Source organism: Candidatus Villigracilis affinis (assembly GCF_016705895.1).
GTDB classification, from domain to species: Bacteria; Chloroflexota; Anaerolineae; order Anaerolineales; family Villigracilaceae; genus Villigracilis; species Villigracilis affinis.
Genome location: NZ_JADJKT010000026.1, coordinates 1 through 57,197, shown reverse-complemented (window position 1 = coordinate 57,197; position 57,197 = coordinate 1). Strand labels below are relative to the sequence as shown.

Genomic DNA, 57,197 nt, shown 5'->3' with positions numbered 1-57,197 from the left:
AGCCGAACGCGCCATCCACCACGTTATAAATCAATGCCATCAGGCTGATGATCGCGATCAACAACGCTGAGAGGAACAACGTCTGCCAGACAGTTGCCACACGATAACGCGCGTTAAGCACATGGCGAAAATCCTGGCCTTGAGGATAATGGTTGTTTGTATTCATATTCTTATTCATATCTTTCCCTAAAGCGGCTTACCACCCACTGGCTGATCAGGTTCAATACGAGGGTCAGCAGGAATAACATCATTGCGATCGCAAAAAGGCTGGTGTAATCGATGCTGTTATAGGAAAGGTCACCGCCGCTGATACGGGCAATATGACCGGTCATGGTCTCGGCCGCATCCAATGGATTGAACGAAAAATTCGGGCCTGAGCCTGATGCCACGGCAACGATCATTGTCTCCCCGACAGCGCGTGAAATGCCCACGATCAGCGCAGCGCCGATGCCCGAAAGCGCCGCAGGCACAACCACTTGCAGACTGGTCTCCACTTTTGTAGCACCCATTGCATAAGCGGCTTCACGCAGCGAACGCGGCACGGCGCTTAAGGCATCCTCGCTCATCGAGGAGATGAGCGGCAGGATCATGATTCCCATCACGATCCCCGCCGATAACATGTTGTAGACTTGAAGTTGGTCGCCAAAAATGGATTTCAGGATGGGAGTAACAAAAAGCAAGGCGAAATACCCGTAAACAACGGTTGGGATACCGGCAAGAACCTCAAGAATTGGTTTCAGGATGGAGCGCGATTTAAAAGAAGCATATTCACTAAGGTAAATGGCAGCGGCCAGCCCAAGCGGAAGGGAAATAAATATAGCGACAAAACTTGTCACAAGGGTCGCCGAGACCAATGCCCAAATGCCGTATTGTCCAATTCCCGGCTGCCACTTGGTGGTACCGAGAAATTTTCCAAGTGTCACATCGGGATTGGTGAAAAAGAGCATGGCTTCCTTGCCCAATTCATACACAATGGCAATTGTGACAAAAATGGACAGGATTCCCGCAAGGAAAAGCAGCACTTGAATAATGCTTTCAGCGGGTCTTATTTTTTTCTCAAGATTGAGCGGGCGGAAATTCTTATCTTCCATGGGTGTGTCTGTTTGCTTCATTTTCGCTCTGTGCTTCCTATCGCCTGTCTTACATCACCAAACCTGCGGAAAAGTTTCGAAATAAGATCATGATCTCGGTGGCAAATTCCAAATTCCATCAAACCCAACGGTGATCAGAATGAACTCTCTTAAGAGGAGAAGGTTTTAATCGGAGGCCGTCAGGCTGTCTTGCAAGCAATCTTCTCCGATATGCCAAGGCTTCTGACCATAGACTTGCTTTTACAGCATGAATGGGCTGGCCTCATTTTCGAGGCCAGCCCGGATTTATTTTTCTTTTTGTTAATTTCCTGAAGCAGACATCCAAGCATCGAGGGAGCCCTGGAGGGCATCGGCAGGAGCGGGGAAGTAACCCACATCCACGATGTTGTCATTGACGTTGCTCAGGTAGAAGTAGATGAACGCAGCGACCTGGGGTTTCTCGGTCAGGATCTTCGCATCAGAGTAGATGAACAGCGGGCGGGCGAGCGGATATTCGCCAGCATCCACGCTTGCTTGATTAGGTTCAACACCTTCGATACCAATGGCCTTCAAAGCGCCAGAGTTCTCAGAGTAGTAAGCGAAACCGAAGTAACCAATGGCATACGGGCTGCCTTCCACACCCTGAACGAGGACGTTGTCATCTTCAGAGAACTGCGCGCCTTCGAGGCCGAGTACGGCTTCTTCACCGAGGGTGATATCAGCCTTGCCTTCAGCGTTCGGGGTCAGCGGGGCAGCAACGGCTTCAACGAAGTAGTCGAAGGTGCCGCTGTCAGCGCCGGGGCTGTAGATGAGGATCGCTTCGGCGGGGTAGGTGGCATCCACCTGATCCCAGGTCTTGAACTCGCCAGTGTAGATCTTGCCAAGCTGTTCCTTGGTCAGGCCGGTGACGAAATCGTTCTCAGCGCTTACGACCACGGCCAGGGCATCTGTTCCCACACGGAACTCGATGGGTTCGCGGCCAATCGCAGCGCAGGCTTCAACTTCGCTGTCCTTGATCGGGCGGGAGGCATTCGCAATATCGGTTTCGCCGGTCTTGCAGAAGCGCTCGAATCCAGCACCGGAACCAATGCTGTCCACGGTGATGTTGCCGGTGTAGCCTTCCTGTTGGAAGAGCTCGGACATGCGCTCGGAAAGCGGGAACACGGTAGAGGAACCTGCGGTGATGATGTCACCAGTTACGGCATCGGGAGCATACATCGCCATGGCTTCGTTTTCAGCGGGGGCAGCAGCTTCACCGCTTGTAGCAGAAGTCCAGGCATCGAGGGAGCCTTGGAGGGCATCAGCAGGAGCGGGGAAGTAACCCACGTCCACGATGTTGTCATTGACGTTGCTCAGGTAGAAGTAGATGAACGCAGCAACCTGGGGTTTCTCGGTCAGGATCTTCGCATCAGAGTAGATGAACAGCGGGCGGGCGAGCGGATATTCGCCAGCATCCACACTTGCTTGATTAGGTTCGACACCTTCGATGCTGATTGCCTTCAAAGCACCGGAGTTCTCAGAGTAGTAGGCAAAGCCAAAGTAACCAATGGCATACGGGCTGCCTTCCACACCCTGAACGAGGACGTTGTCATCTTCAGAGAACTGCGCGCCTTCGAGGCCGAGTACGGCTTCTTCACCGAGGGCGATATCAGCCTTGCCTTCAGCATTCGGGGTCAGCGGGGCAACAACGGCTTCAACAAAGTAGTCGAAGGTGCCGCTGTCAGCGCCGGGGCTGTAGATGAGGATCGCTTCGGCGGGATAGGCGGCATCCACCTGGTCCCAGGTCTTGAACTCGCCAGTGTAGATCTTGCCAAGCTGTTCCTTGGTCAGGCCGGTGACGAAATCGTTCTCAGCGCTCACAACCACGGCCAGGGCATCGGTTCCCACGCGGAACTCGATGGGTTCGCGGCCAATCGCTGCGCAGGCTTCAACTTCGCTGTCCTTGATCGGGCGGGAGGCATTCGCAATATCGGTTTCACCGGTCTTGCAGAAGCGCTCGAAACCAGCGCCGGAACCGATGCTGTCCACGGTGATGTTGCCGGTGTAGCCTTCCTGTTGGAAGAGCTCGGACATGCGCTCGGAAAGCGGGAACACGGTGGAAGAACCTGCGGTGATGATGTCACCAGTTACGGCATCGGGGGCGTACATCGCCATCGGGTCTTCAGCAGGCGCTTCAGTGGGTTCAGCAGCAGGAGCTTCCGTGGCGGCTTCAGTAGCAGCCTCAGTGGGCTCGGCGACAGGGGCTTCAGTGGCGGGTGCTCCGCAGGCAGCGAGCACGAAGCTCAAGGCTACCAAAACAAAAACAAATGAACGTGCAAATTTGGTCATTTCTATTCTCCTATGTTTTATATAACGATGCGGATGATAACAAGCGGCTCTTAAGGTCAATGGAAGAATAGGTTAACGTCTTGTTAAAGCTTGAAATGAGAGCGTTAAACAAAAATGCCCACCATCTCTGGTGGACACCGTCTCCATTTCGGAGACATTAAGGAGGAGAAGAACGCTGCTATTGTTTCTCTGCCGCAACAACAGAAGAAGGTCTCAGCAACGAGACTTCAGAAAGAATGGGGTCGTGCCAATTCCATGTGTTGATCTCGGATACGGCGCGATAGGCGGTGAGATCAAGCTGTAAAGGGGTGACCGAAACAAATCCATCGGATAAAGCGCCGACATCGGTTCCCGACTCAGGGACGCCTGTTGGGGCTTCCCCACCGATCCAGTAATAGGGACGGCCGCGCGGGTCCACGCGTTCATCCAAACGGCTGTGATACACGCGCAAGCCTTGTCTCGTCATACGGAAGCCTTGAATCTCTTCATGCTTCAGGAACGGTACATTGACATTCAACAATGTGTCAGCGGGCAACCCATGTTGCAGGACGTTCCGAACAGCCATCCCTGCGGCAAGAGCGGAAGGTCCAAAATCGATCGGGCCGACATGCCCATCGGGTATTTCCAAAGAAACGGCAACGCCGGGCAATCCTGCGATTACGGCTTCCATCGCGGCAGTTACGGTTCCTGAGTAGGTCACATCATGGCCCAAATTCGCGCCGACATTGATGCCCGAAACAACCAGATCAAATTTTTCCTTGAAATATCCGAGCGTGGCCAGAGCCACGCAATCGGAGGGTGCGCCATCGCCTCCAAAAGCCTGTGTGCCATCATCCAGATGAAACTCGCGGACGCGCAGGGCGCGGTCCAGTGTTTTTACGTGACCGCTGCCAGACCAGTTTCGGTCGGGGGCAAGGATCGTCACAGTGCCAAGTTTGCGCATTTCCTGTGCCAATGCCAGTAATCCGGCGCAAGCACGCCATCATCATTTGTAACCAGTATGTTCTTTGTCATTCCAATCCATTCTCTTTCAAAGTGCCAATTCCAATTCCTGCTCATCCAGGATTTCATAGCCGCGGTCTTTATCATCCCATTTGGCAACGACCAATGACGCCCAAAGCAATGCGAGCAGAGGGACGATCACCACCAAATATAGTGCAATACAAAACATCAACATATCAAACCTCTTTTCAGCTTGTTGTGATGGTCCGTCGCGCAAAGAGACTGCCAAGGTAGTTCAATGCCCAACTGCCCAATATTTTGAACATGCCCCATTCATTTTGTTTGCGAACCTTTGTGGTTCTGTTCTTCAAGGCGGTCAGCAGATCTGCTGCTGTTTTGCCTTCGAATTCGGTTGCCCCAAAGCCGATGGTTTCGAGGATGTGCGCGTCGCTGCTGCCCGTCCGCGCGAGTTTCAAGCGGTTCGAAAGCAGGCTCGCGGAGTGATTGCTGACCCTGTCAATGGAGGTGCCATTGTATGTTTCGATGCCGATCAAGGTTTCGGCCACTTTTCGATTGCGCAGGGCCTTTAAAATGGACATGGCATTCAGACTCTTCATACCCATTCCGCCTGCCATGGGGTGCGGGGCTATGCATACGCCGCCGAGTTCGCGCACCTTCATAACCGTTTCCACGAGCGAAAGGCCAGCAGCTACTTTTTCCCTGATGAACAGGGCCAGCAGGTCGCCTTCAGCGGTGGTGATCTCAATGCCCGGAATAACTTCCACGCCGTACATGGGTGCAATTTCCAGAGCCTTCAAGGCGCCTGCAATTTCGTCGTGATCGGTGATGGCGATGACATCCAGCCCCAATTGTTTCGCGCGTGTCAAAACGGCGGGCAGGGAGGCCGTGCCATCGTAGCTGTAGATCGTGTGTAAATGTAAATCTGCGAGTCCCATTCAATTTCTCCTTAAAATGGACACTGACGTCCATGCTTTATGTTTTTCCATGTCCAGAGTGTACCTGCGGGCCATTAAGACCCTGTGAAGATTGTTTTAAGGAATTGTATGGGTTCCGTTAACAAAAACTACCCGCTAACCAGGCGGGTAGTTGCCTCTTTGAGGCTTAAGGAGGAGAAAAGAATTAAGCGCGTTTGCGCTTCTTCAGGTAGTCGCGGCGTTTGCGGGACGCGTCCACTCCGAAGACGACAACCATGGATACAAAAATGACGGAAGATAAAATTGTTTCCATACGTTTTCCATTTCTATGCCCACATCATACATCAAAGAGTTTATTTCTCACTTAAGAACCAGTTAACATCCAGTAAACAAAAATGAAAAGGCAAAAAATGGCATAAAGTCATATCCAATCCGTTGGGAATCTCTGTAGGTTGTTTACATATCATTAACCTGCCATTTCAGCCGTGTTAATTGACTCAGGATATTCTATCTTGTGACTCACTTTGTATAAAACAAACCATCTTTGAAGGAAAACAACATGGTGCGAAAAGAGCTAGGCCACGAGATCCACAATGTCAGAGACGAGATACTTGTGCTTTCCAGCATGGTTGAAAAGGCAATGCTGGATTCAGCGGACGCCTTAAAAGATCACGATTTCCAGGCATCCGAAACTATACTCAGAGAAGATAACAAGATCAACAGAAAGCGTTTTGAGATGGAGAGTTTGATCATCTCACTGATCGCCACCCAGCAGCCCATTGCCCATGACCTGCGCATGCTTACCGCCATGCTGGACATGTGCACCGAGTTGGAGAGGATGGGCGATTATGCCAAAGGGCTGTCCACCATCAACATCAGGTCTGAAGGGTTGAGCCTGCCCCGAATCCTGCTGGATATTCACCACATGGCAGAAAAGTCGGTGGACATGCTGCATAGGGCGATCACATCCTTCGTGGATGAAGACGTTGAATCAGCCAGAGCCATCGCCCATGAAGACAACCTGATCGATTCGTTATACAGGGAGATCTATTACGAAGCCATGGATGTCGCCATCGAAGATGCCAGAAATATCGAACGGGTAAATCACGTCCTGTGGGCCGCACACAACATTGAACGGTTTGCAGACCGGGTGACAAATATCTGTGAGCGTACTGTTTTCGTCGTTACCGGAAGCCTGAACGAACTACACCTGCAAGAACAAAACGAGGTCAGAATCTAGGATCATCATCCATGCAGAAAATCGCGGCGATAGACATTGGGTCAAACGCCATTCGCATGATCGTTGGGCGGGTCACTGATTTGTGGGAAGTGGAACTTTTGGAAAATATCCGCCTCCCCGGTCCGCCTTGGGCAGGATGTTTTCACAATGGGGAAATTACAGGAAACGACCATTCAGCAGGCTGTTGAAGCATTTCAACATTTTCGACGCGTGGCAGACGATTTTGAAGTGACCCGTGTCCGCGCGATTGCCACCAGCGCCATGCGCGAAGCCTCCAACGGTTATATTTTGACCGACCGCATCCAGCAGACAGCAAAGATCGAAATCGAAGTCATCAGCGGGGATGAGGAAGCGCGGCTGATCCACCGCGCGGTTTCAGATGCGATCAAACTTAACGGGAAGCGGGCTGTTTTGATCGACATCGGGGGTGGCAGCGTTGAGGTGACTCTTTCTGAAAACGGGAACATCGTCTCGACCGAAAGCTATAACATGGGAACGGTGCGCCTGCTCAAAAAGTTGGATGGGCACAAAGAATCCGGGCTCTCGTTTTTCAACAATCCAAATCGTCCCTTTGCCCTATTGGTGCGCGAATATGCGGAAGCCGCGCGAAAAAGGATCGACCTCGAGATCGGCAAGGAAAAGATCGACTTGTGCATCGGCACAGGCGGAAATGTCGAAGAGCTTGGCAAACTGCGCCAGAAACTGCTCAAACAAAGCAGCAGCGAAGTATTGCGAATGAGCGAATTGCAGGAGCTGATCGAAAGAATCAATGACCTGAGCGTCAAGGACCGAATTCGCAAATTAAAATTACGACCAGATCGGGCGGATGTGATCCTGCCTGCGGCGATCGTGCTTCAGTTGATCGCGCACGAGACCGGGGTAAAACAGATCCAAATCCCCAATGTGGGTCTGAAGGACGGCTTGCTGGCGGAGATCGCAGACGAACTCGCCAGAGGTCCACAATTGCCCAGACGGGAACAGGTATGGAGTTCGGCAACACGGCTCGGTAATAAATATGGATTCGATGCGGAACACTCGAATTTGGTGGCCAAACTGGCAGGACAATTATTTGATCAATCAAAGGAATTGCACCGCCTTGATGAAGAGGAACGCCTGCTGCTTGAGATCGGCGCACTCCTGCACGATATCGGGCATTTCATCAATACGCTCGACCACGACAAACACGGTTATTACATTTTGAAAGCAAACTCTTTGATCGGGTTGAATGTACGCCAACAGGAAATTGTCGCCAATCTCGTCCGCTATCATCGTAAATTTCCGCCGACGCTTGAGGATACTGGTTTCAAATCGCTCCCTCCTGCTGATAGATTGATCGTCACTAAATTATGCGCGCTGCTCCGCCTTGCAGACGGCATGGATATCAGCCATACACAGCATGTGAGAAGCGTGGCACTGACCAAAAAGAAAAAACGCTGGGAATTGAACATTCAAGGCAGGGGCGATCTGCTTCTGGAGCGCTGGGGGTTGAACAAGCGCCGATCCTTATTTCAGGAAATTTTCGGAGTTGAGCTGGAGATCACATAAACCATGGAAACCGATTCGATTTTACTTTCCGCTTTTGACGAGCGCTGGAAGAAATTCCGCGCCCAGCACAAAGCCTGCCGCATGGAATTTACCGACGAGGCCGTGCATGACCTGCGCGTGACATCCCGGCGCTTGTTGGCGGTGCTGGGGCTTGCAAAGGTGCTCGTTCCGCATCCGCGGGTGCGAAAGGCACGGCAAATCATCAAGCAAATGATCGAAGACCTGAATGAACTTCGTGATGTGCAGGTAATGCTCGTGGAAACCTCTGAAAACATTGAGATGATGCCCGAATTGAAGCCGTTTCGAAAATTCTTGAAGAAGCGCGAAGCCAAATTAATGCGAGCGGCTTACAAGCGCATCAAACAAAATGGGCTTTCAGAACTCAGCAAGCGGATCGGGAAGATCCGGGAGAGCCTTGAAAAAGAGGAACAGGCAAGCCCGCAATTTAACGAGCGGCTGCTTGAAGCGGCGCACAATGCCTATGCTTTAGCCGAGCAGGCCTACGGTCAGGTGGATCCGCTGCAGGCTTCCAGCATCCACCGTTTGAGGCTGGCGTTCAAAAAATTCCGCTATCTGGTTGAGATGATCCATCCGCTCGTTAAGGATTTTCCAATCGGGAATTTCGAGAATATGCATAAATATCAGGGCATGATGGGAAACATTCAGGATGCCGAAGTTTTCCTGAATTCGTTTTGGAGTACGTGAAAGAACATTCGCCCCAGACCGACACCGAAAACGTGACCCAATTTTGCAATGCCCGGCTGAAATCGCTGATCGTTGATTTCATGGAAAACAAAGGTGAGGTTTTCACTTTTTGGAATTTTGACAAACCGCAGAACGAGGAGCATAAGAATGAATCTTTACATCATACGTCACGCAATCGCAGTGGAGGCAGGAAACCCAAAGTACGAGGAGGACAGCCAGCGCCCGCTGACCGGAAAGGGGAAGGACAAGATGAAGAAAATCGCCCAGGGATTATGGGAGATGGAAATACAGATGGACCTGATCTTGAGCAGCCCGGCAGTACGGGCAATGGAGACGGCAAAGATACTGGCGAATAGGCTCGATAACAAAAAGAGCAGGTTGATCGCGACAGAACATTTGGAAGCCACCGGCTACGCCGATCAATTGATCAATGAAATAAAAGAGAAATATGGCGATATGGAAAATATTGCGCTGGTGGGGCACGAACCCTACCTGAGCAGCCTGGTTTCAGTGCTGATCTCAGGGAAAACAGACAGTTCGGTGACCTTGAAAAAGGGAAGTGTATGCCTGCTATCCATGGATGCGTTAGAATATGGAAAGTGCGCAAGCCTGAACTGGCTGCTATCCCCGTCACAATTGGTGCAAATTGGTGAAAACTCATAAGCCAAGCATGGAAAAAGAATTTCTCGAAGCCCAGTCGGAGTTGAATGACCCGTCGCTGTTCGTGAACCGCGAACTCAGCCTGCTGGAGTTTCAAAGACGCCTGCTGGATGAGGCCAAGGATGAACGCAATCCGCTGCTTGAGCGGGTGAAATTTCTCGCCATCCTCGGTTCGAACCTCGACGAATTCTTCATGGTGCGCATTTCGGGCGTCCGCAAGCAGGTGGAGGCGAATATTAGTGAGCTTTCCATTGATGGAATGACTCCCCGCGATCAGCTTGCCGCGATGCGGAAATTTGCCAGCGAACTCTTCAAAGAGGCGCACACCTGCCTGACCAAAAAGCTGATGCCCAAACTGGACAAGGCGGGCATTCACGTGATGGAGTACGGAAAGTTAACGAAGCCTCAAAAGGAAAAAGTGGATGACTATTTCCGTGAAATGGTCTACCCCGTTCTTACTCCGCTGGCGTTGGACCCGGGGCATCCATTCCCGCATATTTCAAATTTAAGTTTGAGCCTGGCCATCGTGATCCGCGACCCGAAAGGGACGGAAAGATTCGCGCGCCTCAAAGTGCCAGATACGCTTCCCCGCCTGGTACCCATCAAACGGTCATCGGGAGGCGAGCGCAAGGATGGGACCATTCCACGCCACCACTATTTCGTCTGGCTGGAACAGGTCATCGCCGCGAACATCGAATTGCTTTTCCCGGGCATGCATGTGGTTTCGGTTCATCCCTTCCGCACCATTCGCGATGCGGACGTGGAAATTCAGGAGATCGAAGCCGACGACCTGCTCGAAACCATGCAGCAAAGCATTCGGCGCAGAAAATTCGGCTCGGTGGTGCAGATCACGGTCAACGAATCCATGCCGGGTGATATCCGCGAATTGCTGGTGGATAACCTGGAAGCCAAGCCAAACGACATCGCCGTGCAAGCCAATCCGCTGGGGCTGGCTTCGCTCTGGCAACTTTACAAGAGCGTGGAAAACACGAATTGAAATACACGCCTTACACGCCGAAGATAGCCAAACCGCTTAAAAACCTGGAGAGCACTGAAGACTTCTTCGCCGCCATTCGTCAGCAAAACATCATGGTTCACCATCCATATATTTCCTTTTCATCGGTGGTGGATTTTCTGAACACTGCGGCACGCGACCCGCATGTGCTTGCCATCAAACAAACGTTGTATCGCGTCGGGGGAAATTCCCCCATCGTTGAGTCACTGCTCGAAGCATCAGAGCGGGGCAAGCAGGTGGCCGTGCTGGTGGAACTCAAAGCCCGCTTCGATGAAGAAAGCAACATCGGCTGGGCACGCAAGCTGGAGCAGGCTGGGGTGCATGTTGTGTACGGCTTGATGGGATTGAAAACGCACTGCAAGATCGGGCTCGTCGTAAGGCAGGAAGGCGAAGGCATTCGCAGATATGTCCATCTTGGAACTGGAAATTACAACGCGGTCACAGCCAACCTGTATGAAGACCTCGGTATGTTCACCGCCGATGAAACCATCGGCACCGATGCCACCGACCTGTTCAATTTTCTAACGGGATATTCCGCCCAGCAAAGTTATCGAAAACTCCTTGTTGCGCCCGTGTGCCTGCGCGACAAATTTGAATCTCTGATCCTGCGCGAGATCGAGCACGCCAAAAATGGAAAAGAAGCGCGGCTCATATTCAAGGCCAACGCCATTGTGGATCCGCGCATCATTCAACTGTTGTATCGTGCTTCACAGGCGGGCGTCAAAGTGGACCTGATCATACGAGGGGTGTGCTGTCTGCGCCCCGGCATCAAGGGCATCAGCGAAAACATCCGTGTCATCAGCGTGGTTGGGCGTTACCTCGAACACAGCCGCATTTATTACTTTTTCAACGACGGCACCGAAGAGATCTATCTCGGCAGCGCCGATCTGATGTCGCGCAATTTGAACCGCCGTGTCGAAGTGGCCTTCCCCATCGAAGACCCTGCACACATTCGCCATATTCGCGACACCGTCCTCGATGCCTACCTGCAAGAAAACGCCCGCGCGCGCTTCATGCAAAGCGACGGCAGTTATGTGCGCAATCAGGTAAAAGATAAATTGACAGTGGATATTCAGGAATTGTTGATCAGCGAATACAGGGGCAAGCGGGGATAGTTTTTACCAAACGGGGATCTCAAAATAGAAAGTACTGCCGCGTGTCTCTTCGCTTTCCGCCCAGATCTTTCCGCCGTGCGCTTCCACGATATGTTTCGAGATCGAAAGTCCCAGTCCGGTGCCTGAACCTGTGCGGGAACGATCCACGCGATAGAATCTTTCAAAGATGCGGGATAGACTCTCCGACGGGATTCCAACGCCCGAATCCCGCACAGCGAATCTTACACAGCCGTAACCTGCTTCTGCTTCGAGAACAATCTCTCCCCCGGGCTTTGTGAACTTCACCGAGTTGTGAATCAGATTCACCAACACCTGCTCCAGCCGTGATTTATCCGCGCGGATGGCGGGCAGGTCTGTGAGGCAGTTTGCGTGCAATTTCAAATTCGCGCGTTCCGCCTGCAGCTTCATTCGATCTGCCGCGGAGGATAATAAATCTTTCGGCGAAAGCGGCGCAAGGACAAGTTCCACCTGCCCCGATTCGATTCTGGAAAGATCAAGCAATTCCTGCGCCATTTGCGTCAGCGCATCCACTTCGGTGATGATCCTGCTCAAGAAACGCGGACCAGCATCAGGGTCCGATATGGCCCCGTTTTGCAGGGTCTCGGTCAATGCCTTGAGCGAGGCGAGCGGAGTCCGCAATTCATGTGAGACATTCGAGATGAAATCCCTGCGCACCGTTTCGAGCTTGCGCACACGGGTAAGATCCTGCACCACCAGCAGACTCCCGCCTGCATGCTTGTCGGGGATGACGATGAGCTGCAGAAAATGTTTTCGCGCAGGCAGTTCAACCGACTCGGTCTGCAGTTCACGCATCTGCTGGCTGCGCCGCCACGCCTCAATCAATTGATGATTGCGAACCACTTCCGCAACACTGCGCCCAATGGGATTCTCGGACTCGAAAAGTTTTTGCGCCGCAGGGTTTGCATACTGCACCTGCCCCGCTGAATCAGCGATGAGCACGCCATCGGTCAATTGAGCAAGCACGGTCGCAAGGCGGGTGTTCTCGGAACCCAACGCTGCAAGTTGATTCGCAAAAGACGATTTCAACGCCGCGATGGCACTCGATAAATTCTCGATCTCTACCAGGTCGGCGGGGAGTCTTTCGGGAACGGAACGTACCAGTTCAGCGTATTGATCGACGCGTCGTTTTAAAACATAATATCGCCACGCAAACCACGCGGCGACAAAAAACAAAAAGCCAGCGATCACCCACGGAAAAAGATTCATCCTTTCCCTGTTATCCTTCGAATCTATATCCGCCGCCGCGCACCGTCACAATGCGGACCGGATTGGCAGAATCTTTTTCTATCTTTTGGCGCAGCCAGCGGATATGCACATCCACGGTACGGCTGTCGCCGATGAAATCCCAGCCCCATACGCGCTCTAAAATAAATTCACGGGAAAGCATCTGGCCTTTGTGTTCGGCAAAGAACAGGAGCAGTTCATATTCTTTTGGTTTCAGTTGCAGGGGGATTCCATCCAACGTCACTTCGCGGCGGGTGAGATTAACGATCAACGATTCGAAATTCAAGGTTTCGTGCCTGGGCGGCGAAGCCTCAGGCCTGCCCATTTCCTCGCGCAGCAAACGCGCCCTGCGAAGCTGTGACTTCACCCGTGCCATCAATTCACGCATGGAGAACGGTTTGGTCAGGTAATCATCCGCGCCGACTTCGAGGCCCACCACGCGGTCGATTTCATCGTCGCGAGCGGTGAGCATCAAGATCGCCGTGGACATTTCCTTGCGCAAAATACGCGCCACTTCGAAACCGTCCATTTCGGGGAGCATGATATCGAGCACGATCAAGTCAGGTTTCAAGCGCCGCGCCGCTTCGAGCGCAGAGCGTCCATCCCCCACTGTTTCCACCGTATAACCTTCTTTTTTTAGATTATAGGCAAGGGTTTCCTGTAAAGAGAGTTCATCTTCAACGATGAGAATTGTTTCAGCCATTACTGGGAATATATCACAAAGGGTTGGCTGTCTGTTAATGGGATGTTAAAGTTTTTTCTCCACCTCCTCTTGATGCTGCGATTTAAAGGTTACTTCATATTTTGAAAAGCGCAGAATCTTTTACTTACCTTCTCCGGTGCGGATGGTTTGTGTGTACTGAAGAGGCGATTTACCCACCAGCTTCTTGAAATCGTTGACGAAATGTGACTGGTGACTGTAGCCAAGATCCGCCGCAACGGATGCCCAATTGGGTTCCTGCAACTGCGCCGCCAACTCCACCGCTTCGAGCAGGCGATACCGCATCAGCACCCACTTCAAGCCAACTCCCACATATTTTTGGAAAAGATACTGAATTGTACGGCCGCTTACATAAAACCGTTCGGTTACCATCTCAACAGTCCGCAGGTCTTTATCGGCGGCAACAGTTTCGAGAATCGAATTGATCAACGCCATGTTCTGATCGAGCGCTGGCTTCCTTGCCAATAGCAATTCTTCCACCCACGCCACCATCAACTCGTCATCGTTCAGTCCGAGCAATGCATGGCGAAATTCCTCATCCACTTCAGGGAAAACCTCTTTTACATCCACAACCTTATCGGTCAACATAACGATGGGTTGACGCCAGAACGGGTGAAACCCGCCGGGCTTGAACATAGTCCCCACGATCGTACCGACATCCTTCACTTCATATTGGTATATCCCGGTCGTCACTCCCGTGATCCAGGCGCGGTCAACGGTGAAAGCGAAGTTGACGCTCGAATGCGGCAGGACTTCTGAGATGTACGGCGGCTGTCCGCGCAAATCCCAATGGATCGTCCAGTGGTGTTCCACGAAGGGGGCAAGATCAGCCGAAGGCAGGTAGCGGCTGAGTTGAAAACGCGTGGCAGCGTTGGCCGGGTCAAGGATGCCCTTGTGCCTTCTGGCTTTCTTTTGAAAACGATTTGCGGATTTTTGCAATACTTTCGACATTACAACTGCTATTATACCGACTTAGGAGAAACGATATGACAACGTCCTTTTCGATCACAAAACAAATCACGATCAACGCCTCAACAGGCAGGGTTTGGGAGGCCCTCACTACTCCGGAAATCGTCAAACAATACATGTTTGGCACAGAGGTTGTATCTACCTGGCAGAAGGGTGGTCCACTGGTTTATAAAGGCCAGTGGGATGGCCAACCCTTCGAAGACAGGGGGGCGATCCTGGAGATCACGCCACAAAAGCTACTGAAAGCCACTTACTTCAGCGCCGCCAGCGGACTCGAGGATAAGCCTGAAAATCACAACCTGATCACCTATGAGATCATCCCGGAAGAAGGCGGTTTAACCGTCTTATCCATCACGCAGGATAACAATCCCTCTCAATCAGCCGCCGATTATGCCGGTGAAAACTGGGAAATGACCCTCAACCAGATCAAATATCTTTTGGAGAAGTCATAAGCATGGGACCGACCTATTACAACACCTTCATCGAAGTCGCCGAAGATTGCCCTGTGTCACAGGCTGAGATTCCGCAGGCCAAAGGCGAGAAGAAGACGAAGGCGGTTATTGAATATGAACTAATCGCCAAAAATCCCTACAAATACAGCGGGGATGATATCGCCTTCCTTGCCCATGCACTGCACAGGGAAATTCCCAAAGAACACTGGGCCGAGGAGCGAATCAAGTTCTTCTCTCAGGGTCAGCCATGCCTGCGGGCTTCGGCGTTGGGCAAGCGGTATGGCTGGGGAACGTATCACAACGAAGATGGAAAAGTTGCGCTCATTCCGCTCGAATCAAAGGAATACAATAAATTCGCCAATGCTGTCGGCTTAAAACATTTGAAGGCCATGCGTTCCAAAAAGGCTTGATCGCCACTACAAAAAAGCGGAGCAGATGATTAGGTCTGCTCCGCAAGGTTTAGAATATTATCATTTCGGAGTGCGGACTCATCAATATCTATGTAAGAAGTCTCTTAAAAAAAACACTTCATTGAAGATTGATCTTCAATGAAGTGTTTTCACATTACTTATTCACCATTTCCTTGACTTGTTCTATATAAGAAAGGCTTTGATGCCTGAAATACGTGTTGTACAACTCGGCATAATGACCGTCTTGCTTTAGCAAGCCATCGTGGTCACCCTGCTCGATGATGGAGCCCTTTTGCATGACGACGATCCGGTCTGCGGCTTTGACGGTGGAGAGGCGATGTGCGATGAGGATGCTGGTGGTGTTCTTCAAGATGAGATTCAACGCCTGCTGGATCTGCCATTCGGTGAATGGGTCAATGCTGGCGGTGGCTTCATCGAGAATGAAAATGGCGGGGTTTTGCACGAGCACGCGCATCAACGCAACCAGTTGACGCTGTCCCATGGAAAGGCGGTTACCGCGTTCGCCCACTTCGGTGTGCAGGCCGTCGGGCAATGTTTCGAGCCATTCACCATCACCGATCTTTTTGGCGAGCTTGAGCATTTCGCTTTCAGGGACGCCCGGCGCGGCGTAGCGGATGTTATCAATCACCGTGCCTGAAAACAGGAAGGGGACTTGCGAAACGATCCCCAACTGGCGGCGGTATTGGGTCAGGTCAAAGGTGCGGATGTCACGGCCATCAATGCGCAACTCTCCGTTTTGGTATTCGTAAAAACGCGCGATCAATTTTGCAATGGACGATTTGCCCGCGCCGGTATGTCCTACCAGGGCGAGAGTCTCTCCGGGTTGTATGACCAGATTGAAGTTACGCAGGATCGGTTCTTTATCCGAATAGCTGAAATCGAAATTTTCGAACTTGATCTCGCCTTTGAGTCGCGGCACATCCTGCTTTTCCTTTTGGATCACATTCGGGTCGGCATCGATCAAAGCGAAGACGCGCTCGGCAGCGGAGAGGCCGCCTTGAATTTGCGCCCAAAACGAAGTGAGATTCAGGATCGGGAAAAAGAACTGGTCGAGGCTCATGATGAAGAGATACCATGCGCCGATGCTGACCAATCCCTGCTCCGCGCTCATACCGCCGACATAAATGAGGATGCCGACAAAAACGCCAGACAGCGCATTGAGCGTGGGGAAAACCAGCGCAAGCACAAACCCGCGCCGCACATTGACCTGATATGACTGCTGATTCGATTCATCGAACGAGGCGAAGATGCTTTGCTCCTGCCTGAAATTCTTCGCGATGGAAATGCCGCTGATGGTTTCCTTGATCGCGGCGTTGACATCGGCCATCGCTTTCATGCCGCGCTTCGTCACCACACGCGCCAGCACGCGGAAACCCGCAGCCACCGCAAAGATCGCGGGCATGAACGCGATCAACAACAGCGACAATTTCAACTCGGTGCGAAAAAGCACCACGCCGAGAATAAACGCCTGCATCAATTGCGAAACCACATCGGTGATGATGACGATGAGTTGACCGAAGTCATTCGTATCGGATGTGATGCGCGAGACAATGCGGCCCGATGAAAATTGATCGTAGAACGAGAGATCATGTTCGGCGGCGGCGCGGAAGGCGCGTGTGCGCAGATCGAGGACGACATCGCCTACGGCGCGCACGATCAGACTCCGCCGCATCCAGTTCAGCCCCCACAAGCTGACTCCAACCCCCATCAGCGTGACTCCCACCAGGGCGATCTCCTGAATCGTCGGCTGTTCGCGGAGCAGATCTATCATGCGGCTGACCACCACCGGCAAAGCCGCGCCGATGAAGGCCAGCGTAATCACCAATACCGAGGCGATCACCAATTGTTTGGCTTTGGTTTTGAAAAAGCCAGCAATGCGGCGCGTGAGTTCACGGTCGCTGTATTGTCTATCGTATTTTTCGTCGTTTAGTCCGGCAAAGAAACCCATAAATCCTCGTGGTATTTCGTCCTGAGCGGAGCCGCTTGTTCTTAAGCGGCGCAGTCGAAGGACAGTTTTTCAAAACACATTATTCTCACATCAAATTGCCCTTCGACTGCGTTCCTCGAAGAGCACTCGTCTCTCCGCTCAGGGCGGAGGATTTTTATTCCCTGAAAATTCTGGAATACGCTTCGGAGGTTTTCATCAATTCATCATGCGTGCCGATGGCTGCGATCTTTCCCTTGCGAAAGACGATGATGAGGTCAGCCCAGCGGATCTGCGAAAGGCGGTGCGTGATGATGAAGGTGGTCCGTCCGCGGGCGGCGTTGGCAATGGCGCGCTGAATTTTGTCTTCGGTGGCCGAGTCGATCGCGGAAGTGGAATCATCGAGCACGAGAATGCGCGGGTCGGTGAGAAAGGCCCGGGCAAGCGCGATGCGTTGACGTTGTCCGCCGGAGAGGGTCACGCCGCGTTCACCGACGACGGTTCCATAGGTCTGGTCGAAATCCAAAATAAAATCATGCGCTTGCGATGCGATGGAAGCGGAAATGATTTCTTCCTTAGTGGCGCCGGGTTTGCCAAAGGCGATGTTATCGCTCAGCGAACGTGAGAACAAAAAGATATCCTGCTCGATGATGGAAATCTGCGAACGCAGGGCGGCTAGATTCCATTCGCGCACGTCCACGCCATCGATCAAGACCTGACCCGAGGTGACATCGTAGGTGCGATTGATCAGCCTTGCGAGCGAGGTCTTCCCCGCGCCTGTCTGCCCGACAATGGCGACGGTTTGTCCCTGCTTGATCTTGAATGAGACGTCTTGAATGACGGCATCGCCCTCGGGGTAGGGATAAGCGAAGGAAACGCCGCGGAATTCCACTTCGCCGCGCATTTCGGTGGCGCGTCCCACAGCATTTTGGTCGAGATGAGTCTCGCGGTTGATAAGTTCCAAAATACGACGCGCGCTGGAAAGTCCGGAGGAGATCTGTGAATACGCCCATGTGGATGTGAAGGTGGGGAATTCAAGCAAACGCAGCAAACCAAAATAAGCAACGACTGCGCCGAGGTCAATCGTCCCTGCGCGGAAAAGCAGCAACGCGTGGACAAGTCCGCCCGCGTAGGCGGTGCCCAGCAACAGCATGGCAATGTAGCGTCCTTCAAGATCACCCTGACGGACGAAGGCATCGCGCACCTTACGCGCATTGGACACGAAGCGGTCCACTTCCGCGCCTTCCTGCGCCGCGCCTTTCATGATCTCCACGCCATCCAGCGATTCGGAGAGGTGCGTGTTCATATCACCAAAGGTCGCGCGGACTTCATCCGTGATCGGCGCAAGCGACTTGAGATAACGCGCCAGCCCGATGAAATAAATGATCGTGAAGATCGTCGGCGTGATGAGCAGGGAGGGATGATAGCGCGGCGCAGCAAAGAACAGCATGATGATGAACATGAAGGAGCCCACCACCAGGTTCACGCCGGGGTTGAACATGAAGTTCACCTCACGCACATCGTTGGTGGAGCGCGCCATCGTATCACCGACAGGTTGAAGATTATGGAAGGTCATGCTCTTGCCAAGCAGGGAGAGATACAACTCGTCGCGGATATCGCGTTCCATGCGCTGGGCCATGAGTTCCGCGCCGAAGTTGCGCCCCAATTGCAGCACACCACGGATGACCTGCGAAATGCCAATGATCAGCGCCAGTGGCAGCAAAACGGATGTATCCGGCGGCGATTCGATCATCGAGTTGAAGGCATCCCCTGTCAGCACGGGCACGTAGGCCGCCAATGCGGCATTGCCGATCGCACCGATGACGATCATGATCACGATCCACCAATAAGGGCGTGCGTGCGAAACGATCCACTTGAGGGTGGTCGCCCGATTATAGGAATTCTTGCGATGCAGGGTAAATTCTGCGGGAAGAGAAATGGAAGACATGCGTTGATTGTACCATTTTGAAATAAATGGCTTTCGCACCTTTTAATTCAGACAAGTGTTGTCTTGTTTAGAGTGACAATCCTGTCACCGCCCTATTTAAGGAGAATAAAAATGAATATGCCTAGCACAATCGCTGGTTGGTGCACGATCCTGTTTTTCCTTTTCTTTGGTCTGGGAGTATTTTTAGCCATTCCCCTGCTTTCAACACTCACAGGCATCTTCGCGCTTGGTGTTGTCATCTTCACACTGATTGGAAAATAACCTACAAATCACCTCAAAAATGTCACCCTGAGCGATAGCGAAGGGTCTCTACGCCAAACTACGAGACTCTTCGGTCGCAAAGAACGCTCCCTCAGAGCGACATGGTATTTTTGACAAGTTCGCAAGTTGGAAAATTATTTCGTTAAACAACTGGAAGGTTGGCAGAATTCAAACCTGCCAACCTTCCAACCTGTTAACCCGTAGCTCGTAAATTACGCCTTGCCCAACACCAGCGCCAAAAGCGCCATTCTCACATACAAACCATATTCCATCTGACGGAAGTATGCGGCACGCGGATCATCGTCAAAGTCTGTGCTGATCTCGCCCACGCGCGGCAACGGATGCATCACGATCATGTCCTTCTTCGCCGCCTTCATGATCTCAGGGTCGATCACATACGCGCCTTTCACTTTTTCGTAATCAGCGGGGTCTTCGAAGCGTTCCTTTTGCACACGGGTCACGTAGAGCACATCTGTTTCGGGGAGAATCTTTTCCAGTGACGCAAACTCAGCCTGCGGGATGTTTTTCGCGCCGACTTCCTCCATCACTTCCTTCGGCATCTTCAAAATATCAGGCGAGACATAATTCAATTTGATATTCGTAAAGGTCGAAAGCAAACGCGCCAGCGAATGGACCGTACGTCCGTATTTCAGATCGCCGAGCATGGTCACGGTCAGGTTGTCGAGGCGGCCGATCTCTTCCATGATGGTGAAGGTATCGAGCAGCGCCTGAGTCGGGTGTTCGCCCACGCCATCGCCCGCGTTGATGACAGGTTTCTTCGCCGCCTTCGCCGCGATCGCCGCCGACCCTGTTTCAGGGTGGCGCAGCACGATCACATCGGCATAACATTCCAGCGTGCGGATCGTATCGGGCAGGCTCTCGCCCTTCGACACCGACGAATACTTCACCTCACTGATCGGGATGACCGACCCGCCGAGTCGTTCCATCGCCGCCGTGAACGATGACGAAGTACGCGTGGACGGTTCATAAAAAAGATTCGCCAAAATCTTTCCCTTCAGCAAATCGAACGTCCCAACGCGTTCGACCATTCCACGCATTTCGTGCGCCACACCGAACACGTACTCCAGATCGTCGCGGCTGAATTGTTTGACAGATAAAATGTCCTTGCCATACCAGTCGGCGTTCTTATTTTCGCCGAAAGGCAGGTGCGGGGATGTTGATTGAGTTGGCATGATTTAGTCTCCTGGTCTGATGGTCTTTAGTCTTTTAGTCTTTTTGAAAATCGGAACTCCGATTGCACGCTGACAACGGGTCCCGTTTTATCACATTTTTCTACGCCTCGCACAAATCTCTGCGACTCACTCCACGGGTAAGGCTGGCTCTGTTTCGAGGACTTTCTTCAACTCTTCCAGCAAAACCCTGATATCGCTTTGGCTTTTTGCTTTCCTCTTCTTCCTCTTTCTTCCTTTCTCTACTCCTCATGCCCATGCCGATGATGGATATCTGGCATATGATCGTGCTCATGTTCCTCGGCAGGATGTTCATGCTCATGCGAGTGGACTTCCATTGCGGTGTCATGTCCATGCGCGGAATCATCATGGCTGTGACTGTGATCATGGAACATGGCCGTATGTGTGTGTGAATGGGAATGCTCTTCATTGATCAGCAGCAACGCGCCGCCGATCATGAGGATCGCCGCGATGACAAACAAAAACGACGGAAATTCTCCAAAGATAACAATCGACAGAAGCACGCCCGCCAGCGGAGCCGTGCCATACAACGCACTTGTCCGCGCCGCACCCAACCCGCGCATCGAGCGGATGAACAGCATCGTGCTCAAGCCGTAACTGACAAATCCCAAAGCTAGAGTGCCAAGAATGATCGATAGAGACGGCAGTTCATTGCCGAGGAAAAAGGCAAGCAGGAAAGAGAACGTCCCTGCAACCAATCCCTTCCACGCTACGATGGCAAGCGGATCCTTGCCCGAGATATTGCGCGTGAAATTATTGTCCACGCCCCACAACACACAGGCGAGGATAATTCCCAGCGCACCGAGCGAAAGCCCAAAGCCTTCGCCAAGGTTCGTGGAGAGGAAAATACTCGCCAACGTAATAACGATGATCGCGATCCACGCACGGCGGCTGATGGCTTCCTTGAAAAACAACAGAGCGATCAATGTTGTTCCCACCCCTTCGAAATTCAGCAACAACGAAGCTGTCGAAGCGGACGTGTTTTGCAGGCTGATCATCAATACGATGGGAGCCAGAATTCCACCAGAGATGATTGCGCCAGCCAGCCACTTAATATCCGGAGGTTTGATATCTGCCTCGACATCTTTGGATCGCATCCGCTGAGTCAGCCTGACGAGAAAAGTCCCTGTGCCGCTGCCGAGGTACAAAAAAGCCGCCAGAAAGATCGGTGCAATGTCATCGCCGAGCAGCAATTTCGCAATCGGCGCACTCGCCCCGAAAAACAGCGCAGCAGTCAGTGCTTGCAGGATAAAAGGTAAAGTGGAGGATTTCATTTTACAAAAAGGTGATTCGCCAGCGGAAAAATATTGATCAATGGCTCTTCATACGGGTGGACGCTTTTCACAACCCGAATCGCATCGTTGACCAGTTCGCGCCTGCAATTGACTTCGATCTTATATTCGACGCCGGAACTGATCTTTCCGACCTCACCCTCAAAAGGATTCGCACCTTCGAGCGGGCGGTAATATCCCTGCACAGGGTAAACCGCCACACAGTGATCGTAATTTCCGATTCGACCCACGCCGATCTTTGCCAATTCATGACGGATTCGTAAAACATGCTCCTGAGGGGTGAAAATCTCGAGCTTTACTTCGATAAAATCCTGCATATGTTTTATTCCTCATAAAAAACTTCCGAAGCCTTAAGACTTCGGAAGTTTGACTACAATCCTGTGGATACATCCAGCCCGTTTTCGCGGGCGATATCATCGAACACAACCTCGATGTCGTCGATGAAATGGTCAAGGCCATCCACTTTTTCTGTGAATCCCGCGCCGAGCAGGCCCAACTCACCCGCCGCCGTCTGCCAGAATTTGAAGTGATCGCCCTCCAACACCTCCACAGAGATGGTCCACGTGTGGAAGAGCGGCCAGAGCGCGGCGAGGGGAATCGCACCTTCGAGCATGGCCTTGATGGCCTTCTCATAATAGTTCAAGCGGATCGGATCAATGCGCGGGTCAACGCCATCTTTTTCGCTGGCGAGAGTGTAAGCGGATTTCCAATCGGCGACCCAACCTTTTACTTTTTCAGCGTCCACATTATTGGCGCCGATCAGGGCAAACGCTCCTGCGACCAATCCTGTCTGTTGGGCGGCTTCGGCGCGGGCAGGGAATTCCAGCAAAAGCCTGCGTTCGTGGATCGGAGGTCCGCTTAATTCGGCGACCGCATTCAAGGCATGGAAGAGAGCCTTCATATATTTGCGAATTTCCTTCGGGCCGACGGAGGCTTCATCCACTTCGGTCAAATCCATCCAGATCTGGCGGCCGTGGGAGAGCATTTTGCGGCAGCGCTGCAGCATGAGCGGCGGCTGTTCAAAGTCAAAGCCTGCGCGCAGACTGGCTTGCACAAAATCGAAGAATTTTTCGCGCTCATACAGCAAAATGGGATCGTACATTTCGTAGCCGAGCCACGGGTCGCCGCGCAATTCACGCGGCGATTTGAACTCTTCCTTCATGCGGCGGCTGATATCGAGATGAAAATCGGGGGTCAGTTTCACGAACTCGTGTGATTGCTTCGGCTGGGTCTTGTGGACGAAGACAATGTCAATATCCGCGGTGCCGCCGAGCATGGGGTCAACATTAAGCAGTGAGCCTGTCAGGTAGGCGGCGACAATATCCTTATCGTTGTACGCCCGTTCCTGAGCAGTCTCTTTGGCAATGCGTAGAAGTGATTCACGTGTTACGCGCATGGCGGTTTCCTTTGGATGTCATTTTTCGGGCAAAGGCAAATTTTGTTGAAACGGGATCAGCCCAAGGGTCGAGCGGATGCGGTTCTCAATCTGCTTGAGATGTTCGGCATTGCGAATAATGTCCAGTTCGTTCGAGTCAATTTTCAAAACGGGGACATGGTCAAACGGCTTCGAGAAGAAATTTTCATACGCATGATTGAGTTCGTCAATGTATGCGCGTTCCATTTGTCTTTCGTACGGCCTGTCGCGGAAGGCGATGCGCGACATGAGTGTATCGGTGGTGGCTTGCAAGTACACGATCAGGTCAGGCTTGGGAATTTTCTCGCCGAGCGCCTCGTGAACTTTGTGATACATGTCGAGCTCATCGCCCTGCATGTTGATGCCCGCAAACAGCGCATCCTTCGCGAAGGTGTAATCTGCGATCAGGCTTTTTCCGTCGGCCAAAATCTTTGGGACATTATTATTTTGCTGATGATAGCGGCTGAGTAAAAAAAAGATCTGGGTCTGAAACGCGTAACGCGCGCGGTCTGCGTAAAAATCAGAAAGGAAGGGGTTCTCCTCGAAAACTTCAAGCAGAACCTCCGCTTCGAATGTGTTTTGCAGAAGGCGGGCAAGTGTGGTCTTGCCGACGCCGATCACCCCTTCGATGGCGATGTACATGAAAAAAAGCTCCCTGAGTGGATTGGCGCAAGGATACCATAATTTACACGGATGAAAAAAGTGAGAAGTGAAAAGTGGAAGATTGTATAATGGATGGATGTCAAAAATTTGCATCGTTCCAAAAGTGGATGGGATCGGCGGCATGGCGTCCTTCCGCTTGAAATTCGAGCAGGGACTGCGCGCGCGCGGCGTGGATGTGACACACGATCTTTCTGCGGATTCAGACGCTGCGCTCGTTATTGCGGGGACCCGAAACCTGCTCCCGTTATGGAAAGCCCGTCAGCGCGGACAGCGCATCGTGCAGCGCCTCGACGGAATCAACTGGGTTCACCGAAAAAGAAACACTGGGCTCAAGCATTATCTGCGCGCCGAATATGGCAACTTTATCTTGTCGTTCATCCGCCGTTTTATTGCGACAAATATTATTTATCAAAGCGAGTTTTCCAAAGCTTGGTGGGAGCAAAAATACGGAAAGACTCGCGTACCTTTCGCTGTGATTCATAATGGGATTGATTTGAATACCTATTCTGTAAGGCAAGAGAGTATCTTGCCTTACCCGCCATTTCGCCTTTTGCTTGTCGAAGGCAACCTGGGCGGCGGTTATGACATGGGCTTGGACAATGCCATCGCCCTAACTGAAACCTTGATCGAAAAACACAACCTGCCCGTGGAATTGATCGCCGTCGGCAAAATATCAGAGGAACACCGTCAGCGGGTTGAAACTAAAACCCGCGCACCCATTCAGTGGATGGGAAGCGTGCCGCGTGAGCGCATCCCTGAGATCATGCGCTCGGCGCATCTGTTCTTCTCCGCTGACTTGCACCCCGCCTGCCCAAATTCTGTCATCGAAGCGCTGGCCTGCGGACTTCCCGTCGTGGGTTTTGATACGGGCGCGGTGAAGGAATTGGTCATCGGTGATTCGGGCAAGGTCGTGCCATACGGGAGCAACTCCTGGAACATCGAGCCGCCCGATATTTCCGCGCTCGCTGTTGCCGCTAAAGAGATTTTGCAAAACCAGCCGCATTTCAGCCAAGCCGCGCGGAATCACGCCGAATCCGCGCTGGGATTGGATAAAATGGTGGAAGCCTATCTCAAGGTTCTTTTAGGCAAAAAAGATTAACCATAAAAGAGACGAAGGGTCACAAAGGAAAATACAAAAACTTTGTTTCGCTTATAAAGAACGGAATTCAACGCGTAATTCTTTAAACCTTTGGACCTTTGTGTCTTTGTGGTCAAACCATCAAACTCCATGAAAAATTCCTCGCACTCCTACGACTTTCTCTGGCTGGGCATTGCCCTGTTCCCATTACTGACCATCGCCATCCTTCTGCCTGTACAGCCCCATGATTATTGGTGGTATTTACGGCTGGGAAGGGATATTCTGGAAAATGGCGCTGTCCCTGTGATGGATACATACAGCTCCATACAGGCTGGACAACCTTTGGTCTATCAGCACTGGTTATCGGCTGTATTGCTCTGGCTGACGTATAAGGTCAGCGGAATTTCAGGAACGGTCTTTCTCCTCGCAACATTGATCGGGCTAACCTATGCCCTACTTTGGGCGTTGATGAGACAAATGGAGATCGGACCCCGTCTGGCGACTCTCCTCACATTACTGGCAGGGTTATCAGGCAGTAACAACTGGGGAGCCCGTCCACAACTGCTTGCATATCCGCTGTTTCTGGCTGTGGTGTGGCTCTTGTTGAAATGGCAGGAGCGCGAGCAAAAATATCTCTGGGCGCTTATTCCTCTCAGCTTTGTCTGGGCGAACCTGCACGGCTCATTTATTTTGTTTTTTATCCTTGTTGGGCTTGCCGTTGTCTTTGGGGCTGGGGATAGAAAAAAACTTTTCCAGGTTACGTTGTTTGCGCTGGCAGTCACTTTGATCAATCCGCGCGGATTGACGCTCTGGCAATCGGTGCTCGAAACCCTTCTGTCACCTGTAAGCAATAAATTTGTTACAGAATGGGCGCCGCCGGTAAACCTGGGCTGGCAAATGAATATCTTTTTTGCATGGTTGATCCTGCTTGTGCCGCTTGCGGTCTTTGCCCGCCGCCGTCCCACCGTATTGGAATTTTCGCTGTTCATCTTATTTTCATGGCTGGCATTTAAAGCGAACCGTTTTGTGATCTGGGATCTGTTTATCATCGCGGCTTTCACCGCAAGCCTTATGCCTGATTTCATTACAAAATTTTTCGACCGTCCAGTACAAGTTAAAACGCCGACAATCAATTTGGGTCTGGGCGCAGCATTGCTGTTAATGCCTTTAATGCTTTTACCCGGGTTTCGAGAAAACCTGACAAGTGAATCCATTCCATCCATAGACCCTCAAACGCCCATTGCCGCCACCAAATGGCTGTCGGAAAATCCTGAATTTAGCGGCATGATGTGGAACGACGTTGTATTTGGAAGTTACCTGATATACGGCCTGCCCGCGCGACCCGTCTGGATGGATACGCGTTTCCAAATTATCTACACTCCACAACAGGTGGAACAATATCTTTTCGTGCAAGCCGCACAACCCGGCTGGGATTCTTATCTTGAAGAAAATGGAATTAATTTATTATTCCTTGCAAAAACCCAACCCGCACTGGTCGAAGCTGTGAAAAATTCCAGCCAGTGGTGCGAACAATATCGCGACGATGTTGCTTTCATCTTTTCACGTTGCGAGCCGCTGCCATGAAAAATTTTCCGCATCGCCTCGGTTTACAACAACGCGTGCTGCCCAGTTACCGCGTGCCGTTTTTTGATCTGCTCGCGCAATCCTGCGAAAGCATGGGACTCTTCGCCGGTCAAGCGCGCCCCGTGGAAATGATCGCAGGCGGCAAACCGCAAATCGCAAGTTATCACGAAGCAAAAAACATCCACCTCTTCAGCGGCGCGTTCTATCTTTGTCATCAACAAAACTTCATTCAATGGCTCGAAGAATGGAATCCGCACACTTTAATTGTGGAAGCGAACCCCCGCTATCTGGGGACATCCTCCGCTGTGAATTGGATGCACACCCGCGGAAGAAAAGTCATCGGCTGGGGATTGGGTTCGCCGCCTCTTGCTGGACCTTTGGCAGGGTTCCGTCAAAAAAGCAGAATCTCGTTCCTGAGCAAATTCGACGCACTCCTCGCCTACAGTCAACGCGGCGCGGATGAATACGCCGCCCTCGGCTTTCCCCGCGAAAAGATCTTCGTGGCGCATAATTCAGTGTCACCAAAGCCAGAGCAAATTCTTGACCGTAAACCACAGACCGTAGACCGCGCAACAATTCTATTTGTAGGAAGATTACAGGCTCGAAAACGGGTTGATTCTTTACTGCACGCCTGCGCCGAGATGGAATCAAAACCGCGATTAATTATTGTTGGGGATGGACCGGAGCGTGCGGCGTTGGAGTCCCTTGCCCGGGATGTGTATCCTGCCGCAGAGTTTGCCGGAGCCAGGCATGGGATGGAACTCAAACCCTATTTCGCAGAATCAGACCTATTTGTTTTGCCCGGAACCGGCGGGCTGGCTGTTCAGGAAGCGATGAGCTACGGACTGCCCGTCATCGTAGCCAAAGGCGATGGCACGCAAGATGACCTTGTCCGCGATGGGAACGGCTGGCAGATTCAACCAGAAGATTATGGCGCGCTGGTCGCCACAATGAAAAACGCGCTGTCAGATATGGCTCGTTTACGAAAGATGGGCGAAGAATCGTTTCGAATTGTTTCCGAGGAGATCAATATCCAAAAGATGGTGGAAGTTTTTGTGGATGCGTTAAATAGTGTGGACAGACCCTAATGGTTTTTTAAACCTTTAGGGTCTCTTTTCAAAAATATAAACATCCTTTTCTTCATGCGCCAGCCGATACCCAGCCGCCGCGCGAAGCGAAGTCAAAAGCGAATTTTCATTCGCCGATATACCATCCCGCGAAACGAGGACATACTCGAAGGGATGGTTTTCTTTTAATGACCACTCATCCACACAAGCAGATGTTTTATCCATGCAGGCTTGCAAGGCGTAGTATTCATCCAGCTTTGTCAGGAACACTTTATCGGGCATCCACTCGTAGCCTTGAATGGTGACGATGCTGTAACTGCCGCTCAACACGGGGAACCATTCCGCTACCGCATCAGCAAAGGCTTCGGTTTCGCCAGTGAGGATCAAAAATTGACTTTGCGGCGGAACGTTCTTTGCCACCCATTCCATGGCCGCGCGGTCAGACGGCGTGAGACTCACTTTGGGATACACCTGATCCGAAAGCACCGTTCCAAAGAATGCATAAAAGATCAAAGCCGTCAGCGCGAATTTGATCGCGGACGATTTGATGAAATATGTACTCCAATTCGATTCGATATCGCCCGCTTCCTGCAAATTGTTTTTCAACGCGTACAACCCGGGGATGACGATATCCACAAACCCGATCGCCGCCAGCATCGCCCAGGGAATGATCGAAACAGAAGCCGCACTGCGCGGATCGATGATCGCGGGCAGGAACAACCAAACTGCCAGCAAAAACTCGCGCCGAGCCAGCACAACGACAAATCCCAGCAGGGCCAGCGCCGAAAGCAAAGTGACAAATTTTTCGTCAGCAAACGAACCTGTCAGAATCGCCACCCACGCCAGCGGATTTTGAAAACCCGTCTGCGCCGCGCTCAAATAAGGCTGCAATCCATGCCGTGAGATCACAATGAGAAAAAAGGGAATAGTCAGGGCAATCACACCCAAAGCAACGAACAGCGCATTTTTAATCCCCTCTTTTGACCTGCCAAAGAAGGCCCACAAGACAGCGCACAGGAAAACAGCATGCAATGAAGCCTCAAGATGACTCAACACCACACCGACCCCAAAAAGGATCGTCAACACCAGATATTTTCTGGAAGGCATGGTGAATAATTTGTATGCGCTGAAAAGGATCAGCATCAGGAACAAATGTCCCAGCACCCGCGTGATGCCTCCTCCCATGATGTACCAGGAAATGGAACGCGGCAGCAGCGCAAAAAAGACAGTCGCCAGACTGCCTTTCAAAGGAGATTTTAGGATCGCCGCCGCCATTGGGTAAAACGCAATGGAAAAAAGCACACTGCCAACCGCAGGCAGCCAGCGAAAAACTTCAATGAGAGGAATGTTGAAAATATCTGAAACCAGAGCCGTGGTGTAAAACCCCAAAGGCGGGTATGCAAACGGGATCGAGATGCCGTTGTAATTCACAAAAGCTGGCAGGCGATAGCCTTCCGCTTGAATCGCCTTCACCATTTCATGGAACAATCCCCCATCTGTGACCGGGAAACCGACCATGCTGGCGGGCAAAAAACGGGCATACGCACCCAACAAAAGCCCGAAGACAAGGATCAAAATATTCAAGCGTTCGGTTTCTGTTTTCAAAATCACCTCTCAAAAATAATCGAGCCACAAAGAACGCCAAGTGCGCAAAGACCAGGAAAAGTTTTTCTTCGCGTTCTTTGCGCACTTGGTAGTTAATTATCTAAACAGGAATTCAAAAGCAATCACCGCGACACAGCCTCTTTAACAGAAATCGAAGGCGGCATGTGTTTGATAAATCCCTCGGGGTCTACCGGGCAAAGCACCACTTCCTGGATCGTCTTCGAGAAACCATCCAATTTCCTGGGTTTCAGCAGCAATCCGTGTTCCACGATCTTGCGCTGTGGAGACAGAACACTCCATGTAAGCGGCAATGTTTTCACAGATTCGATCTTCTCAATGTTGTGGATCTCATTAAAACCAAAGAACAATCGATAATCAACGTGTCCGGGCACGTAACGGATCGCGATGCCCTTGTTCGTGATCAAGTAAACAGTCCCAGCGCCGAAGAGCAGAGCATCCTTATAAAGGAACATGAGCCCTGCTAAAAGCAGCGTCCATTGCAGGGAAGAAAGGCCGAGTTTTCCATCTGCGATCCAACCGATGGCTGCGCTTGCCAGACAAACCAAAACGAAATTGCGGATCTGAAACACTAATGGCGCGCGCGGCTGGTCACGGTGCAGCACACGATATTCGCGCGCAACCTCCGCCTCCCATGCCCGCTGTTGCAACACCATGAACCACATCCCAAGCAGAATGATCGCCAGGAAAATCCCCGAAATAATCGGCGGCCAGGCCCACAATGCAACGACAGGCACCCAGGCATAGGGAATCTTTTTCAGGAACAAATATGGAATGGAAAGAACGAACGAATGGAATGCTTTCATTTCAACACCTACGGTTCAGCCACCAGCTCGGCACTCACGTAACCCTTTTTGCCATCCTTGGTCTTCACGTTCAACCATTTGCCAGCTTTTCCGAGTTTCGCCCGCGCCTTGCTTTCATCTTCAACGACGGTTAATTTTGCGCGCATTTTTTCAGTGGAGATGATCTCCGATTTTACCGAAGCAGTCTTATAGATTTTTGCGCCAAGCCTGCCAACACGCGCTTTGACAACGACGGTCATTGCGACGGGTTTCGGGGGTGTGGTGGTGACGCCGCTCGTATCCGTCGTGGACGTGGTAACTGGTTCTGTTACAACGACAGGAGCGGCCACTTGAACCTGCTCCAAATACCACGCGGCACAAAAGCCTTCGTGTCCCTTGCCATCGTTCACGCGCACCCATTGATTCACGCCGCCGATCTTGGAATAATCATCCGCGCCAAGCAGGGTGAGGACGGTGCCCGCAGGGACAGAAACAACGATATTGCTCGGACTGGAAGTATCGATGCTCGAGCGGATGTTCAAGCCCCAAGTGAGGTCGGCTTTGACTCGGGCCAGGGTAGTGCTTGTTGTGACTGTACCCGTTGTCGGCGGAGTCTGATCCGTGCCTGTCGTTTGGTCAGTGCCCGGTAATGAAATTCCTCCGCTGGCATTGAATGATTCATAAACGATCACATGCATGATCGAACGCTGCAACGGGTTGCCCTGACTGTAGCGCGGCATGAGATATGTTTTTTTGTTGACGTCGGTTTGATACGGCCACGGGTCGAGCATCAGATAATCGTTGCCTTCTTTGGCGTAAAGGACGACCCAATGGGTAAGCAGCCCGGGCGCGGGGGTGCTATCCACCATCACGATGACAGGCTGGCCCGCCGCAATGGAGGCATCGATGAGGCCAAGCGGCGCATCGGTGTTGCCGCAGGAGATGTTGCTTTTCACATTGATCTGCGGATAGATCTGATTGACCGTATCCCAGCGGATGCCCGCGCTGACAAAGCCGTTGACGTTCTTCAGTTTTTGGTTGAGGGTCTTGGGGGTTTCGATAAATCCATGCCCGCTGATGAGCATGGCCACACTCGTCAACGCGCAGCCCACATAGCCAATGGTGTCGCGCGAATCGCCAAAGCCGAGAATATCTTCCTTCCATTTCGGGTCCTGCTGGGAGTAGTACACAAGTTGGAATGTCATGGGGCACCTCTGTAAAGTTGGAATATCACGACGGACTTATTATACAGTTCAACCAAAATGGCTACATCGTCCTGAAGGAGTGTTCAGCTTCGCTTACTCACAACTCATCCATGATCTCGGCTTTTTTTCTCTCGTATTCCGTATCAGAGATCAGGTTTTGGTCACGCATTTCCTTCAACTCAGCCATACGTTCAAGTGGAGATTTTCTCTTTTTACCCTTTGCTGGTTTGCTGGTCTGTTTCGTATCTTTTGCGAGCGTGCCGAAATCTTCAGAGTGGAACATGGCCTCACGGTAGCGGATAAAAAAGACGACAAAGATCGCAAGCGAAACAAGAAGCCCAGTCATGGCAACGGCAGGCAGAGTGATATCTTTGCCATCACAGTAAATATTGTGCTGCCAGCCCACCTGTCCGGGCTTGTACGAATAGCGTGTGGTCTCGATCGAAAATTCACCCGAACATAACAACGGCTTGGACAGATAGTTAATGGAAGGGAAAAACGCGCCGATGGCCGCCGCGAAAATGGCGTATCCCAAAAACAGACTGACGCCAAACATGATTCCGATCAACATCCAGTTTGGTTTTCTCATGGATTTTTTCTCCGTAAAATGGTGCAGCAGATGCACTCCACATTCGATAAAGCTATTTCTCCGCCTTATCCAAATCCTTGCCGATATCACGCTGGAAATCCCAGGTGAGGTAATCGAGGTTGGATGGCAGTGACAATTCCAGTGTGTACAGGTATTGCAACTCCACTTTCACCTTGCGCGGACGGCACTCCAGCAAATGTCCGCCGCTGGATTTGTCGTCGGTGAGAAAATGCAGATGCACGCCGGGCACGCTCAGGGAAGCCATGAACGAGGGTGTGTAAAATCCGACCATCAAGCCATGCACATCGTTAAATTCAAAGGTCGGCTGTTCCTTCGCCACTTCCACCAGCGGACGATAATTCTCCTGTTTTGGCACCGAGCGCGTTTTGACATATCCGAATTCACCCGTGATGCGGAAGGCATAAAAGATATTCGGTGAAGGCATCAATTCGATCATCCATTTCAGGAAGTCGGGATACGACATTTCCTGTTCGAGGGTTTCTTCACCGGAAGGCTGAAAATTCGTAACACAGGCGAACGGCGAGCAAACTTCTTCATCCGTGATCTGATTCACCTTGCCGTCAGACCCAACGCGGAAGATCTCGCCATCCACCATCATCATCTCGCCATCGAGATCGTTGAAGGTGCCGAGGCCAAAATCACCATGCTTTTTGATCTCGTAAAAGGGAATGTTCTGTTCGTAGATCCCCTCCACCAGCGAGTTGACCGGCGCGCACAAATACACTTTATTATCGGCTTTTCGTTTTCTGATTCTTCGCAGGGTTGTCCGTTCCATTTTGACTCTCTCTCAAAATTTGATGGCACGATTATACACTTCTGATTTGATATACTACAAAAAGTCATGGACATTTCACAAACCATTCATCTGCTTGGCGACCTGCTCGGACAGGTCATTTCGGAACTCGAATCGCCGCACGTTTTTGAGGTCGAGGAAAAGATCCGCGCGCTGGCAAAGGCCCGCCGTAACGGTGACGTATCTTCCGCGGCGAGCCTGCAACAGGAAGTTTCTTCCCTGAATACGGAAGAGGCGCGGGCGGTCGCCGCTTCGTTCGCCGCGTACTTTGATCTGGTCAATCGCGCGGAAGAGAATCAGCGCATCCAGATCCTGCGCCGTTACGAAGACGAAAAATTCCCCGAACCGATCCACGAATCCATCGGGGAAGCCATCGCCACACTCAAACAGCGCGGCATCACCCGCGGACAGATGGAAGACCTGCTCGGAAATCTATCCATTGAACTCGTCCTCACCGCCCATCCCACCGAAGCGCGCCGCAGAACTGTGCTTTCCAAAATGGAACGCATCACTGAACTCATCACGCAGATCGGCGCAGGTTCACTCTCTTTGCGCGAACAGGAAGATGCCATTCAATTGCTGCGCAATGAGATTTCCTTCCTCTGGCTCACCGACCGCGCGCGCGCCGCGAAACTCTCCGTAGCCGATGAAGTGAAAACGGGATTGTATTTCGTCGACTCGTTTTTCTGGAATACCATCCCTGTCATCTATGACGATCTTGAAAAAGCGCTCGAACGTCATTACCCAGGCCTGCACGCCCCCGCGGACTGGTTCAAGCTCGCTTCATGGATCGGCGGCGACCGCGACGGGAATCCCAATGTCACTTCAGATGTGACCGCCGAAACCCTGCGCCTGCATCGCGGTCTGGCAGTGGAAAATCATCGCAAGAGTTTTCACGAATTGGCACGCCATTTGAGCGTGAGTTCCAACCGCATCCCGCCGCCGCAAGCCTTAATGGATTGGATCGAAAAACGCAGACCTTTTCCGCCACACATTGCCTACATCGAAAAACGCTATGTGACAGAACCCTATCGTTTAGTACTGTCTCTGCTGGCCTCTGACCTGGCTGAAGCCTCGCGCGAAGATATGAAGTCTCATTTACTGCAAAGCTACGCCTATCATGCCCGCATGGAAGTGAAAGACCTCGCACAACCTTTGGAGTTGATCGCAACAGCCATTCCCCAAAAACTGACACAGGACGACCTGCAGGATGTCCGCCGTAAGTTGATGATCTTCGGCTTGCACGCTGCAAGGCTCGACATTCGGGAAGACTCAAGCCGCTTCAATGCCGCGCTCAGCGAGATCCTGCGTGCCCTGAATCTCGAATCCGATTTTGAAAACCTGCCCGCCGATTCAAAAACCGAGTTACTCGCGCGCCTGATCAAAGAATCCGCGCCGCAGCTTTCCAACCATCCCGGGGTCACGTCCGCCACAGCGGAGACCTGGTCATTGTTCCAACTCATCGGGCGCACACACGAAGTGTACGGAAGTGAACTTCTCGGCCCCATCGTCATCTCGATGACTCACGCCGCGTCCGATGTGTTGAGCGTGCTCCTGCTCGCAAAATGGGCTGGGTGCAAAACCATCCCACAAATTGCGCCACTCTTTGAATCCGTCCCCGATCTCAAGGATGCTCCGCGCATTCTTGAATCTCTTTTTACTTCAGAAATTTACCGCGAGCATCTCACAGCGCACAACAATGAACAAATGGTGATGATCGGTTATTCCGACAGCAACAAAGACGGCGGCTATTTAATGGCGAACTGGTCATTGTATGAAGCGCAGGAAGAGATCACCCGCGTTGCGCAAAAACACAATATCAAACTCACCATCTTCCACGGCCGCGGCGGAACCATCGCGCGCGGAGGCGGACCCGCCAACAGCGCAATCCGTGCTCAACCGGCTGGCAGTATCAATGGTCGGTTTCGTTTGACCGAGCAGGGCGAGATCATCGCCTTGCGTTATTCGAATCCCGGTCTCGCGCATCGTCATCTTGAACAGATCGCCAGCGCTGTCATCCTCGCCTCTGCCCCGCTGCCGCATCAACCCATTTCAAAAAATTGGCGCAGCGCCATGTCGCAAATGTCAGATGCCGCGCAGCGTGCCTATCGCAAGATGGTTTATGAAACCCCGGGCTTCATCGAGTTCTGGCAATCGGCCACGCCGCTCGACCAAATTAAACATTTGCAGATCGGCTCGCGTCCGTCGGCGCGCTCGCAAACTGGTGCGGTCAATCAAATTCGCGCCATCCCCTGGGTTTTCTCATGGATGCAAAGCCGCTTCAATTTACCAGGCTGGTATGGTCTCGGCTCCGGGCTCGCGGTCATTGATGATAAATCGTTGTTACAGGAAATGTACGCAAGCTGGCCCTTCTTCAAAACATTGCTCGCCAATACCGAAATGTCCCTGCTTAAAGCAGATATGGATATCTCAGCCTTATATGTGGATCTGGTCTCGGATAAAAAACTGGCGAACGAAATTTTCTCTTCGATTCGCAGCGAATACGAACGCACGCGGGAAGCTGTTCTTTCCATCAGTGGACATTCGACTCTGCTGGAGCTTGAACCTGCCACCCGCCAAGCCGTGCAGGTGCGCAATCCCTATGTTGACCCGCTCAACTATATCCAGGTGGAAACCCTGCGCCGCCTGCGCTCCCTGCCCGATCAGGAAAGTACCGAAGCCCTCGCCCTGCGCGAAGTGATGGCGATCACCATCAATGGAATTGCATCAGGGTTGAGAAATACGGGGTAGGATAAAGCGAGTTATAAAAAGTGAGAAGCCGCGAAGAAAATTTTCTTCGCGGCTTCTCTATTCTCTATTTACTTCTCACCTATTACCTAGTTCACCCAATTTTGGGCGTATCACCAATGATCTCCCAGCCCCGTTCCACTGCAACAGATTTCAACTTCGCATCGGGATAAACCGCCACAGGATGTTCCGCATGTTCAAGCAGGGGAATATCCAACACGGTATCGCCATAGGCAAAATCCACGCGCTTCACACCGAGGCGGCCCAGGATCTGTTCCAGTTTCTTTTCGCTCGCAACCAGCTCGCCCACCATTTGAACACGGCCGTTCTTTATTTCCACGGGCGTACCGCTCACTTGCGCGCCGATCCGCTTTGCAAATGGCTCAATGAACGGCTCCACCACGCTGCTGGCAATATAAACCTGCGCCCCACCTTCACGATGAGCGATCAACCGCGCCACCACGTCCTCGCGGCGCTTCTTCCAAAAATCATGCTCCACGATCCACTCAGATACCTGAGCCAGCTTCTGCGGGTCGGCATCCTTGATATAAGACAGGCTGTCCACCATCAATTTTTGTCCCCAGGCCTGCCAGTCGATCAACCCGTTCTTCGCAAGTAAATAAGACGGCATGATTGCCGCCATGTACAAATTGGCGCTGAACTTGCTCTGGTTATGCTTCACCCAATCCACCAACCCCAAAAACGGCGATCCGGTGGTCAATGTACCCATCAAATCAGATACGACGATCATATTTTCTCCAATGTGTTTTATTTTTCCACGAACTCTTTTACAACCCTGTAAAACTTCTCTGGTTCCTCCACGAATCCATAATGGCCTGACTCTTCAAAGACTTCCATCTGTGCATTTGGAATTCGCGCCGCCATTTCCTTTGCCATTTCAACATTTGTGATGAAATCGTGCCGTCCCACAATGATAAGCGTCGGGACATTGATCTTCTCCAATTGTGGACGCAGGTCAAAGCTGGGGGCTTCTTTTTCATTGAACACACGCAGCGGCGCAATTTTGATCAGTGTATCTTTTGTCCGCTCGGCATAGGCCTGGGCGCGCGCATCGAATTTTTTAAAATAAAACTTCTTCTCACGCTGCCACAAACGCCCCATGTCTTCATCGGTTTGGTATTCTCCAGCCCATTCCTTCTTCAACGCATCCAGAGAATCTTCAAACCATGGTTCATTCTTGAAAGCCTGCACCGACGCTTCCACATCGGATAAGAATTCCCCAAAATAAGCGGATGTATCGAAGAGGATCAATTTTGATAACGAATCGGGATAGCGGATCGCATACTCCAGCGCGACCATTCCACCATGTGACCAGCCCATTAACATCGCTTTCTCCAGGCCAAGGTGCCTGCGCAAGGCGTCCACGTCAGATGCGTAATCAGGCAACAGATAGGCGTCCCCGGCCGCAGGTCCAGAAAGACCCGAGCCGCGCGGATGAATGGCGATGATTGTGACGAAGTCGTCTATTTTTGCAAAGTCATCCCAATCCCGCGCATCCGCACCTGGCCCGCCAGAATGTGCGATCAGCAACGGACCTTTTCCGCGGACCGTGTAATGGATTTGTACACCGTTCAAAGTGACATCATATTCGCCTGCAATAAGCTGAGCCATATGGTTTCTCCTCAAATTTCGATGATTATACTGGCATCGGTGCCATTGTTTCGTTCGTTACAATCAATGCATATAAAAGATACAAGCGGATTGTTGAAATCAACAATCCGCTTGTAAAAACTGAATATTTGAAATATTGACTATACGCGTGACAAACTGCTGTTGACCTTGCTAAATACATTACCGATCAATGGTCCAAGAATCATAAGCGCAGCAATAACAACGATGGCTACTAAAACAAGAATCAGCGCATACTCGACCAAGCCTTGACCTTTTTCTTTCGGTGAGAATAACATGTGATTTTTACCTCCTTTCCTTAAAATTCAAATACGGCACTATTATTATAATAAGAAAACAACCTGAACGAATTAACAAATCAGTTAGCTCACACATTCCCATGAAAAAAATTTGGGCGGCCAATTGGCCGCCCAATTACGAACTTTTGCTTCTTCCCCGGTATGTTTATACACCGGACAAGCTGCTGTTGACCTTGCTAAATACATTACCGATCAATGGTCCAAGAATCATAAGCGCAGCAATAACGACGATGGCTACTAAAACAAGAATTAGCGCATATTCAACCAGACCTTGGCCCTTCTCTTTCGGTGAGAATAACATGTGGTTTTTACCTCCTTTCCTCTAAATTGGTGAAGCAATTTCATTATAACGAGAAAACATCCGAAATCAACCTGTTTGTTTTGGCCCATTTGGGCTATTTTCGCGCCAAAATTCACAATTATTGTGCTGTGTTGCCGCCATCCACCAAAAGCAAATGCCCCGTCACAAACGACGCTTCATCCGAAGCAAGGAACAGGACCGCGTTGGCGATCTCGGTGGGTTTGCCAAAACGCCCCATCGGAATATATGCGCTCGATTCCTCGATCGCCTCATTCAAGGTGACAGGATCGGAGCCCTCGAAATAGCCTGTCTCCAGCCAGCGGTCTACAAAGGTATCGCCAGGGCAAACGGCATTCACGCGAATCCCCTCTCGGGCATGGTCAAGCGCCATCGCTTTCGTCATCATCGCCACGGCACCCTTGCTCATCACATAGGCAACTACATTCTTCCCTGCCACCACCGACCAATCCGAACCGTTGTTGACAATTGCGCCTTTGCCCTGCGCACGCATGTGCGGGATGACCAGCCTGCTCATCCGCCAGACTGCCGTGATGTTGATATCCAGCGTCCTCTGCCAAACTTCCTCGGTGGTCGTCTCGGCCGTCCCCTTCGGCACGATGCCCGCATTGTTGAACAAAATATCAATGCGGCCGAATTCCTTAATGGCGACATCTACGACTCTTTGACAATCTTCCTGCTTCGTATGATCTGCCTCGACGAACACGCATCGGACTCCCCGTTGTCTGCATTCCGCTTCGACGGTTTTTCCCAACCCGGAGCGTCTGCCGGTGATGACCAGATCCGCTCCCTCGTCTGCAAAAAGAAGCGCAGTGGCTTTTCCAATTCCACTTGTCGCGCCGGTGATAATTGCCGTTTTATTCTTCAGTCTCATAATTTTCTCCATAAGGCTCTGTGGGGCTTAGCGAAGTATAATTCATCATTATGGACAGCAAGACTCTCAACGTTCTCGAATACCCGAAGATCCTCGATCGGCTGGCAGGTTTCTGCGATTTCTCCGCTTCGATGGATCTGGCACGCGCACTCGAACCGACCTCTTCTTTTGAGTTGGCAACCGCCCAACTCGCAGAGACGACCGAAGCGCGCAAATTACTTTCCGTCAATAGCATGGGTATCGGCGCTGCACACGACATCCGTCCGCAGGCCGACCTGGCCGCGCGCAGTGGTGTACTCGATCCGCATGCCCTGCTCGATGTCAAATCCACGCTGATCGCCTGCCGTGAGCTCAAGAAGGCATTCGAAAAGCGCACGGAGGAATATCCACGCCTGACACAAATTGCGATGGGATTGCCCGAAACACATGGTCTCGTGGATTCGATCTCGCGCATTCTCTCAGACCGCGGCGAGATTTTGGATTCAGCATCGCCAAAGCTCGGTGAGATTCGCCGCAATTTGCGTATAGCGCAGGACAGGTTGATGAGCCGCCTGCAAAAGTATGTAACCGATTCAAAAACCGTTTCGATGTTACAAGAGCCGATCGTCACGCAGCGCGATGGACGTTATGTAATTCCGTTGCGCGCAGAATTCAAAGGCAAGATCAAATCCATTATTCACGACCAATCCTCCAGTGGCGCGACGCTGTTCATCGAGCCGCTGCCCGTGGTGGAAGCGAACAATCAGATCCGCGAATTGCAGCTTGCCGAACGAGACGAGGAACGAAGAATCCTCGCCGAGGTTTCGGCGCAGGTCGGTGAACATGCCGCCGAATTGAAATATGGCGTGGAGAATCTTGCCGCACTCGACCTGGCCTTTGCAAAAGCAAAGTATGCGGACGAGTTGCATGCGAGCGAACCCTTGCTACGTGAGTTGAAGGTGACAGGTTCAAAGTTGAAAGATTCGCAACCTTCCACCTTAAACCCTTCGGCGGGTTCAGGACAACGCATTACAACCTTGAAACTTATTGATGCCCGTCACCCACTGCTTGACCCGAACACCGTCGTCCCCGTGGATGTAGACCCTGCGCCTGGCACGCGCGCCATTGTGATTACAGGCCCGAACACGGGCGGGAAAACGGTTTCGCTGAAAACGGTCGGCTTGCTGGTGGTGATGGCGCAAAGCGGATTGCATGTCCCCGCGCAAAGCGGATCGGAGTTGCCATGCTTCCATTCGGTGTGGGCTGATATCGGTGATGAACAATCCATCGAGCAATCGCTTTCCACATTCAGCGGACACATTACGAACATCATCCGCATTTTGAAAAAAATGGATAGCCGTTCGCTGGTCATCTTCGATGAGCTTGGTTCAGGCACAGACCCGCAGGAAGGCGCAGCCATTGCGCGCGCAATTCTGACACACTTGCTCGAATCAGGTGCGATGACTCTCGTTGCGACCCATTATCCTGAATTGAAATCCTTCGCACATTCGACAGAAGGTGTGGTGAATGCCTCTTTGGAATTTGATATTCAAACGCTTCGCCCCACCTATAAACTGACTCTCGGACTCCCGGGCAGATCCAACGCCTTGTTAATCGCGCAAAAGCTGGGACTTCCACAGACAATCATCGAATCGGCGCGAGCAGAGATCAATCCGCTCGATCTGCGGGCCGATAAATTGCTGGATGACATTCGCAAGGAACGTAACCGCACTTCACGCGAACGCGAAAAGATGGAAAAGGCGCGCGCCAAATTGGAAGCGCAAACACGCGAGATTGAAAAGCGACTTGAAAAGATAGAAGATGAACGCCGCGAAACTTTAGCCAAGGCACGCGCCGAAGGCGAGTTGGAAGTGGCGGTGCTCAAACGCAATATCGACTCGTTGAAGGGTCAATTGAAGAAAGCAAGCCAGCCTTTACAGGCCATCAAAGCCATTGAAGCGAAAATGGAACAGATGGAGGAGAAGGTGGAAGCGCCGGTGGAGCGGAGAAGTGAACAGGTCTCAGTGGGCAGTAATCAGTCGTGGAAGTTGGGCGAGCGGGTTACTGTCAGCACGTTGAATGCAGAAGGTGTTGTGACCGCTTTGGGTGAGTCGGATGCGGAGATCCAGATCGGGACCCTGCGCATACGGGCGAGACTGTCTGAGTTGGTGAGAGGCGGCGGTGAGCAGTCATCCACAGCCAGTAAACAGTCGCCTGTAAGCATCAAACAGAAAGCAGACGGCGGATCGAGGACTTCTGTATCGGCGACAAAATCTCCCGGCATGGAAGTGGATTTGCGCGGGTTGATGGCCGATGACGCGCTCGACAAAATGGAAAAATATCTGGAGCAGGCATTTCTTTCGGGTCTGCCGTTCGTGCGCATCATTCACGGAAAAGGAACGGGCAAGCTGAGACAGGCCGTGCGCGAGGCTTTGCGCGGACATGAGTACGTGAACTCGTTCGAAGAAGGCGGCGACAAGGAAGGCGGCGAAGGCGTGACCGTTGCAAAGTTGAAAAGCGGATAGGTAATTGGTCAGGCTTGCGGCATAACCTGCTCAAAGATGGTATATAATTTTTTTAAACTATAACAGGGAGCTTCTTATGTCCATTGATGATGCCATTAAACAAATGACGGATACGATCAAAGCCGCTTGCGGAAGCGCGGAAGTAAAGGTTGCGAAAATGTCTGATGAAGAGGCGCGCCTTTCGGTATACGCGCCCGCAGGTGATATGCAAAAGATCAAGGATGCGACCTTTCAACCCGCAATGGATCTGCTCAACAAGGACGGGATGGACGTTCAGGTGTTCGTGTACGACAAGGATGCTCCGCCACTCAAGGGATAAAAAGCGCGGACCATTTCAAAACAGGTTTTGCCTGATATATTCAAGAACAAAAATTTCCCTTTTCAACCATCCAGGGATTTGCTCACGAGCCAGCAATGATTTGTTGGCTCGTATTGTTTCATCGATGTCGAGCCATACGGGTTTGAATCCCAAGTCTTTTTCATATGCATCGAGCTTTTGCTCGCCAAAAACATTATCCACTTCGCACAGATAATAGTACGAGGTCATCTTGAACACGTCATAATCCTTTTCCTGCGGGCGGATATATTCGACGACGGCACCGATGCCCTGTCCAAAATGGAGGAGCGACATGCCGCATTCTTCATGGATCTCACGGCGCAGGGCTTGTTCATGCTCCTCACCTTCATTCATGCCGCCGCCGGGGAATTTGTAATCGCCAACTTCGGTCGAGTGGACCATCAACAGTTCCCGTCCGCGCAAGGCCACTCCTCGAATGGCTGTTCTGTACACGGCCTTTCCGAGGATGTTCAAGTTTTCGTGTCGGTGAATTTCGGTCAGGATGTTCATTGGATTCCCTCGATCTTTTTGCCGCGAATTATCCAACCAACGTGGATTTTTTATTTCTTCACGCGAAGCTTACTGATATTCAAAATACTTCTTCAAATTAAGCATGTGTTTTTCAAGCAGATTCCATGTGATCAAAGCGCCGACGACTGTGATGGTGTAGGTCAAAACGATGTAGGCCAGATACATAGCCCAGCCGCGCAGTTGGGTCCGCCAGAGCATATCCAGAAGGATCAAGATGACGGGAACATGCAGAAGATAAATGGAATAACTGTATTTTCCAAAGAAGATAAGCAGCTTGTTCTGAAACAGCCTGCGAAACATCGATGTTTCAGGATGGGTCATCAAAATGGTGACCATCGCCGCTGAAAAGACCGCTGCCAGTGTGTATCCACCGAAGACGAGCCAGATATTTTCATCAAGCGGAACCATATGGGGATAGGCTGTAAAACACAACGCAAGAAACGCCGCAAACGCGACCCAAAAAGAAGGAATGGAAATATTTTTCAATCGCTGAATCCAAAGGGGTTCGGTAAACGCAACAGCAAGCAGGCCGCCAAAGACCAATTGCTCGAAACGCGTGAAAGTATTGTAATAAAAGAACGTGGATACCTGAGACATATCATCCCAGAACAGGATTCCCAGCAAACGGGCGAGGATCGAAAAAAGGATCACGCCAATGCTAAGCTTTATCAACGTTTCCTTTTTTGTAAAATAAACAACAGCAGGCCAGATCAAGTAGAACTGTTCCTCGATGGCCAGCGACCAGGTGACCGCAAGATATGTGGTCAGTGGAATTTTGCTGATCAGTATCAGCCAGTTTTGTTGATAAAGCAAAAGAAATGGGAGGGCACGCGGAATTTCGGGCGTGAAATCGGGGTCAAGTTTGGGAAGCAGGAGAAGAATGACAGCGATAAAAACAAAATACAATGGGAAGATGCGCAGCGATCGTCGGACATAAAAATTCTTGAAATAATTCTTCTCGTGCTTCGTCCTCAGCAAAATGGACGTGATCAGAAACCCCGAAAGCACGAAGAAAATATCCACGCCCACCCAGCCAATGGAAGAGAGGCGCGTGATGAAATGCAAAGTTTCGTTGCTGGTGAAATAGTCTGCCCGCTTGAGCAGATGAAACGCCACGACCACAATGATCGAAATCCCCCGAACACCATCCAACTCCCTGACCCGCTCATTCATAAAACACAATATCCATTTTCAGTGCTGGCTTCGAGTTCAGATTCAGCATGGCGGTTCTCCTGAACCCCATTTAACCACAAAAACTGCAGGGACACGGCGCTGCCGTGTCCCTGCAAAATTATGCTGTCACTGCTTCCAATTCTTCCTGTTTTTTGAATTGACTCATGTACAGGTCGTAGTAGAAGCCTTTCTTTTCGAGCAGCTCGTCATGCCTGCCGCGCTCGATGATCTGTCCAGCCTTCAGCACAAGAATTTGATCTGCATTACGGATAGTGGACAGGCGATGCGCGATGACGAAGGAGGTGCGACCGCTCAGGAGTTTATCGAAAGCCTTTTGGATGAGACGCTCGGTTCTTGTGTCTACGCTGGAAGTTGCTTCATCCAAAATGAGAATTCTCGGGTCTGCGAGAGCCGCGCGTGCAATGGACAACAACTGGCGCTGACCCTGGCTCAGCCCTGAACCACGTTCACCGAGGACGGTGTCATATTTTTCGGGCAGACGTTCGATGAATGTATCGGCATTGGCGAGTTTGATCGCCGCCATCACTTCTTCATCGGTTGCATCGGGGCGTCCAAAGCGGACATTGTCAAAGACCGATGCAGAGAACAGGAAGGTATCCTGCAAGACGATGCCAACCTGCCTGCGGATGGATTCTGTTTTCACATCGCGCACGTCCACGCCGTCAATTTTGACGGAGCCTTCGGTCACATCGTAAAAGCGCGGGAGCAAATTGATAATGGTCGTCTTGCCTGCGCCCGTGGGGCCGACAATGGCAAAGGTCTGGCCGGGATTCGCGGTGAATGAGACACCTTTCAAAACGGGAACGCCGTCTTCATATTCGTGCGAAACATTCTCGAACTCAACGAGACCCTTGATCTCTTTCATATCCTTCGCTTCGGGCTTGTCCGTCACAGCGGGTTTTTCATCGATGATGGTGAAGATGCGCTCCGCGCCTGCGATGGCGTTCTGGATATTCGTCCACAACACGGCGATCTGTTGGATCGGCTGGTTGAAGCGCTGGACGTACGCGAGGAAGGTCACGACCAGGCCGAGCGTGACCGCAGAGCCGAGGAAGGTTCCGCCTTTGAGCAGATACCATCCACCCACCCCAGTGACGATGGCAAGCGAGACATAAGACAATGCTTCCAAAGCCGGTGCGAGTGCGGAAGTAAACGAAACCGCGCGTACGTTCGCATCGCGGTTGGCGGCGTTGACTTCCTTGAAGTTCTCGATATTTTCATCCGCACGGTTGAAAGCTTGTGCTTCACGCACGGCCGCAATGGATTCCTGCAATTCGGCATTGACGTTGCCGATCTCTTCGCGCGATTTTCTAAATGCCTTGCGCGCCTGTTCGGAGAAGTAAAAGGTTGCAATGAACATGAGCGGCGCCACGATCAGTGACAACAAAGCGAAAGGCAGGTTCGCCGTGATCATGTTGTAGGATACCCAGACCAACAGCAGGATTCCGCTGAACACATTGACCAGCGCGAACGAGAATGCCTGTTCAATGGCGGATGTATCGTTGGTGATACGGCTCATCAGGTCGCCTGCTTCATGCTCGGCATAATAGCTGAGCGAGAGGCGATGCAGCTGCTCGAACACTTCCACACGCATTTGACGAAGCACATGCTGGCCTGTCCACGACATGGTGAAGAAGGTCAAGCCGTTGAGCAGGGAGCCTGCTACAAAAAGGATGACAATGAACACGATCAAGCGGACCAAACCCTCGGTGCGCTGTTCGACCGTCGCCGTGGCAATATCGGGGAGAGTGTAGCCGCCCGTCGCGTAGAGTTTGTTCAGGAATAATTGTCTCCCTGTGAGGGTGGCAGGGTCTGAAGCGAGCCAACAGGAAGATTCTGTTTGGGTTTCAGAAGCCTCTGTCGGTGCGAATGAAGCGAAGGGGTTGCTTCCGCTGGGAACGAGGAAACAGTCCGTCGCCTGTCCGATCAATTCGGGGCTGGTCACTTGAGTCCATGTGGCTGTGATGACGAAGAGCACAGCAAGAGTCAGCATGAACCAAAAGCGGCCAAAGTAACCGCCAAGGCGCGCGAGGGTCTCGCTGACATTGCGCGGCTTGCTGGTTTCCCCTTTCAAAAATTCACCTGCGCGTCCGTGCATCATAATGCACCTTCCTTTTCATGTTCATGTTCGTGAGCCAAGATCTGTGAGTTATAAATTTCCGCGTAAATGGGATCGTCTTCCAGTAAGTCTGCGTGTTTGCCCATCGCAACCACCTTGCCCTTTTCGAGGACGAGGATTTTATCGGCATTCATCACGGTGCTGATGCGCTGTGCGATGACGAAGGAGGTGCGTCCCTTCATGAGGATATCGAGCGCGCTTTGAATGGCGGCTTCGGTGTTCAGGTCAACGGATGAAGTTGAATCATCGAGGATGAGAATGCGCGGGTTGAGCAGCAGGGCACGGGCAATGGCGACGCGTTGTTTTTGTCCGCCAGATAAGGTTGTGCCGCGTTCGCCAACATGAGTGTTATAGCCTTCAGGGAAGGACATGATGAAGTCATGTGCCTGTGCAGCTTGTGCGGCGGCTTCGATCTCTTCCTGTGAGGCATCGGGTTTGCCGAAGGCAATGTTGTCACGGATGCTTCCGCTGAACAGGGTGGTTTCCTGGAGTACGATACCGATCTGTGAGCGCAATGATTCGAGAGTCACATCGCGCAGATCGTGACCGTCAATGGTGATCTTGCCTTCGGTCGGGTCATAGAAGCGCGGCAGCAAATTAATAATGGTCGTCTTGCCTGAACCTGTCGCGCCGAGCAACGCAATAGTCTCGCCTGATTTGGCTTCAAAGGTCACATTGGAAAGTACAGGGTCGCCGCCGCCAAAATAGCGGAAGGTGACATCTTCAAATTTAACATTGCCAGTCACTGCAGGGAGTTTGCTTGCAGTGGGTTTGTCGGTGATGTCATTCTTGGCATCGAGGATCTCAAAGATGCGGTCGGCAGATGCAGATGCCTGGCCGAACTGCGTGATGATCATGCCCATCATCATGATCGGCATGAAAAGATACATCAAATACATCGAGAATTCCTGCCATTCGCCGAGACTCAACGTCCCCGCCATGATCGCCTTGCCACCCACATACAAAATGGCGGCCTGACCGAGGTTCGCGATCATGAACACAAGCGGGAACATAAAGGTGAACAAGCGTGAAAGTTTGATGGCTTGTTCCATCGTGTCATCGGCGCGCGCCTTGAATTTTTCCTGCTGTTGTCTTTCGCGCGTAAATGCCTTGATGACCTTGATCCCCGCGAGGTTTTCCTGCAAGACCGTATTCAATGCTGAAAGTTTTTGCTGCACCTGCGCGAACATCGGTCGGCTTGCGCCCGCGAAGAAGACAAACAACACAAGCGCCACAGGCAGAATCGGCATCACCGACCAGGCGAGCGGAGCATTCGTCGAGAACAGAATGATGATCGTTCCAACAAGTAGGATGAATGCCCCGACGAGTTGAAGCAGCCCCTGCCCGATAAAGAGGCGCACTTTTTCTACGTCGTCTGTGGCGCGGATCATCAACTGTCCCGTCTGGTTCTTATCGTGATATGAAAACGAAAGCGTCTGGATCTTGGAATACAGATCGTTTCTCAGATCATACGCAACCGCCTGCGAATTTTTCTCGGCCCAATATGCCTGCAAAAAGGCGAAGACGCCGCGCAGGACTGCGAAGACGAGAATGGCGACGATGGCGTTGATCAGCAGTTGCGGCGCATTATTGAAATCCGCCTCCAACTGGACCTTGAGCTGGTCTGCCGTCCATTCGGCAGGATACTGCATCACATCCAGGATCTTGGGTACTGCCGCGCCGACAAACCCGGCGGGGATCTTTTCCAACGCGCCCAGGATCTGGTCGGCAATATAGCCGCTGGTCACCGCATCAATGACGCGGCGGATCATGTTCGGCACGGCCAGTTGTGAAAGCGTGGCAATGATGAGAAATAAATAGGGAAGCGCAGCCTGACGTTTGTAACTGGTCAGATATTTGATCGCGCGTCCCATGCCGCCCTTGGACTTTGTCCGCTCAGGACGGCGCTGGGTTATTTTTCTTAATTGAGTTGCTTGCATAAGATTCCTTTCCTAATCTCCGCTGATCGCTGATTTAACAGATGTAACATTAAGAGGCAGCAATTCGGTGGAGCGGTGTAATAATTTACGGAATGGCAGGGCGATCAAACGGGAAAGCATCATCCGTTTAGTCAAGACCGTGACCATGGTTCCGTTCTTTCCATCAGTAGCGGGGGAGGCGAGCCACAAGGCTTTTTCGGCGGGAACATCGGCATCATTCCCCCAAAGCATGGCTACAAATCGCAGCGGATTCATCTGCTCTTCATAGCCCACAACCGCGTGGACGTTGCTGAGCATTTCCGTTCTCACCAATCCAGGGTTGAAACCGAAGATGTCCACACCGCTGTTTCTGTATTCATTTGCAAGGGTCTTTGTAAAGTTGCGCACCCAAACTTTGCTGGAACTGTATGCGTTCTGCAAAGCAATGGAGCCTTTGTCACCGCGCCCAAGCAGGTTGATCAACTTTCCGCTTTTCTGCGCGAGAAAATGGCGCATGGCAACAATTGATCCGTTGTAAGTACCGATAATGTTGGTATTGATAACGGTTATAAAATCCCTGCGGGAATATGGACAGTGGGACCATACGGTGCGGAGAGTCCTGCATTGTTAACCCAAATATCCATTCTGCCGAACGTTTGGATGGCATGTTGGACAAGTGCCTCCACTTGAGCCATATCGGCCACATCGCAGGCTAAGCCTGTCGCTTGGTACCCGCTTGCTCGAAGCGAATCAACTGCCAGGCCCACGGCGTGAGGCGTGCGCGAGGCAATGACCACTTTCGCGCCTGCACGGGCGTACGTCTGCGCGATGGCAAGGCCCAACCCACGTGATCCGCCTGTGATGACGGCAACTTTATCTTTCAAAACCATATCCTTCATGTGTTTCCTTTTCTTGTGTCCATTTCGCGGGCGGCATTTGTAAGAATATTTAATGCCTCTGCTACTTTTGCGGAATCTTCAGTGCTCAATTTTGAGGTGACTTCATCCATCCAGCGGTAACGCTCCTGAATGCCTTCACTCACCAGCTTTTCACCGCTACTCGAGAGACGAAGCAATTTAGCGCGGCGGTCGCTGGGATCTTCAGCGCGTTCAAGGTATCCACTCTGCACAAGCTTTTCCGCCAGTTGACTGGCAGCCGCGGCACTGACGTCGAATCGCTCGCTGATCTCAGAGAGTCCACATACGCCTTTGTAATGCAGCTGCATCAGGATGCTGAATTGCGGCATCGATAGCCCCGTGGATTTGGCGAATTGATTCCACCCACGCATGGAGCGGTGCATGAACACATCCATCCACGCGCGCAAAGATTGATTGATCTGTACTGGTTTAGTCATAGTTAAGCCTTCTTTTTAGTTAAGCGAGCTTAACTGTATACGTGAGTTAAGTATTCGTCAAGAGGGCCTGCGTTAGAGAAATATTAGAGAATTGGGAATATAAAGAGACGGTCACTCATTTCGCGAAGGTGACCGTCTCTTTGATCGAGCATCAAATATACTTATTCCACCCGTGTTTTGCTCACCACTTCAATCAACTCGAACGAGAGAAAGATAAAATCGGAATTTTTCGGCTGGCTCTCGGTGACCTGGACGTGTAATTCGTATTCATACCCCGCTTCCCATTCAAAGCCATAAATGACATCGCCGAAATTTATCCAATCGGTGTCGTCTGCCGAATACTTCGCCTGAAGACATTTCCCCTGCGGGCCGCTCGGACAATCCACCTGCTGCGGACCGACGAACAGGGTGATCTCTCTCGTGCTGGTTTGCGAGCCGTCACTGCACGCCGAAAAAAGGACGGCAAAACAGATGGCAAGCGTCAAAATCAAAAACATCTTTTTCATGAAATCCTCTATCGTAGCCGCACGGGGAATGGCAGTGGTTTCGTCTGCAATATGACCGCCAACTCCTGCGCCTCTTTCTCAGTGAAGGCTCCCGAGATCAATCCCTGCCCATCGGTGATCGGCTGGTTGATGCGCGGAACCGAGATCACCACCTTGTCTAAAACGATCCCGAGAAATTTACCGACGTTTTTGGAGGTATAGTCCAAAAAGATCTGCGTGCCTTCCGTGGTGAGTGCAAAGCCGATTTGGAACTCATTGCCAATCTGAGCGCGATGCGCCTCTGCCGCCAAAATACCTTCGTTCGACATCACGGTATGCCACTCCTGCCCGTCAACTTGCGGCAGATACTTGCTATCCAGGTCCGTGCGGACGATATCTCCAGCCAATACGGGACTATCGCCAAAATCCACGAACTCCAAAATCCCCACATCACCCACCTGTTCGGCAAATTTCACAGCATCCACAGTGACAGGAATCATCCCCACGATCTCACCAGCCGTGGAAACTTCAAATGTGACGTTGGAATACCCAAGCCGTTCACTGCGTTCTGAAAGAACCTGCGCGGCTTTTTCAAGGTCTGCCTGCTCCACAGTGACGCCGTCAGGCACATCGGAAATAAACACGACCGTGGTCTTTGGCAGCAGGTAGGCATTGGCGAATTTTTGAATCTGGGTAAATCCAAAAAGCAACGCGTAAGAGACCATCAATGCCGCCAGTATCCACATAATATATTTTCCAGAGCCGCTGCTTTGCGGCTCACCTTCTTCGATGAAACCGATGGATTGATTCAAAGTTCAGGCACAGACTGGCTGGCTAATTCTGCCTCTGCATCTTCAAGATTGATGCGCGCTTCGCCAAGGTCGGGATTCAATTGCAGTGCTTTGCGGTAGGCCGCAATGGCTTCTTCGATCCGCCCCATCTCATCGAGGGCCAATCCGCGCAGGTTGTGGGCATCGGCAAAATTCGGGTCATACTGAAGCGCCAGGTCGCAATTGATGAGCGCATCGCGCAAGCCTGCCTCTGTGGTAATTTCATATCCCTTCTGTGCAGCTTTGAAATGCTGTCGGGCGGGACTGTTCTCATTGTCGCCCGGGCCTCTTTCGGTGGGTGCGATCGGCGCATCCAGATCTATCCCGCAGTGCGGACAATACCTTTCCTCCTCTTTTATTTTCTCCCCGCAATCAGGGCAGCGCAAACTGAAGAAACCATCCAACATGGTTACCATCCTTGAAATAAATTTACCCGCTTCAACCTTAACTTTATGATTCAGAAAACATTTCGTCAAGGTGCGGAACTGGTTCTTTGGTACCCTCCATGTAATTCCATGACAAATCAATTCCCACCTCCCACTCTCCATTCATCCCCTGTATAATGGAACATTATGATTCACTCGACCATTTCAGGGCGCAACATTTAGAACCGATATGTCATTATCTGAAGAACCCATCATCCCCACCGAGCCAACTCCGCCCTCACAAGATATGAACTCGCTTCCCCCGCGGCCGCGCCGCAGGCGGGCGACTCGTCGCGACATGATCCCCACCGATGCAGAGGGGCAGGCCGCGCTGATTTCCGAGCTTTCACGCCGCGCCTATCCATCGATCGAGTTGTTCATTTTTTTCGCTGGCATGCGGAGCGATCCTCGGGCTGGGCTTCCTGCGCGATTCACAAGCCATCCTTTTATTGGGCATTCTCGTCACCCCGCTCATGACACCCCAGGGGCTTTCTGCTCGCCAGCCTCACGGGGTCACCCCGCTTTCTATTTCAAACATTGATGGGCCTGCTCGTCAGCGCCGTTATTGTTTTTATCGGCGGTCTGCTTGCGGGTTTTGCGGCGCGACTCTTTTTACCGATCACACTCACCAACGTTTTTATCCATGCGCGGCTATGGCCCGAGGAACTCTTCGTACTCGCCATCGGCGCGATCACGCTTGTTGCATCTTTCGTACGTTCCGAAAGCAAACCATTTTTGCCGAGCGTCATCATCGCCTATGCATTCTATCTGCCCATCAATGCAGGTGGCTTCGGCCTCGGCTCCGGTGTGGATGGCATCTGGCCGCAGGGCATTCTCGTCTTCGCAACACATTTCATGCTCGCCAGCATTCTCGGCCTCCTGACCCTGCTTGCATTAAAACTTCGTCCCTCAACACGCGGACTCATCCTCAGTGGAATCATGCTTTTGGTTTTCTGGAACCCTTTTCAGTTTGATGGGAAACGGCTTCCCGCTCACCACACCGCAAACAGCAATACCGCCACCCCCACATCTACGACTCAACCCACAGCGCTTCCTTCTTTAACCCTGAGCCTGCCAGCAACAACAACGAACACTTCCCGCCCTTCAAGCACTACAAAACCATCCAGCACGCCAACCGTGGATGAGACCACATCCGCCACCTCCACAGAAGAAGACGCCGCGAATACATCCACCGCCACAACCGCCGCTACGGCGACAAAGCCCGCAGCCACTCCCACAAAGACTTCTTCAACCCCGGCTGCCACTTCCACTGCTGTATCCATACCGACCATCACAGCGACAGTTGAACTGCAAACCATCGCAGGCACGATCAGCGCTGATGAAGGCGGCGGCGCGAACCTGCGCCAAACCCCCAACGGAAAATATTTGATGACCTCGATAACGGCACGGTCGTCGAGATCTACCCCGACTTCCGTCTGGTAGATGGCATCACCTGGCTGCACGTTTACGTCATTCGTGATGACCAGAAAATCGAAGGCTGGCTGCTTGAATCGGTGGTCAGCTACGCCACGCCCGAACCAAACTTCGAACCTTCCGCTACCCCCGAAATCGGGATCACACCCGCCCCGTAAAACAAGGATGAACTATGAGGAATGAAGGATGAATCAATCCCCGCCTTATGTTCATCCTTTATCTTTCATCCACCATCCTTTGGAGACCTCTACATGCCCATTCACTTTGGAACCGACGGCTGGCGTGCCGTCATCTCAGACAGCTTTACATTTGATAACCTGCGCATCGTGACCAGGCTATCGCAGATGCAGTAGCATCCGATCACTGGGATAAATCCACAAACGGCGAAAATGGCCCGACAAAAAGAAGATCGTAGTCGGTTATGACACAGCTTTCTTTCAGACCGCTTTGCGGGAGAAGTCGCGCGTGCTGGCTGCCAACGGCTTCACTGTGTTCCTCGCTCAATCCGATTCACCCACCCTGCGATCTCTTTTGCGGTAAAGCATCAACATGCCATTGCAGGCATCATGATCACCGCATCTCATAACGCTCCGCGTTACAACGGACTCAAGCTCAAGGGCGCATTCGGCGGTTCGGCTCTGCCCGAGCAATGCCGCCGCGTGGAAGTGTATATCAACGACAATGAAGAACAGGCGCGCGCCCCAACCTGATGGATTTCAACAAGGCGCGTGATGCGGGCCTGATCCAGAAATTCAATCCGCTGCCAGCCCTTATTTCGAGCATTTGGCAAAACTGATCCGCACCGACATCATTGCCGATAATCCCCAGCGTTTTGTTGTGGATGCGATGTATGGTTCGGGACGCGGCGTCATCAAATCCTTTTGCAGGGCACGGGTTGCGAGATCGCCGAAATTGCGGCGAGATGAATCCTGGCTTCGGCGGCGTTCATCCCTGAACCCATTGCAAAATATCTTGCCGCTGGCGAGCGCAGTCAGTTCGGGTATGGGTAATTTCGGTGTCGTTACCGACGGCGATGCAGACCGTATCGGAGCAATGGATGAGCGCGGAAATTTCGTCGACCCGCACAAGATCATGGCTTTATCTTTGAAATATCTCGTTGAAAAACGCGGCTGGACAGGTTCCGTGGTCCGCACGGTTTCGACCACACGCATGATCGACCGTCTTGCAAAGCGTTACGGTTTGAAACTTCACGAAACCCCTGTGGGCTTTAATCACATTGCCGACCATATGATGAAGGAAGATGTGCTCATCGGCGGCGAGGAATCGGGCGGCATCTCTTTCAAAGGGCACATTCCCGAAGGCGACGGGCCCCATCATGGGCTTGCTGCTCGTGGAAATGATCGCCGAGGCAAAGAAATCGTTGTTCGAGATGGTGAATGATTTGCTGGCAGATGTCGGGCCCTGCTTTGTACGAGCGCGTTGACCTGCGCCTCAGCCGTCCTGTCGCCAAAGCTGAAATGACCGAGTTCCTCACCCAGAAAGCGCCGAAGGAAATCGGTGGACAAAAGTGAATGAGATCAGTCAACGTGACGGCGTGAAATACATCATGGCCGACGACCGTGGTTGTTGATCCGCCCTTCGGGCACGGAGCCCGTATTGGTGTATATGCCGAAGGCAGAAATATGGAAATGGTCAAAGCGCTGATGGATACGGAAAGACAGTTGCCGAAAGCGTAGTATAAAACAAAATCACCCGCGAAAATCTTCGCGGTGATTTTATATCTCCAATGCAGAGCTTGAGGAGACGAACTCCGCGAACTCAGCACTTCTGGTAATTAAAGAATCAGGCGTTATCAGGCTTGGGCAGTGTGGAAATAAAAGTGGATCCCTGCCCTGAACACTCTCAACCCAGATCCTGCCTCCATGGACTTGATGATCCTTTACCAGGGCCAGCCCCACGCCTGTGCCTTCGGATTTATTATCCAACTTTTCAAAAAGGCCGAAGATGCGTTCATGGTGTGCGGCTTCGATGCTCCATGCCATTATCGCGGACGAAGAAAATCAACAAGCTATTCTCTTCGCCTTGCTGGTCGATCTCAATCAGCGGGTTGAGTTGACTGCCCATGTATTTGGCGGCATTATCGATCAGGTTTTGCAGGGTTTCGACAAGGCGTGGTTTATCTCCATATACGGTTGGCAGGCCTGGGCTGAGTCAGAATCGTTACCTGATCTGCCTCGATCTGCCCACGGCGATTTCCATGGCTTCACGAACCAGTTCATCGAACGGAACAATTTGCGATGCATTTACCATGCGTCCGATGCGCGAGAGTTCGAGCAGTTCGTTGAGCAAAGTCTGCATCTTGCGGACCGCTTCCTGAATACGCAGTAGGTCAAGCTTGAGGCGATCTGTTTTTCCAGAAAGGGCATCCTTCGAGATAACCAAGATAACCGCCAATGGTGACTAATGGGATTTTAAGTCATGCGAAACCGTGTAGGTAAAACCGTTCGAGTTCGCTGTTCTTGTTTTCCAACTCGTTGATCAATTTCTGGCGCTCATCCAATTGACTCCCTGCACATCTGAAAAAGACGCGCATTCTCCAACGCAATGGAAACCTGATTGGCATAGGTCAGCAAGTTGGGCATCGCGCTCGGTGAACTGATCCACTTTGCGGCCGTCCAACGCACAAAGCTAGCCAATTTTCCACGTGCCTTGAGTGGGACGGGAAGCCAGCCATGCAGGAAATCGGGGAATTGGGAAAGTCCTTTTGATATCGTCGATCAACACATAGGGAAGTTCCTGCGTCCAGAAAATGTAATCAGGTTCCATTTCCTTGTTAACGCGATATATCCGATCTTCCTCGGTCAGATCGGGCAAACCGATCCCGCCCATAAGCTGGGCAACCTCTCCGTTGTATAGCCAGACCGAGGCGCTGTCGTAACTGACCACACGTTTGAGCTGTTCGAGAATACGCTGCACGGTTTCCGAAACATCGAGAGTGGAAGTCACAATTGCAGTCGTTTCACGAATGGTTTCCTGCCTCGGCATTTTAACCTTCAAGTCGGCGATGAGTCTCGTTGCACGCTCCTCCTCCGCCCGTTTGCGGTCTGTGATGTCGAGTGCGGAGGTTAGTATGTAGACAGCATCTTCCACATGGAATTTTTCGTTGGAGAGCAGCGGCGATCCCGCCTCCACCCAGATTTTCGACTGATCCAATTTCAAACTCCTTCAGGACACCTTTTCCTGATATTCCTGCGCAATGAATACATTTCTCCGCGCTTTGAAAGATGCCAAGCTCGGAAGCGCCATATCCGATCACAGCTTCGCGCTCCAACCCAAAGGTATCCCAAAAATGCTTTGTTCGCATCGATGAAACGACCCTCCTGATTTTCTATGGTCATCAGCATGGTGTGGTATGAAAGGCTCTGGAAAATTTTTTTCTTCTGAGAATCGCAGCGCTATTTCGGCGCGTTTACGTTCCATCAGTTCGTGTTTTAACCATCATCATTCAACTATGTTCAATGGCGGCGCCCAAAACTCTGCGTTGCCACTTTGATCACATCCACTTCCATGGATGTCCATTCGCGTTCATGGTGGATATCATCCACGCCAGCGTAGCCCCAATGTTCTATTTACAATGACCTCAAATTTAGCAGTGCAGCCACGTTTATGGAACGCAGCAGTCTTTTCTCTGACTTGAAAAAGATGCAAGGTTCCCACCAGCGGCTCGCCGCTATCCAGAATCTCGTAGAGACGTCAAATCCCATCGAGTTCGGCGGCATTTTGAAACTCCGCGATCGAGGTCGAGCCTAAGCCCGACGCAGTCCACCATGGATCATGGATGAAACGATCTGATTGCTTGTCCGTTGTGTTTTTTGGAATAAATAGGCATGCGAAGAGTTAAATTCCTGCCGCTTCTTCCAGAACTACATTGATGGTTTCTTCAGCCAATTGGCCGCCTTCTAAAACCGCTCGGGCAGAGAAGGTAATGGCTTGAGCATGATTCAGCTTCCTCAAAATTGAATTCAGCCAGCTTGCGTCCGTCACATCTCGGAAGAATACCGATGGAGGGGCTACGACACATCGGATTCATCGAACATCTCAACGGCACTGTCATTCAACCAGCGTTCTTTCCCCGCCCGCAAATCACGCGGATATTTGATCGCTACGCACGGAATATCGTTCCTCGTGAACCGCGTCAACCATATCTTCCACCGGCAACCCTCTTCCCAAGCGGAATACTTCCTTTGCGATCTTGTTCCATACCTGGGGGTGAATTCTCCGCAGGGTAACAACGATTCGCTCAATTCCCCGACGAATGTAAAAAGGGTTAAGCGGTTTTGGACGCATAATCCTGATAATAGGAACAGCCCCGCCGCTTCAATCGCCTGACGATAGACCGTTCCTTAGACCCTAAGGCTTAATCAGCTTTTCGGGCTGGATCGCCGCACTGAGTATGCCACCATCGATCTTGGAGCGTATCCACCTCCGCAAAATCTCCAATCCTGCTCCTTTTCGAAATCATCGAACCCGATCGTGCCCTACCATTGGTCCATTTACGGAAAGGGAACCTCCAAAATGGATTTGATCCTCAACGCAGAAAAATACTCCTGTCTCTAAAGGGAAGGAACGAAGATGTATTCCTGACAACGGTTGTCCACTCCATCAAAGTCTGTTTGATAATGTTCAAAGCTTCGTCATCCAAAGGGGGTGAGTTTTGAAATTGGGGTTAGTTCAGGTCGCTTGGATTATCCGGGGCGCGGGTCCATTCAAGTTATCGAATCCAACGGCTCATTATTGGGTCCGCTGTGATGTTCGAACAGGTAGGTATGCGAGGCGTGGATCGTTTTTCTGAGTCGTTCGAGGACCGTATTGATATTTTCGCGCCAATCTGGCGCTTTCCAAATCCGTTCCGCGGCAAACGTAATTTATCCCAGAATAGCTTCGCGCTGATGGCAGGCTGTCTTCCGCAGATTTGCCCTGCAACCCTTTGCAGCAACACACCATTGAAAGATATTCCGTCAGTCTGTACCAAAGATATTGTCGCAACGATGATAAATGCAGCAGAGAAGAAATCCCAAAAATAATTGCGCATACAAGAACCCCAAGTATAAAGACCCCACACCACCAAACACTCAGCCGTGCAACGCATAAATGTTCAGGAAGAACCAGAAAGAACAATGTTCTTTTCTGGCACCAGTTGGCGCATGGGCCGAGAGAATTCGTAGAACGCAATATTGTTGATGTGATGAATGCCGAGTCCACGTGGCCAGCAGCGTATCCGTCAGGATCACATGATGGCAAGCGATGGGCGGTAAAGGGTCGAATTTCTTCATTCACAAAGAAAGCCGCAATCGGCAGAAAAGCAAATTGACCCGAGGATGGA

The 57,197-nt window shown here is 51.7% G+C and carries 61 protein-coding genes and 1 pseudogene (1 of these 62 running past the window's edge); 23 read left to right on the top strand and 39 right to left on the bottom strand.

Translation table 11 applies throughout. The features are described 5' to 3' along the window. The 6 genes and pseudogenes from pstA to IPI86_RS12240 form a co-directional block, all read right to left on the bottom strand. A protein-coding gene (pstA, locus tag IPI86_RS12265) for a phosphate ABC transporter permease PstA (RefSeq protein ID WP_345298297.1) crosses the window boundary here: on the bottom strand, positions 1-166 show its beginning. It extends 1,070 nt beyond the left edge of the window; the window shows 166 of its 1,236 coding nt (coding positions 1-166); it begins with the start codon at positions 164-166; the stop codon falls past the left edge of the window. A 4-nt stretch (positions 167-170) separates the two neighbouring features. Then, positions 171-1,112 carry a phosphate ABC transporter permease subunit PstC gene (gene pstC, locus IPI86_RS12260; RefSeq protein WP_345298296.1) on the bottom strand — a complete coding sequence of 314 codons (942 nt, stop codon included), beginning with the start codon at positions 1,110-1,112 and terminating at the stop codon, positions 171-173. A 279-nt stretch (positions 1,113-1,391) separates the two neighbouring features. Then, positions 1,392-3,398 carry a PstS family phosphate ABC transporter substrate-binding protein gene (locus IPI86_RS12255; protein ID WP_345298295.1) on the bottom strand — a complete coding sequence of 669 codons (2,007 nt, stop codon included), beginning with the start codon at positions 3,396-3,398 and terminating at the stop codon, positions 1,392-1,394. Between the two features lie 178 nt (positions 3,399-3,576). Next, positions 3,577-4,412: pseudogene (gene surE / locus IPI86_RS12250) on the bottom strand (5'/3'-nucleotidase SurE). A 16-nt stretch (positions 4,413-4,428) separates the two neighbouring features. Beyond that, positions 4,429-4,575, bottom strand: coding sequence for a hypothetical protein (locus IPI86_RS12245; RefSeq protein ID WP_345298294.1), 147 nt, complete (start codon positions 4,573-4,575; stop codon positions 4,429-4,431). Positions 4,576-4,588: 13 nt separating this feature from the next. Next, positions 4,589-5,296 (bottom strand): PHP domain-containing protein, encoded by a 708-nt coding sequence (locus IPI86_RS12240; protein WP_345298293.1) that lies wholly within the window; start codon positions 5,294-5,296, stop codon positions 4,589-4,591. Between the two features lie 538 nt (positions 5,297-5,834). On the opposite strand from IPI86_RS12240, the gene phoU reads away from it, so the two are divergent. The 7 genes from phoU to ppk1 all read left to right on the top strand — a co-directional run bounded on the left by phoU (position 5,835) and on the right by ppk1 (position 11,555). After that, positions 5,835-6,515, top strand: coding sequence for a phosphate signaling complex protein PhoU (gene phoU, locus IPI86_RS12235; RefSeq protein WP_345298292.1), 681 nt, complete (start codon positions 5,835-5,837; stop codon positions 6,513-6,515). Between the two features lie 11 nt (positions 6,516-6,526). Beyond that, on the top strand, positions 6,527-6,703 hold the full coding sequence (locus tag IPI86_RS12230; protein WP_345298291.1) for a hypothetical protein: 177 nt from the start codon (positions 6,527-6,529) through the stop codon (positions 6,701-6,703). After that, complete coding sequence (locus IPI86_RS12225) at positions 6,663-8,060, top strand: HD domain-containing protein (protein WP_345298290.1); 1,398 nt, start codon at positions 6,663-6,665, stop codon at positions 8,058-8,060. The genes IPI86_RS12230 and IPI86_RS12225 overlap by 41 nt, the downstream gene beginning before the upstream one ends. 3 nt (positions 8,061-8,063) lie before the next feature. Beyond that, positions 8,064-8,765 carry a CHAD domain-containing protein gene (locus IPI86_RS12220; protein ID WP_345298289.1) on the top strand — a complete coding sequence of 234 codons (702 nt, stop codon included), beginning with the start codon at positions 8,064-8,066 and terminating at the stop codon, positions 8,763-8,765. Positions 8,766-8,912: 147 nt separating this feature from the next. Then, complete coding sequence (sixA, locus tag IPI86_RS12215; RefSeq protein WP_345298288.1) at positions 8,913-9,428, top strand: phosphohistidine phosphatase SixA; 516 nt, start codon at positions 8,913-8,915, stop codon at positions 9,426-9,428. 7 nt (positions 9,429-9,435) lie between these two features. Continuing rightward, positions 9,436-10,422: a hypothetical protein gene (locus tag IPI86_RS12210; protein WP_345298287.1), complete on the top strand. Its 987-nt coding sequence runs from the start codon at positions 9,436-9,438 to the stop codon at positions 10,420-10,422. Further along, positions 10,419-11,555: a polyphosphate kinase 1 gene (ppk1, locus tag IPI86_RS12205; RefSeq protein WP_345298286.1), complete on the top strand. Its 1,137-nt coding sequence runs from the start codon at positions 10,419-10,421 to the stop codon at positions 11,553-11,555. Before IPI86_RS12210 ends, ppk1 begins: the two co-directional genes overlap by 4 nt. Before the next feature lie 3 nt (positions 11,556-11,558). Here ppk1 and IPI86_RS12200 read toward each other — a convergent pair whose 3' ends face one another. From IPI86_RS12200 to IPI86_RS12190, 3 genes are all read right to left on the bottom strand, one after another. After that, positions 11,559-12,782 carry an ATP-binding protein gene (locus IPI86_RS12200; RefSeq protein WP_345298285.1) on the bottom strand — a complete coding sequence of 408 codons (1,224 nt, stop codon included), beginning with the start codon at positions 12,780-12,782 and terminating at the stop codon, positions 11,559-11,561. Between the two features lie 10 nt (positions 12,783-12,792). After that, positions 12,793-13,503, bottom strand: a complete 711-nt coding sequence (locus tag IPI86_RS12195; RefSeq protein WP_345298284.1) for a response regulator transcription factor — start codon at positions 13,501-13,503, stop codon at positions 12,793-12,795. Between the two features lie 120 nt (positions 13,504-13,623). Next, entirely contained in the window at positions 13,624-14,472 is an 849-nt protein-coding gene (locus IPI86_RS12190; RefSeq protein ID WP_345298283.1) for a helix-turn-helix transcriptional regulator, read from the bottom strand. Between the two features lie 35 nt (positions 14,473-14,507). Between IPI86_RS12190 and IPI86_RS12185 the strand changes: the two genes are divergently transcribed. Continuing rightward, complete coding sequence (locus tag IPI86_RS12185) at positions 14,508-14,942, top strand: SRPBCC family protein (protein ID WP_345298282.1); 435 nt, start codon at positions 14,508-14,510, stop codon at positions 14,940-14,942. Between the two features lie 2 nt (positions 14,943-14,944). Then, entirely contained in the window at positions 14,945-15,352 is a 408-nt protein-coding gene (locus tag IPI86_RS12180; RefSeq protein ID WP_345298281.1) for a DUF6157 family protein, read from the top strand. Positions 15,353-15,506: 154 nt separating this feature from the next. Here IPI86_RS12180 and IPI86_RS12175 read toward each other — a convergent pair whose 3' ends face one another. Together IPI86_RS12175 and IPI86_RS12170 are read right to left on the bottom strand one after the other, a co-directional pair. Further along, on the bottom strand, positions 15,507-17,321 hold the full coding sequence (locus IPI86_RS12175; RefSeq protein ID WP_345298280.1) for an ABC transporter ATP-binding protein: 1,815 nt from the start codon (positions 17,319-17,321) through the stop codon (positions 15,507-15,509). Positions 17,322-17,475: 154 nt separating this feature from the next. After that, positions 17,476-19,245: an ABC transporter ATP-binding protein gene (locus tag IPI86_RS12170; RefSeq protein ID WP_345298279.1), complete on the bottom strand. Its 1,770-nt coding sequence runs from the start codon at positions 19,243-19,245 to the stop codon at positions 17,476-17,478. A 117-nt stretch (positions 19,246-19,362) separates the two neighbouring features. Here IPI86_RS12170 and IPI86_RS12165 point away from each other — a divergent pair, with 117 nt between their 5' ends. Continuing rightward, a complete protein-coding gene (locus IPI86_RS12165; RefSeq protein WP_345298278.1) occupies positions 19,363-19,506 on the top strand; it encodes a hypothetical protein in 144 nt (47 codons plus the stop codon). A gap of 212 nt (positions 19,507-19,718) precedes the next feature. On the opposite strand, the gene pyrB is transcribed toward IPI86_RS12165, so the two are convergent. The 5 genes from pyrB to IPI86_RS12140 form a co-directional block, all read right to left on the bottom strand. Next, complete coding sequence (gene pyrB / locus IPI86_RS12160) at positions 19,719-20,699, bottom strand: aspartate carbamoyltransferase (protein WP_345298277.1); 981 nt, start codon at positions 20,697-20,699, stop codon at positions 19,719-19,721. A 239-nt stretch (positions 20,700-20,938) separates the two neighbouring features. Next, positions 20,939-21,991, bottom strand: a complete 1,053-nt coding sequence (locus IPI86_RS12155) for a DMT family transporter (protein ID WP_345298276.1) — start codon at positions 21,989-21,991, stop codon at positions 20,939-20,941. Next, complete coding sequence (locus IPI86_RS12150; protein ID WP_345298275.1) at positions 21,988-22,326, bottom strand: cytochrome C biogenesis protein; 339 nt, start codon at positions 22,324-22,326, stop codon at positions 21,988-21,990. The genes IPI86_RS12155 and IPI86_RS12150 overlap by 4 nt, the downstream gene beginning before the upstream one ends. 53 nt (positions 22,327-22,379) lie before the next feature. Beyond that, entirely contained in the window at positions 22,380-23,405 is a 1,026-nt protein-coding gene (locus IPI86_RS12145; RefSeq protein ID WP_345298274.1) for a hypothetical protein, read from the bottom strand. An 18-nt stretch (positions 23,406-23,423) separates the two neighbouring features. After that, complete coding sequence (locus tag IPI86_RS12140; protein ID WP_345298273.1) at positions 23,424-24,065, bottom strand: deoxynucleoside kinase; 642 nt, start codon at positions 24,063-24,065, stop codon at positions 23,424-23,426. A 97-nt stretch (positions 24,066-24,162) separates the two neighbouring features. Between IPI86_RS12140 and IPI86_RS12135 the strand changes: the two genes are divergently transcribed. From IPI86_RS12135 to IPI86_RS12125, 3 genes are all read left to right on the top strand, one after another. Next, positions 24,163-25,185: a glycosyltransferase family 4 protein gene (locus IPI86_RS12135; protein WP_345298272.1), complete on the top strand. Its 1,023-nt coding sequence runs from the start codon at positions 24,163-24,165 to the stop codon at positions 25,183-25,185. 129 nt (positions 25,186-25,314) lie between these two features. Beyond that, complete coding sequence (locus IPI86_RS12130) at positions 25,315-26,748, top strand: hypothetical protein (RefSeq protein WP_345298271.1); 1,434 nt, start codon at positions 25,315-25,317, stop codon at positions 26,746-26,748. Further along, positions 26,745-27,836, top strand: coding sequence for a glycosyltransferase family 4 protein (locus tag IPI86_RS12125; protein ID WP_345298270.1), 1,092 nt, complete (start codon positions 26,745-26,747; stop codon positions 27,834-27,836). Before IPI86_RS12130 ends, IPI86_RS12125 begins: the two co-directional genes overlap by 4 nt. A 15-nt stretch (positions 27,837-27,851) precedes the next feature. Here the strand turns inward: IPI86_RS12125 and IPI86_RS12120 are convergent, their stop codons facing one another. From IPI86_RS12120 to budA, 5 genes are all read right to left on the bottom strand, one after another. Then, complete coding sequence (locus tag IPI86_RS12120; protein ID WP_345298269.1) at positions 27,852-29,420, bottom strand: hypothetical protein; 1,569 nt, start codon at positions 29,418-29,420, stop codon at positions 27,852-27,854. A gap of 122 nt (positions 29,421-29,542) precedes the next feature. Beyond that, on the bottom strand, positions 29,543-30,244 hold the full coding sequence (locus tag IPI86_RS12115) for a hypothetical protein (protein WP_345298268.1): 702 nt from the start codon (positions 30,242-30,244) through the stop codon (positions 29,543-29,545). A gap of 8 nt (positions 30,245-30,252) precedes the next feature. Then, on the bottom strand, positions 30,253-31,428 hold the full coding sequence (locus IPI86_RS12110) for an SH3 domain-containing protein (protein ID WP_345298267.1): 1,176 nt from the start codon (positions 31,426-31,428) through the stop codon (positions 30,253-30,255). A 97-nt stretch (positions 31,429-31,525) separates the two neighbouring features. Next, entirely contained in the window at positions 31,526-32,017 is a 492-nt protein-coding gene (locus IPI86_RS12105) for an SHOCT domain-containing protein (RefSeq protein WP_345298266.1), read from the bottom strand. A 52-nt stretch (positions 32,018-32,069) separates the two neighbouring features. Beyond that, complete coding sequence (gene budA / locus IPI86_RS12100) at positions 32,070-32,813, bottom strand: acetolactate decarboxylase (protein ID WP_345298265.1); 744 nt, start codon at positions 32,811-32,813, stop codon at positions 32,070-32,072. 66 nt (positions 32,814-32,879) lie between these two features. Between budA and ppc the strand changes: the two genes are divergently transcribed. Then, on the top strand, positions 32,880-35,582 hold the full coding sequence (gene ppc, locus IPI86_RS12095) for a phosphoenolpyruvate carboxylase (RefSeq protein ID WP_345298264.1): 2,703 nt from the start codon (positions 32,880-32,882) through the stop codon (positions 35,580-35,582). Positions 35,583-35,673: 91 nt separating this feature from the next. On the opposite strand, the gene IPI86_RS12090 is transcribed toward ppc, so the two are convergent. From IPI86_RS12090 to IPI86_RS12070, 5 genes are all read right to left on the bottom strand, one after another. Next, the gene (locus IPI86_RS12090; RefSeq protein WP_345298263.1) at positions 35,674-36,330 is read right to left on the bottom strand and encodes a haloacid dehalogenase-like hydrolase; all 657 of its coding nucleotides are present in this window, start codon (positions 36,328-36,330) and stop codon (positions 35,674-35,676) included. Between the two features lie 17 nt (positions 36,331-36,347). Next, positions 36,348-37,211 carry an alpha/beta hydrolase gene (locus IPI86_RS12085; protein ID WP_345298262.1) on the bottom strand — a complete coding sequence of 288 codons (864 nt, stop codon included), beginning with the start codon at positions 37,209-37,211 and terminating at the stop codon, positions 36,348-36,350. A 140-nt stretch (positions 37,212-37,351) separates the two neighbouring features. After that, positions 37,352-37,507: a Flp family type IVb pilin gene (locus IPI86_RS12080; protein ID WP_345298261.1), complete on the bottom strand. Its 156-nt coding sequence runs from the start codon at positions 37,505-37,507 to the stop codon at positions 37,352-37,354. A 166-nt stretch (positions 37,508-37,673) separates the two neighbouring features. Then, positions 37,674-37,829: a Flp family type IVb pilin gene (locus IPI86_RS12075; protein WP_345298260.1), complete on the bottom strand. Its 156-nt coding sequence runs from the start codon at positions 37,827-37,829 to the stop codon at positions 37,674-37,676. A 118-nt stretch (positions 37,830-37,947) separates the two neighbouring features. After that, positions 37,948-38,721: a glucose 1-dehydrogenase gene (locus tag IPI86_RS12070; protein WP_345298259.1), complete on the bottom strand. Its 774-nt coding sequence runs from the start codon at positions 38,719-38,721 to the stop codon at positions 37,948-37,950. A 50-nt stretch (positions 38,722-38,771) separates the two neighbouring features. On the opposite strand from IPI86_RS12070, the gene IPI86_RS12065 reads away from it, so the two are divergent. After that, a complete protein-coding gene (locus IPI86_RS12065) occupies positions 38,772-41,225 on the top strand; it encodes an endonuclease MutS2 (protein ID WP_345298258.1) in 2,454 nt (817 codons plus the stop codon). 76 nt (positions 41,226-41,301) lie between these two features. Continuing rightward, positions 41,302-41,544, top strand: coding sequence for a hypothetical protein (locus IPI86_RS12060; protein ID WP_345298257.1), 243 nt, complete (start codon positions 41,302-41,304; stop codon positions 41,542-41,544). A gap of 15 nt (positions 41,545-41,559) precedes the next feature. Here IPI86_RS12060 and IPI86_RS12055 read toward each other — a convergent pair whose 3' ends face one another. From IPI86_RS12055 to IPI86_RS12010, 10 genes are all read right to left on the bottom strand, one after another. Beyond that, positions 41,560-42,072, bottom strand: coding sequence for an NUDIX domain-containing protein (locus IPI86_RS12055; RefSeq protein WP_345298256.1), 513 nt, complete (start codon positions 42,070-42,072; stop codon positions 41,560-41,562). A gap of 69 nt (positions 42,073-42,141) precedes the next feature. Beyond that, entirely contained in the window at positions 42,142-43,266 is a 1,125-nt protein-coding gene (locus IPI86_RS12050) for an acyltransferase (RefSeq protein WP_345298255.1), read from the bottom strand. A 118-nt stretch (positions 43,267-43,384) separates the two neighbouring features. After that, on the bottom strand, positions 43,385-45,388 hold the full coding sequence (locus IPI86_RS12045; protein ID WP_345298254.1) for an ABC transporter ATP-binding protein: 2,004 nt from the start codon (positions 45,386-45,388) through the stop codon (positions 43,385-43,387). Continuing rightward, entirely contained in the window at positions 45,385-47,346 is a 1,962-nt protein-coding gene (locus tag IPI86_RS12040) for an ABC transporter ATP-binding protein (RefSeq protein ID WP_345298253.1), read from the bottom strand. Before IPI86_RS12040 ends, IPI86_RS12045 begins: the two co-directional genes overlap by 4 nt. Positions 47,347-47,358: 12 nt before the next feature. Next, positions 47,359-47,850: an SDR family oxidoreductase gene (locus IPI86_RS12035; RefSeq protein WP_345298321.1), complete on the bottom strand. Its 492-nt coding sequence runs from the start codon at positions 47,848-47,850 to the stop codon at positions 47,359-47,361. A gap of 41 nt (positions 47,851-47,891) precedes the next feature. After that, the gene (locus tag IPI86_RS12030; protein WP_345298252.1) at positions 47,892-48,224 is read right to left on the bottom strand and encodes an SDR family NAD(P)-dependent oxidoreductase; all 333 of its coding nucleotides are present in this window, start codon (positions 48,222-48,224) and stop codon (positions 47,892-47,894) included. Next, entirely contained in the window at positions 48,221-48,679 is a 459-nt protein-coding gene (locus tag IPI86_RS12025; RefSeq protein ID WP_345298251.1) for a MarR family transcriptional regulator, read from the bottom strand. The genes IPI86_RS12030 and IPI86_RS12025 overlap by 4 nt, the downstream gene beginning before the upstream one ends. Positions 48,680-48,840: 161 nt before the next feature. After that, positions 48,841-49,185 (bottom strand): DUF4377 domain-containing protein, encoded by a 345-nt coding sequence (locus tag IPI86_RS12020; RefSeq protein ID WP_345298250.1) that lies wholly within the window; start codon positions 49,183-49,185, stop codon positions 48,841-48,843. Positions 49,186-49,193: 8 nt separating this feature from the next. Beyond that, the gene (locus IPI86_RS12015; RefSeq protein ID WP_345298249.1) at positions 49,194-49,976 is read right to left on the bottom strand and encodes a hypothetical protein; all 783 of its coding nucleotides are present in this window, start codon (positions 49,974-49,976) and stop codon (positions 49,194-49,196) included. Beyond that, positions 49,973-50,401 carry a tetratricopeptide repeat protein gene (locus IPI86_RS12010; protein ID WP_345298248.1) on the bottom strand — a complete coding sequence of 143 codons (429 nt, stop codon included), beginning with the start codon at positions 50,399-50,401 and terminating at the stop codon, positions 49,973-49,975. Before IPI86_RS12010 ends, IPI86_RS12015 begins: the two co-directional genes overlap by 4 nt. Before the next feature lie 208 nt (positions 50,402-50,609). Between IPI86_RS12010 and IPI86_RS12005 the strand changes: the two genes are divergently transcribed. The 6 genes from IPI86_RS12005 (at position 50,610) to IPI86_RS11980 (ending at position 53,385) form a co-directional block, all read left to right on the top strand. Then, entirely contained in the window at positions 50,610-50,960 is a 351-nt protein-coding gene (locus IPI86_RS12005) for a hypothetical protein (RefSeq protein ID WP_345298247.1), read from the top strand. Beyond that, positions 50,960-51,862, top strand: a complete 903-nt coding sequence (locus IPI86_RS12000) for a hypothetical protein (RefSeq protein WP_345298246.1) — start codon at positions 50,960-50,962, stop codon at positions 51,860-51,862. Before IPI86_RS12005 ends, IPI86_RS12000 begins: the two co-directional genes overlap by 1 nt. 170 nt (positions 51,863-52,032) lie before the next feature. Beyond that, the gene (locus IPI86_RS11995) at positions 52,033-52,206 is read left to right on the top strand and encodes a hypothetical protein (protein ID WP_345298245.1); all 174 of its coding nucleotides are present in this window, start codon (positions 52,033-52,035) and stop codon (positions 52,204-52,206) included. Positions 52,207-52,356: 150 nt separating this feature from the next. After that, positions 52,357-52,563: a hypothetical protein gene (locus tag IPI86_RS11990; protein WP_345298320.1), complete on the top strand. Its 207-nt coding sequence runs from the start codon at positions 52,357-52,359 to the stop codon at positions 52,561-52,563. A 73-nt stretch (positions 52,564-52,636) separates the two neighbouring features. Next, complete coding sequence (locus IPI86_RS11985) at positions 52,637-53,254, top strand: hypothetical protein (protein WP_345298244.1); 618 nt, start codon at positions 52,637-52,639, stop codon at positions 53,252-53,254. Continuing rightward, complete coding sequence (locus IPI86_RS11980) at positions 53,251-53,385, top strand: hypothetical protein (RefSeq protein WP_345298243.1); 135 nt, start codon at positions 53,251-53,253, stop codon at positions 53,383-53,385. The genes IPI86_RS11985 and IPI86_RS11980 overlap by 4 nt, the downstream gene beginning before the upstream one ends. Before the next feature lie 649 nt (positions 53,386-54,034). Here the strand turns inward: IPI86_RS11980 and IPI86_RS11975 are convergent. The 3 genes from IPI86_RS11975 to IPI86_RS11965 all read right to left on the bottom strand — a co-directional run bounded on the left by IPI86_RS11975 (position 54,035) and on the right by IPI86_RS11965 (position 56,013). Further along, complete coding sequence (locus IPI86_RS11975) at positions 54,035-54,256, bottom strand: hypothetical protein (RefSeq protein WP_345298242.1); 222 nt, start codon at positions 54,254-54,256, stop codon at positions 54,035-54,037. A 246-nt stretch (positions 54,257-54,502) separates the two neighbouring features. Next, positions 54,503-55,027: a hypothetical protein gene (locus IPI86_RS11970; RefSeq protein WP_345298241.1), complete on the bottom strand. Its 525-nt coding sequence runs from the start codon at positions 55,025-55,027 to the stop codon at positions 54,503-54,505. A gap of 857 nt (positions 55,028-55,884) precedes the next feature. Then, positions 55,885-56,013, bottom strand: coding sequence for a hypothetical protein (locus IPI86_RS11965; RefSeq protein ID WP_345298240.1), 129 nt, complete (start codon positions 56,011-56,013; stop codon positions 55,885-55,887). 636 nt (positions 56,014-56,649) lie between these two features. On the opposite strand from IPI86_RS11965, the gene IPI86_RS11960 reads away from it, so the two are divergent. Continuing rightward, entirely contained in the window at positions 56,650-56,898 is a 249-nt protein-coding gene (locus tag IPI86_RS11960) for a hypothetical protein (RefSeq protein ID WP_345298239.1), read from the top strand. The last annotated feature ends 299 nt before the right edge of the window (positions 56,899-57,197 follow it).

Coding starts and splice junctions, on each gene's coding strand:
- IPI86_RS12055 (WP_345298256.1), bottom strand. CDS start 42,072: ATGAACATCCTGACCGAAATTCACCGACACGAAAACTTGAACATCCTC.
- IPI86_RS12045 (WP_345298254.1), bottom strand. CDS start 45,388: ATGATGCACGGACGCGCAGGTGAATTTTTGAAAGGGGAAACCAGCAAG.
- IPI86_RS12060 (WP_345298257.1), top strand. CDS start 41,302: ATGTCCATTGATGATGCCATTAAACAAATGACGGATACGATCAAAGCC.
- IPI86_RS12000 (WP_345298246.1), top strand. CDS start 50,960: ATGGGCCTGCTCGTCAGCGCCGTTATTGTTTTTATCGGCGGTCTGCTT.
- IPI86_RS12200 (WP_345298285.1), bottom strand. CDS start 12,782: ATGAATCTTTTTCCGTGGGTGATCGCTGGCTTTTTGTTTTTTGTCGCC.
- IPI86_RS12150 (WP_345298275.1), bottom strand. CDS start 22,326: ATGCAGGATTTTATCGAAGTAAAGCTCGAGATTTTCACCCCTCAGGAG.
- IPI86_RS12040 (WP_345298253.1), bottom strand. CDS start 47,346: ATGCAAGCAACTCAATTAAGAAAAATAACCCAGCGCCGTCCTGAGCGG.
- IPI86_RS12090 (WP_345298263.1), bottom strand. CDS start 36,330: ATGATCGTCGTATCTGATTTGATGGGTACATTGACCACCGGATCGCCG.
- IPI86_RS12125 (WP_345298270.1), top strand. CDS start 26,745: ATGAAAAATTTTCCGCATCGCCTCGGTTTACAACAACGCGTGCTGCCC.
- IPI86_RS12065 (WP_345298258.1), top strand. CDS start 38,772: ATGGACAGCAAGACTCTCAACGTTCTCGAATACCCGAAGATCCTCGAT.
- sixA (WP_345298288.1), top strand. CDS start 8,913: ATGAATCTTTACATCATACGTCACGCAATCGCAGTGGAGGCAGGAAAC.
- pstC (WP_345298296.1), bottom strand. CDS start 1,112: ATGAAGCAAACAGACACACCCATGGAAGATAAGAATTTCCGCCCGCTC.
- IPI86_RS11995 (WP_345298245.1), top strand. CDS start 52,033: ATGAAGGATGAATCAATCCCCGCCTTATGTTCATCCTTTATCTTTCAT.
- ppc (WP_345298264.1), top strand. CDS start 32,880: ATGGACATTTCACAAACCATTCATCTGCTTGGCGACCTGCTCGGACAG.
- IPI86_RS12245 (WP_345298294.1), bottom strand. CDS start 4,575: ATGTTGATGTTTTGTATTGCACTATATTTGGTGGTGATCGTCCCTCTG.
- IPI86_RS11980 (WP_345298243.1), top strand. CDS start 53,251: ATGATTTGCTGGCAGATGTCGGGCCCTGCTTTGTACGAGCGCGTTGAC.
- pyrB (WP_345298277.1), bottom strand. CDS start 20,699: ATGCCAACTCAATCAACATCCCCGCACCTGCCTTTCGGCGAAAATAAG.
- phoU (WP_345298292.1), top strand. CDS start 5,835: ATGGTGCGAAAAGAGCTAGGCCACGAGATCCACAATGTCAGAGACGAG.
- IPI86_RS12020 (WP_345298250.1), bottom strand. CDS start 49,185: ATGAAAAAGATGTTTTTGATTTTGACGCTTGCCATCTGTTTTGCCGTC.
- IPI86_RS12115 (WP_345298268.1), bottom strand. CDS start 30,244: ATGAAAGCATTCCATTCGTTCGTTCTTTCCATTCCATATTTGTTCCTG.
- IPI86_RS12240 (WP_345298293.1), bottom strand. CDS start 5,296: ATGGGACTCGCAGATTTACATTTACACACGATCTACAGCTACGATGGC.
- IPI86_RS12005 (WP_345298247.1), top strand. CDS start 50,610: ATGTCATTATCTGAAGAACCCATCATCCCCACCGAGCCAACTCCGCCC.
- IPI86_RS12140 (WP_345298273.1), bottom strand. CDS start 24,065: ATGTACATCGCCATCGAAGGGGTGATCGGCGTCGGCAAGACCACACTT.
- IPI86_RS12080 (WP_345298261.1), bottom strand. CDS start 37,507: ATGTTATTCTCACCGAAAGAAAAAGGTCAAGGCTTGGTCGAGTATGCG.
- IPI86_RS12155 (WP_345298276.1), bottom strand. CDS start 21,991: ATGAAATCCTCCACTTTACCTTTTATCCTGCAAGCACTGACTGCTGCG.
- IPI86_RS12130 (WP_345298271.1), top strand. CDS start 25,315: ATGAAAAATTCCTCGCACTCCTACGACTTTCTCTGGCTGGGCATTGCC.
- IPI86_RS12145 (WP_345298274.1), bottom strand. CDS start 23,405: ATGCGCGTAACACGTGAATCACTTCTACGCATTGCCAAAGAGACTGCT.
- IPI86_RS12025 (WP_345298251.1), bottom strand. CDS start 48,679: ATGACTAAACCAGTACAGATCAATCAATCTTTGCGCGCGTGGATGGAT.
- IPI86_RS12135 (WP_345298272.1), top strand. CDS start 24,163: ATGTCAAAAATTTGCATCGTTCCAAAAGTGGATGGGATCGGCGGCATG.
- IPI86_RS12070 (WP_345298259.1), bottom strand. CDS start 38,721: ATGAGACTGAAGAATAAAACGGCAATTATCACCGGCGCGACAAGTGGA.
- IPI86_RS12030 (WP_345298252.1), bottom strand. CDS start 48,224: ATGAAGGATATGGTTTTGAAAGATAAAGTTGCCGTCATCACAGGCGGA.
- IPI86_RS12255 (WP_345298295.1), bottom strand. CDS start 3,398: ATGACCAAATTTGCACGTTCATTTGTTTTTGTTTTGGTAGCCTTGAGC.
- IPI86_RS12110 (WP_345298267.1), bottom strand. CDS start 31,428: ATGACATTCCAACTTGTGTACTACTCCCAGCAGGACCCGAAATGGAAG.
- IPI86_RS12180 (WP_345298281.1), top strand. CDS start 14,945: ATGGGACCGACCTATTACAACACCTTCATCGAAGTCGCCGAAGATTGC.
- IPI86_RS12185 (WP_345298282.1), top strand. CDS start 14,508: ATGACAACGTCCTTTTCGATCACAAAACAAATCACGATCAACGCCTCA.
- IPI86_RS12050 (WP_345298255.1), bottom strand. CDS start 43,266: ATGAATGAGCGGGTCAGGGAGTTGGATGGTGTTCGGGGGATTTCGATC.
- IPI86_RS12210 (WP_345298287.1), top strand. CDS start 9,436: ATGGAAAAAGAATTTCTCGAAGCCCAGTCGGAGTTGAATGACCCGTCG.
- IPI86_RS12165 (WP_345298278.1), top strand. CDS start 19,363: ATGCCTAGCACAATCGCTGGTTGGTGCACGATCCTGTTTTTCCTTTTC.
- budA (WP_345298265.1), bottom strand. CDS start 32,813: ATGGAACGGACAACCCTGCGAAGAATCAGAAAACGAAAAGCCGATAAT.
- IPI86_RS12230 (WP_345298291.1), top strand. CDS start 6,527: ATGCAGAAAATCGCGGCGATAGACATTGGGTCAAACGCCATTCGCATG.
- IPI86_RS12085 (WP_345298262.1), bottom strand. CDS start 37,211: ATGGCTCAGCTTATTGCAGGCGAATATGATGTCACTTTGAACGGTGTA.
- IPI86_RS12190 (WP_345298283.1), bottom strand. CDS start 14,472: ATGTCGAAAGTATTGCAAAAATCCGCAAATCGTTTTCAAAAGAAAGCC.
- IPI86_RS12175 (WP_345298280.1), bottom strand. CDS start 17,321: ATGGGTTTCTTTGCCGGACTAAACGACGAAAAATACGATAGACAATAC.
- IPI86_RS12010 (WP_345298248.1), bottom strand. CDS start 50,401: ATGTTGGATGGTTTCTTCAGTTTGCGCTGCCCTGATTGCGGGGAGAAA.
- IPI86_RS12220 (WP_345298289.1), top strand. CDS start 8,064: ATGGAAACCGATTCGATTTTACTTTCCGCTTTTGACGAGCGCTGGAAG.
- IPI86_RS12075 (WP_345298260.1), bottom strand. CDS start 37,829: ATGTTATTCTCACCGAAAGAGAAGGGCCAAGGTCTGGTTGAATATGCG.
- IPI86_RS12105 (WP_345298266.1), bottom strand. CDS start 32,017: ATGAGAAAACCAAACTGGATGTTGATCGGAATCATGTTTGGCGTCAGT.
- IPI86_RS12225 (WP_345298290.1), top strand. CDS start 6,663: ATGGGGAAATTACAGGAAACGACCATTCAGCAGGCTGTTGAAGCATTT.
- IPI86_RS12195 (WP_345298284.1), bottom strand. CDS start 13,503: ATGGCTGAAACAATTCTCATCGTTGAAGATGAACTCTCTTTACAGGAA.
- IPI86_RS12170 (WP_345298279.1), bottom strand. CDS start 19,245: ATGTCTTCCATTTCTCTTCCCGCAGAATTTACCCTGCATCGCAAGAAT.